The following is a 57,671-nucleotide window of genomic DNA, read 5'->3' as shown; positions in this document are numbered from 1 at the left end:
TTATTAAATCGTATAATACCATTTGCGCTTCTTTATTATTTTTTTGCTCAAATACCACAATGACAGAGAGCAGCTCTAAATTCCATGTTCACCAATACAAGTGTTACTACAACACTTAAAATTTGCACAGAGGCCTATTCTTCTTCCTCCGCGATAGGCTCTCTTCTTTTGGCTAAAAACAAAATCAATAAACCTGCTAAAGGCGTAAAGACCAAAGAGATCAAGAAAAACCCTACGGGCCCGGCAAAGGTATTGCGTCCCCAGTAGCCTGACAGAATACATAAAGCCAAATATAGTATTACCAGCATGTTGCATTTCCTAATGTAAGTTATAGAACAAATAAACCAGCAGACTCCTGCTGGTTTATCAAGTTACTACTAGCTAGCAGCGTTCACTTGTGTATCTGCGTTGTCTTTGTTTTTTCTAAACTTTGCTGCGGTCTCAGAGATGTCGTCCTTAATACTCGAAAGATTAAGGTCTAACAAAGTTCCACCGTGCTCAAAGTGACGAATAAACGTTGTACCTACAGCATGTGAAGATGCTGCTGATACGACAGGCATAAACGCCAGTGCGCTCAACGTGCCAAGTACTGGAACAGCTTTCAAAAAGCTGCTTAAACCAGCGCCGCCCAAAGTTTGTGGAAATGAACCACCGATCACCGCTGTGATAGTACCGCGCAGCATATTCTCACTATATGATTGACCGTACACTTTCGCGATTTCACCAATCATTTTTATTTGAATACCTGTCAAAGCTACTAAGTCAACCGCAGGAATTGGAATAAGACCACTACCAAACGACCACTTTGTATACTTGTCAACAATTTGCTGTGCGACAGCTTCGCGATTTTCAACCTCAACATGATTTGCATCTTGTTCGGTTTTAACCTCGCTCGCCTTTTCATCCTTCGCTGTTTTTGTCGCTGTCATATTTAGTCCTCTATGATTTAGAATTAAACAGTTGTTAAACATATCAAGTTATTCAAAAGCTAACTAAAGCTTGATTGCTAACTTGCCCTTTTTCACTTTCTAACTACATGAGCTAAAAAGTAATTCTTTTATCGTGCACACAAGAGCACACCGATAAGCGAAAACGAAATACAACTGCTCTATTTCCTTTTCTCAAAGACTCACTCTCTTACGCGTCGTTAAGCACACTTTGGCAGCTAACACTGCGGTGCTTATCGTTGTAAAAGATAATGTTCCTAATTTCACTTGAAATACAATCTGACTCAGTGCCTGTTTTTACATAGTTACTAAAAACCATCACTGCTTGGTCACGTTCTATTAAGCGATTAAAGCTGGTCACCCAAGAGTACGGATAGCTTCCAGAGTATTGTAAAAACTTCTCGTATTTCCTGAGATTGGTATCGTTGGGGTTTTGCGGGCAATCAGCTACTTTGCCATATTGAGTTGGGTCGATAAACGTCACAAACCAACCGTAGCCATAGTATTCACATGACTCAGTGCTGTTAGTATTTGCATACGGAGCAAAGGCCGCCAGCTTTTGCGTTTCACTTAGTATTTTGGTTGTATATAAACCCTGATCCCACTTTTGCATATCTTCAACTGTTGAATACATATCACCTGCTGAATACAACACTAGTGGATTACTATAAGGGTTAACCAATATATCCTCATAAGGCGCTGGCCCACCAGCAACAGGAGGACGGCCATTAGCTAATGGTAAGTACTGATTTTGATTGTAGATATAGCCCGTGGTCATGTTGCTATAAATGCCAATGGGGCTAAATGAGCCACTTTCGCTCATCGCTAAAGTATCTAAAATATGTTCTCTAAGCAGGTTGCCAAACCAAAACTCGCGAGATATATCACCTTGCGTGCCCGCGGCTATCTGCTCAATAATATTGCCAATTAAATAATAATTACAGTTGCTGTATTCATACTGCGAACCTGGTGTAAATGACGGTTTATCCCCCTGCGAAGTACATGTGCAAAAGCGATTACTAAAGTCTTCTGGACCATTAAGGTTTAGCGTCTTGTCGTATAAAAATGGACGCCACCCATAGTTATCGTACACTTCTTCATTATCACTATAATTATCTATGCCCGAAGACATTGTTAGCAAATGATGCAACGACACATCTGCACATTGATTTTTTGGATACCAAGGTAAATGATCGCCAATGGTTTCTTGTCTCAAGTCTTTGCCTTCCAACATTCGCATTAAAATTGCAGCTGCAAACGCCTTTGTGTTGGAGCCAATTCGGTACTTTGATTTAATTGTGTTTTCAACGCCATACTGCATGTTCTGCGGGCCGCAATTGGCTTCATACACGACCTTATCTTGAGAAGTGATATAGATAGTTCCGAAAAAAACGTTTTTATCACAGTAGTCGCTTACTGTCGTTGCTATCATTTCAATTTGACTTGCCGTAATTGTGGTATTTTTGGCTACGCTCTTATTTTGTAAACAAGAAGCCAAAATTAAGCTTATCAAACACAACACCATAATTTTAAACCGCGAATGCAAAAGCCATTTCATTGTTTATTTCCTCAACAAATGTCTGTTATTTGCTAACCACACAACTACTAACAAAACGTTTTCGCCCGAAAATGCGGACGGTCATACATCAATTTCAACCAACTATCTTTGCCATGCCTACGAGTACTTTTCTAACACCTGAATAGGCCTGACGCCCGTGGGTAAACAGCATATTATCTAGCAGCAAAATATCGTTTCTTTGCCAAGGATAAGAAAAAGTCAGATCCTTATAGACTTGGTTTATAGCGTGTATCTCTTCATCTGAAATCACACTTCCATCGCCATAATATGCGTTTCGAGGCAAATTCTCTTCGCCAATACTTGTGCGCATAAAATCTGATGTCTGTCCATCAATGCTAGAGGCGTGAAAAAGATGTGCTTGATTAAACCAGACCTTTTCGCCAGTTTGCGGGTGTTTGGCAACTGCGGGGCGCCGTTGACGAGTTTGTAAACGGTTTTCATACCATTGATATTCAATTTGGTTGGCATCGCAATATGCTTCTACTTCGCATTTACTATCAGTTTGAAATACTTCTTGCCAAGGCAAATCAATATCACCGTAGTTTCGTACATACATAACCCCTAACCGCTCAAACTTGTCACGAATTTCCAAAGGTAAGTTGTTGTACACCTCTCTGCTATCGGCAAGCGGTGTATCGCCACCACTTTTGGCGGGGATCACGCAAAAAAAGCCCATTCTCATCGGCCATTTATTGGAATAAGCGTTTTCATTATGCTGAAGTATCACTTGATCAGCATGATATTCGGTGGTGGTGTAGATATTGTTTTTCAATGCGGTGCGAGGTGAAGAGCGATACATATACTGACTTAGTGGCTCACCAAATATTGTTTCAAGTATGCTGCTAAATTGATTGCTGCTTACAATATTTAAACCCCGCAATAAGGCAAAGCCATCCTTGTTTACCCATTGATTAACTTCATCAATATGATTTTTTATCCATGCTAATCCACTTTGTTTTTCAGATGAAAGGTCGTGGATCCGATGATCGATAACCCCTGAATTTGTATCCATCTTTACTGAGAGTAACTGGTCCATTTTTTTCCCATCCTTTAACTAGGTAAGGTGTACAATGTAGAACAAATATTTTACAACTGTTAATTCAAAACGTAATTCTTTTCTAAAATCTTCACAACCGAGCCCACGTGTGATTTTTGCAGTATGCTCAAATGATTACCTTCAACTTCATAGCTGTTCACCAAATCACATAGCTTGCTCCATCCCATATCCGGCGGAATTAGTTCATTTTCAAAGTGACTCGTAAGCGCAGCTTTGATAATGACAATAGGAAATTTTGCGCCTAGAGGCTGAAGCTTTACGGGTGCATTGAGCTGAGCAGCAAACACTTTGGCAAACCTGCTAAGTTGTGAGATTGAAAAGTGATACCCTGCGGCATTTATAACTTTGCATATCCAACGCAATCTTTGCTCGGGTTTGAGTGCGCTATAATCTTGCCGCTCACTTTGCGAAAGTGGTATCACGAAGAACTCTAATAAATTGTCCAGCATAAGTTGACTACATTGCTCATCGCTCATTGGCGTATATGCATTCATAGGCAATGGCGTATCTATCACAGCTAAGGATAATTCGCTGTGATCCTTTTGCGTTGCCAACCTAACTATTTCGTAGGCGATAAAGCTGCCAAATGAATGTCCAACAATATGCGCGTTGCCAATTCCGGCTTTTTCTAACTCCGATAAATAATGCGACGCAGTTAACGTCACGGAATGAATGGTTTTGTCTTCATTGACAATTTTATCTGGCTGTAAGCCATACACTGGGATGCGTTCATCAAGCCCTTGTACTAGGCTTTGAAACGCCATTAATAGTCCACCAGCGCCTGCAATTAATACAATTGGTGTATAACCGAGCTGACCTGTTTGCAAGCACAAAACGGCCTTATCCTGCAAAGTGACTGACTCGCGTCTAATTTGATTTTCTAGTGCTGCGCTGAGCGTCGCAATCGTTCTATTTTTAAAGATGAGCTCGATAGGCAAGTCGTGATTAAGTTCATCACTGAGTTCACCAATTAATCGCATCGCCAGTAAAGAATGAACGCCTAGCATAAAGATATCGTCATCAATGTTGATGCTTTGCAAATTAAGCAGCTGCTCTAATCGAGTGGCTAGCGCGCTTTGCAGAGGTGTCTTTTGCTTATTATTAGAGAGTCTTTGTTTGCTTTGCATGTTTTGTGCAATGTCTACTAGCTGCTTTTTATCAACTTTTCCATTGGTTGTAAGCGGTAAGCGCTCAAGTAACTTGAAGTGTTGCGGGATCATGTAATCAGGTAATCGCTCAGACAACGCTTTACGCACATCTGCAAGTTCTATGTTAGCAGTACTGCTTATCAAAAATGCCACCAACTGATTGGCGCCATTACTATCATGTCGTACAACCACAGCACATTGCTCAATTTGCTCGTTGAGTAATAAATTACGCTCAACCTCGGCTAGCTCTATGCGATAGCCGCGTACTTTCACTTGTGCATCTAAGCGACCTAAATATTCAACTTCTCGGTTGCCATTGATTCTTACTTTGTCACCAGTTTTGTACCATCTTAGGTCACTCGTGCTGTCGTAAATAAAGGCACTGTCTGTTTTTTCTTTATCTGCCAAATACCCTCTGGCTAAACAAACACCTGCAATATATAACTCGCCTGTCATATAATCCGGCATTACACGTTCATGCCTATCAAATATCGCAAGCCTTGCGCCTGCTATGGGCAGACCAATCGACAATCTTTCATTGTGTAAGTGCGTCACTTCTTTAAGTGTGGCGGATATTGTGGCTTCCGTTGGTCCATAGGCATTGATGAGGCGAATAGATTCACCATAGTGTTGCTGCCAAACATTGAGTGCGCCCGTTTGCATCTGCTCACCGCCTATGGTGATCAATCTTAAATCAGTGCCTAAATCAACTCGCTCCATTGCTAGCATATGCCAATAAGCCGTTGGTAAGCTCATTAGGGTGAGCGAACATTCGCTGGACACTTTTGCCAGTCCTCTGGCTGTTAATAATTGATTTGTATCTGCCATTACCAGTGTTGCACCATTGAGCAATGTGCAAAATACTTCTTCAGCAAACACATCAAAGCTACAACTGGCGAACTGTAAATAATTATCTGCGTGCGTAATGCCGTAACACTTACTCAAAAACGCTACATAATTGCGTACACTTTTTTGCTCAACCATTACACCTTTGGGTGTGCCGGTAGTACCTGAGGTATAGATAACGTAACACAGCGCATCACTACTGCTATCTACACTTGGGATATGCGCGTCGAGCGCATTTGTCGCTGACACTAGCATGTCAAGGTCAATCACCTTCGCGTTTGGCAATTCGCCTTGCCAGTCTGTTGCCGTCGTTATCAACGCTGCAATATCAGCATTTTCAGCAATATAATGGCGACGAGCATGAGGTAGCTGTGGTGAGATAGCTAAGTAGGCAGCCCCCAACTTCAAGCAGGCGATAACCGATATGATTAATTCAAAACTTTTGTCCAAACAAATAGCGATAATTGGTTGTTGAGCGCTTTGACCAAGCTGCTGGTGGATGTAACTGGCAAGCTTACTAGCGCGTTCGTTCAGTTGCGCATAACTCATTTCGATACAGTCATCCACCTGATAAAACCGCAGCGCTGATTTATTTGGATATAGCGCTAACATGCGCTCAAAACGCGTAATCAAGCTTTCGGTTTCGTCAAAGCTGACTGTTTCAGTGCTCGCTATTGAGCTACTAAAAGTATCTAGTGTTGTTTGATGCAACTGCTCATCAGTTAACAAAGGTAGCGTGCATAACAGCTCCTCTGGCTGGATAATAAATAAACCCAACAAATGGCATAAGGTTTCTAAACTTTGCTGTGCAACATGACGGCTAAAATGACTCAAATCATGACAAAGACTCAAAGTTAACTGCTCAGAATCGCCAATAACCAAGGTAAGTGGATAATGGGTATGGTCAACAAACTGTTGGCTTTGTACTTCAAATGGTACTTCGTTGGCATTATCAAGCGGTGCTGTTGGATAATTTTCAAACACATATAACGCATCGAAAAGCTCTGTACCATTGTCAATATCGCTCCAGTTATGCACCTGTGTGAGTGCGCTGTGGCAATATGTTGCAAGCTGCAGATGGTTTTGTTTAACACGCTTTAAATAGCTTAAAACACTATCACCTGCTTCAACATTGAGTTTTACCGCTTGGGTGTTTATGTATAATCCGACGCGTTGCTCAACGTCTGTTAAATCAGTAGGTCTACCTGAGATAGTTTGACCAAATAATGCATAATCACTGTTACAACATGTGCTTAGCCAATAACCCCAAACACCTTGCAGAATATGGTTCAGTGTAAACCCTTGTGCTTTTGCAAAGTGATTAAGCTGCGAGCGCAATTGAGCGTCAATAACAACATCAATTTGACCCACTTTACGCTCATCAGCTGTGTTTTCACACGTAATATGCTCTGTGACTAAAGTTGGCTCGTTAACACCTGACAAATACTCTTGCCAAAATGCCTGCTCACCGAAGCTATTTTGCCTTTGCAGATAAGCTATGTAGTCTTTAAAGTTATCGTCTTTAATATGAATAGGTTGGCCACTTAAACGCGCAGCGTAAAAGGATAACAGGTTGGCAAATAATGTTGGTTGTGACCAGCCATCCATTATCAAATGATGATACGTCCAAATAAACCCATAACGATTGCCTAATAACGGAACCAACCTAAGTCGCATACAAGGCGCTATGGTTAGATCTATTCCTTCACTGTACTCAAGCTCTGCAATTGTTTGAAGATACTCATGCTCCGTCATGCCACTGAGTAAAAACTGTTCTGAGTCATCAATTTGCAGTGGTAGTTGCGGATCTTCTATCACCACCTGCAAAGGTTCATCCGTCGCTTTTATAAATGCAGTTCTTAAAATACTGTGCGTTTTTACAAGACATTGCCAAGCGTAACTAAACGCTTCAATATCAAACTCTCCGTCAAACACCATAGAGACTTGCTCTAAATACGGCACATCTGAGACTGATGCGGTGCGCTGACTTACCAGCCACATGCCTTTTTGCAGCATGCTCATTGGGTAAATATCAGCGATAACTTGCTGGCGGTAAGGTGTAAGCAGCTTTTCTAATTGCAGCCTGGAAACGCCCGTCAATAAGTTAAAGTCGCTGGGCGTATATTGATGAAGCTTGGTATTTGCACAGTGCGTTAGTACCGTTTTAAGGCTTTCTTCAAAATGGCTAGCGAGCATTGCTACATCTGTACTATCTAGCCTTTGTTTATCGTAATCAAAATTAAGTGAGAGTGCGCCATTGTTGATTGCGGCGGTGATCTGCAGGCCATAATAAAGATGATTACAATCACTGTGCAAAGCACCAATATCCTCTGATGCACCCGTTATTAATCCCTCACTGTTTATTGCGTTATCTAATTGCCCTAAATAATTGAAGAAAATTTTATTTTGGCAATCTATATGCAGTGACTGGCGGGTATCCACACCATCATGTCCATAGCGCAGTGCGCCATAGCTACTGGCAATGCCAGTCACATACGCCAGTTGCTCTTTAACACTGCAAATTACTTCATGTAATGAGGCTGCATTACTAAATAAATGAAACGGATACATAGCGGTTAACCAGCCAATACAACGCTCAGCTTTAATTGCTTTATTGAGGGTTTCTCGACCATGGCCTTCAAGCATGATGATTTGTGAACGCGTTTGATAATGCGTCATAGCACACCATTGCAGAGCACTTAGCAGCAGCACTTGCACCGATGTGTTATAGGCAACATTGGCGTCTTGAACTAACACATCGGTTAGTTGTTCACAGCAAACATGCTTGTAGCTAGCAGCTTTTGGTAGCTGATTGTTTTTTGGCTTGCGCAACCGCAACATAGATTTGCTATCAGCTCGCTCCACAAGGGCTTGCCAATAGTTTAAAACATCACTGTGTTGAGCAAGTTCCAAGTAATATTGACTCACCTGATAAAGTGACGCTGTGCGTTTTGGTAAGACAATTTGCTGCCCCTCTATCGCGCTCTCACAAGCGCTCTGAAAATCCTCTAGCAGCAGACGCCATGAAACACCATCTATGATCAAATGATGTGCAACAATAAGCAATCGGTTGTGGGACTCATCGTGTGGTGTTTTGAAAAAACACACTTTCAGTAGTGGCTTACTAGTAAACGCAAAGCTTTGTTGAGCTTTATTGGCTACTTCTAATAAATCTGACTGCCACTGATGACTATCTCGAAGGTCTGTTTGCAACAAGATTTCATCACTGTGAACACTAGGCTGTACTTCTAGCTCATTGCCATGATTTACAACCAAGCGCAGCGCTTCATGTAATTCAATGATGTTATCCAATGCTGATTGAATATGCGCAACGTCTAACAGCTTGTCAGTTGCTAACAGCAGAGCTTGATTCCAGTGCGTTGGTTTTTCAAACGCTTGTTCAAAAAACCACTTTTGTATCGGCAAAGGTGCAACTGGCCCGCTATGTGAGGGAACCGTATCAACGCTAGAAGACTCACTGTGGTTGCCCTTAACATGCTCAGCAAGGCGAGAAACAGTATTGTAATTAAACACATCAGCCACGGATATTTCTATCCCTAAGGCTCGCGCTCTACTGGCTATTTGAATACTTAATATCGAATCTCCACCAAACGCAAAGAAGTCATCATCAAGCGTTAAATTTTTTGTATTCAATACGTTGTGATATAAGTTTAACAACTTACCGGCTATCGTTTCTGGGGGATGCTGCTTATCGCTAGTTTGTAGCTCTTGATGGGGTTGCTCATTGCACGCCATGAACATTTCGTCTAAAGCTTTATGGTCAACCTTCCCATGAGGTGTTAACGGTAATGTTTCAAGCGCTATATAGTGACTGGGGTGCATATATGCTGGTAGTTTGGCCGCTACATAATTTTGCACCGCATGCACAACGCTATCTTCAGTAAACACCGTTTCATCAAAGCACAAAAATGCCACTAGTTGTTTTGCGCCACTGGCTAAAGTGCATAGCTGTACCACGCATTCATCAAGCTCAGGGCAAGTGAGAATGACCTGCTCTATCTCGGCAAGCTCTATGCGATACCCTCTTAATTTAATTTGATTATCTAAACGCGAAATGTAAGCTATCTTGCCATTTGCACGCAGACGCACTAAGTCTCCCGACTGATAGGCTCTAACACGTTGCCCTGTGGGTGTATTGAGCATCACAAAGCGCGACTGAGTAAGCTCTGCTAAGTTTAAATAGCCGCGCGCCAACCCTAAACCCGCGATGTATAGCTCCCCTACCATTCCTGCAGGCACTGGCTGCTTATTGTTATCAAGAATATAAAGATAGGTATTATCTATCGGCTCACCGATATCTGGCACTTTGTTATCTGATTTTACAATTCCAGACGTGCTTACCACCGACGCTTCTGTTGGGCCATAATTATTCACGACCGAAAATGGCAGTGAAGACACATTGATGCGATTAAGTTTGTCCCCTCCGACCAACAGATACGTCAAATATTGAGGAGTGAAAGTGTCATCTGCCAACATCACCTCAGCAATAGGTGTGGCTAGAAAACAATGCGTTACCTTGTAACGTGTAAATAGTCCAGCAAGTTTATCTGGAGAATTTAAGACCGGCTTAGGCACAGTGACAATGGCTGAGCCCGCGCATAGATATGGCCAAATCTCCCAAGCCGCAGCATCAAAGGCGATATTGGCGGTTTGGCTTGCCACACTGTGGTCATTCACATTAAAGCTGCGGTTATGCCAGTTACACAAGTTCATCAAGCCACAATGCGGGATCATTACGCCTTTAGGATTGCCAGTAGTCCCTGATGTATAGATCACATAGGCAAGCTGCTGAGCATTTATGGAAGGTAAACAGTGCTCGTTATGAGCATTATTGATAATATCTTGTTCAGTACGATAATCGTCAATACAAATAATACTAGGCGCTACATTGTTACTGGCCTTAAATTTATCAATGTGCTCACTGTGCGTTATCACAAACGCAGCGTCACAGTCTTCGCTAATAAAACTAATTCTTTGCTGAGGATAATTTGGGTCAACGGGTACATAGCAGCCACCTGCTTTTAAAATACCCAGCATGGCAACTATTAGATCAGCACCAAAAGCCATACTGACGACTACTCGCTGCTCATGTGTTATCCCTTTGGCAATTAAATACTGCGCCAATTCATTACTGCGCTTATGCAACCAGTTGTAACTCACATGATGGGTCTTTTGTGAATCAATTAGCGCGGTGCGCTCTTTGGCGGTCGTGGCTGTTTCGATAAATTCATCTAGCACAGTTCTAGAGTATGCTTCTTCAGTATGTCGGCCTCGAATTATTTGTGCTTGAGACTGCGCTTTAGTAAGCAACGGCAAAGTATTTACCGTGCTCATAGGTTGCTCGACTATCTGCTCTACCAGCACCTGAAAGGCGTTAGCCAACGACGCTATCGTTTGCTCGTCAAACAAGGCGTTGTTATATACCCAGTTAAATTGCATTTGCGCATCGTTTTCGTGGCAACTGAGTTCAATATCAAACTTGACACTCAAAGCATGTTCATCGATTGGCTCTGCGTGTATTTGTGGTAACTTTAGTTCAGTTTCAATCTGAGGATTAAGTGAAAACGTCAGTTGGAACACGCTTTGATGACTCAAGTCTCGACTGAGTTTCAGCCTTTCGATGATCTGTTCAAAAGGCATCTCCTTATGCATATGAATATTTTCAAGTAGACTCTTTTGCTGCACTAATAAGTCTTCAAATCCGATACCATCGGTGATCACGGTTCTGATCGGCAAAGTATTTACAAAAAAGCCAATCATGTGTTCTAACTGGGTATGATTTCTTCCTGAAAATGGTGCGCCCACAACGACATCATTGGTATTGCTAAATCGTGCTACCGTTAACGAAAAAGCAGTATGCAACCAAGTGAACAAGGTCACGTCTAAACGCTGACAATGAGCCCTAATGGCGCCTCCAAGTTGCTTTGAAAATTGCATTTGATATAGCTTTGCTTTCGTTACCAATTGCTTAGTTCTGGGGTTATCAACCGGAAGCTGGTGCAAAGGTGGCGCTCCATCAAGGTGGCTTAACCAAAATTGCGCATGCTCATCGAGTTTTTCAGCATTTAATACATCTCGTTGCCAAATTGCATAATCTCGGTATTGAATTGGCAATGGGGTTCGCAGTGTCTCTGGTAAAGCATGCTTATGCGCGTAGCTTTGATAAAATTGCGTAAATTCTTTTACTAGTATATTTAAAGACTGCGCATCGCTTGCTATATGATGCATATTAACCAGCAGTCGGTATTTATCAACGCCCAGCTTTAACAGCGTAACGCGCAGCATATTGTCTTGGCTTAGCTTAAATGGCGTTTGTCTATCATCCCTGAGTATTTTTAACCATAGTCTTTGTTGTTGCTCGATTGTCAGTGCATTTGCATCAACATAGTTCACAAGATCGTCGTAAGATTGCTTAACCAGCTGATATGGTTGCCCTTGTTTTGAGCATACAAAGCATGTTCTAAGCACTTCATGGCGCTGTGCTATCGCATGCCAAGCTTGAGTAAACGCGTCTATATTGAGTTGCCCAACAAGTTCAAAAGCTGCACTCATATGGTATTCAAGACTGCCCTGTTGAATTTGATCTATGCTCCACAACCGTTGCTGCGCAAAAGACAACGGTATTACACCACCTCGCTCATGTTTTTTGAGAGCCAACTCGTTATCGCTCGCCTGGTCGCCATTATTGTGGTTATGCTGCGCTATTTGCGCTAGCGACTTCACGTCTGGTCGTTGGAACAAGTCTTTAAGCGTGATATTTAATTTGGCTTTTTCACGCAACTGCGTTACCGCTTGGGTCGCCAGTAAAGAATGGCCCCCCAACCTAAAAAAGTGATCGTCACGGCCAACACTTTCTAGTTGCAGAATTTGTGCAAAGCAATCCGCTATTTTCCTTTCAAACTCGGTATTTGGTGCATTGAAAGAAGCTGATTGAGTCGTTGGTACGGCCAATGCGAGTAACGCCTTTTTGTCTACCTTGCCGTTACTTGTCAGCGGCATGCTGTCAACGGCTATGACATTCGTAGGCAGCATAAACTCGGGCAATGTTTGCCTTAAAAACTGCTGTACCTGCTGGGTTAAATCATCAAATTGTGCAGCTTGTGCTAGTACAACAAATGCGCAAATTGCAGAGCCCAGCGTATCGTCTTGCTTAAGCAAGGTGACAACTTCTGTGAGCCAGGGGTGAGTACGTAGTTGGTTTTCAATTTCCCCCAGCTCAATACGATAGCCACGTACTTTGACTTGGTCATCTATACGACCTACATACAGTAACTCACCACTACAAAGGTAACGAGCTAGATCGCCGGTTTTATAAAGCCTGCTTGAGTGGTCACTAAATGGGTTAGTGATAAAGCGTTGCTTATTAAGACCTTCTTTTTGCCAATAGCCGCGGCAAACACCTTCACCGCCGACATACAATTCGCCAATCGCGCCATAGGGTAAAGGCTGCAAATACTTATCAAGTACATAACAAGATGTCGTTGGTATTGGTTTACCTATGTTACTCGCGCCTTGTGCAATGTCCTTATGTGTTATTTGCTTGTACGTAACATGTACTGTTGTTTCTGTAATGCCGTACATATTAATTAATTTGCACTGATTAAATTGCTGCGCCCAAGGTAATAACTTAGCTGGTTGTAGCGCTTCACCGCCAAAAATAACATAACGAATGCAGTTTTGTGCTTGCAGCGTTTTGTTGAGTTTGAGCATATTATCTTGCAGCACATAAAATGCACTGGGGGTTTGATTTAATACGGTGATTTTTTGCTCAACAAGTAACTTTGCAAATGCTTCGCTATCTTTACTCGTCTCCTTGCTCACAACAACTAGACGACCGCCAAATAACAACGCGCCATACATTTCCCAAACAGAAAAATCAAAACAAAATGAATGGAATAAAGTCCATACATCTCGCTCATCAAAATCAAACAAACCAGGGTCGGTAAAAAGCAACCTCACTACATGGCGATGCTCAATCTGTACACCTTTTGGTCGCCCTGTGGTGCCTGAGGTGTAAATCATATAGGCTAGATTTTGTCCACTGATTGGCATTTGCAAATTAGCGCTTTCGCCATGTGTATCACGTATAGCCGCTTCGCTAATATTAATCACGCGCATACCAAAAGAGTCGAACACCGCGGCGCTGGTGTTATCACAGACCGCCAGTTCTCCACCCACATCCTTGATGATGTACTCAATACGATCAGCCGGATAATCTGGGTCGATTGGCACGTACGCACAACCCGCTTTTAAAATAGCAAGCAGGGTTACAACCATATCAACGTTGCGGCTCACACTCACAGGGATCAGTTGCTCGGCTTTTACACCGTGGCAAATAAATAAGTGAGCCAATTGATTTGCCCGCGTATTGAGTGCTTGATAAGTTAAGGTAAGGTTTTCATCTACAAGCGCGATGCGCTCAGGGTGACACGTTACTTGGCGTTCAAAAATCTCAACAAGGTGCCTATCAGATGGCCACCGTACCTGCGTACACTGTGGTTGCTTTAAGATCTTCAAAGCCTGCTTTTCGTCTAATAAAGGTATGCGTGCACAAGGCGTGTCAGGATGTGCACATGCATGCTCAAGTAACACAGCAAAACTATTTGCCCAATGCACAATTGTGTCTAGCTCATATAATGCATCATCAAATTTCCAATTTAATGTTACGCCTTGCTCTGATAACTGTACATTTAGTTCTAAGTCACACTTAATTGCACACTGGTGACTGCTTTTGGGTTTAACCTCTTCAATCGTTAAGTTAGGTAACGCAAAGCTGCTATCGCTGGTTTGTTCCAAAGTGAACAAAATCTGCACCAATGGGTGATGACTTAAATCGCGCTTGCACTTTAGCGCATCAACCAGTTTATCAAACGGTACCGACTGATATTCAAACGCCTCGAGTATGGTGTGTTTTTGGCTTTGCAACCAATCGCTAAATTTACGCTCATCGTCAAGTGTTGCTGGGATCACTATAGTATTCGCAAACAAGCCGATTAAATTGTTCAGTTCAGGGCGGTTACGCCCAGACACAGGCGTGCCCAATGCGACGTGCTCAATCTGACTAATACGGCCAATAAACAACATAAAGCAACTCAGCACCCACATAAATGGGGTAACTTGATGCTGTGCGACTTGCTTTGACAACATGTTGGCAAGTTCACCATCAAGCGTTTGTCGATATATCTGCCCGCTGGTCGATTGTACCGATGGTCTTGGTCTATCCGCTGGTAGAGATATTATCGGGTCCAAATCCACAAGTTTGCTACGCAAGTGCGCAAGTGCGTTATCTAAATACGCATCGTTTAAAGTTTGCCTTTGCCAAAGTACATAATCGGCGTACTGAATGGGTAACGGCTGCACCTCGTAGCACTTATCTTTAAGTAGCCCACTGTAGAGTATTTCCAGCTCACCAACCAAGCACTCAAGCGAAGCACCATCGGAGATAATATGGTGCATGTTAAACGTCAGCCAATATTCATCGCCAACGCTCAGCAGTAACACTCGTAACAGTGGCCCTCGTTCAAGATCCAAAGGATCTCTTTTAAATTTTTCGATAAACTGTTCAGCCTTAGCAACTAGTTCATCTTTGCTTTGTTGGTGTTCTACAGCAGCTAAGTTTTTCTCTTCGCCAACATTAACAGCAACAAATGGCACTGATATATCTGCTGAAATAATTTGCTGTGGTACACCTTGTTGATCAGCAATAAAACGTGTTCTTAATATTTCATGTCGCTTTACTATTTGCTCGAATGCGCGCTCAAATACAGGAACATTCAGATATCCGCGCATCTTAAAAACCGCAGATATATAATATTGCTCGCCGCCTTGTAATTGCTCAATAAACCAAAGCCCTTCCTGCGCAAAACTCAAAGGGATCTTTGCTGGCCTTTGATATTGCTTTAATTGCTCACCAGCCTGTGCCTGACTCATTTGCTGAGATAGCTTTTGGGCAATAAAATATTCAATAATCTCGGTTTTATGGGCAACAACCTTTGCCTTTAATTCTTCAGGAAAATCACCGCTTTGTTTAAACGCCAATCCGCCATTTTTTTCATACAAAGTGATACCCGCTGCAAGTGCTTCACCGATTAAGTTTTCAATTTGTAATGTTTGCTCATTCATCATAAAAACATCTCTTCAGAAGTATCACTGGTGTTGTCTTGAGGATTGATATTTTCAGCAGCTTGATTGATAGCATACCACTGTGACAACGCGGCTATTGTTGGCCGTTCAAAGAGTACTTTGACCGGAATGTCGATGTTGAGCTGCTCTTTGATAATGGATACGCATTGTGTGGCCAACAATGAGTGCCCGCCAAGTGCAAAAAAGCTATCGGTGATACCAACACTTTGAACATTAAGTAAAGCGGCAAAAATCTCTGTGAGCGTGGTTTCTAACTCGTTACGCGGTGGCACTTTTTGTGTAATGAGTTCACTTTCATTACTGATTAATTGCAGCTTTTTGGTATCGATTTTTCCGTTTAAGGTTAGCGGCATAGCGCTTAGCGCAACCACCTTGCTCGGTTGCATGTAATGTGGCAAATATCTCGCGGCATGTTGCAATAGCGGTTCAAGCTGTGCTTGATTTAACACATAACTCGCTTTGTCTTTTGGATGATTGTCATCCTCTTTGAGGACTACAAATGCTTCAAGTGCATCTTGGTGTTGATTTAACAACACCACGGCTTGCTCAACCTGTGGCACCTGATTTAAGTGATACTCCACCTCCGCTAATTCAATTCGATAGCCTCTGAGTTTAACTTGATGATCATAGCGGCCATAAAATTGCAGCTGCGTGGGATGTCCTTGCTCATCAGTTAACCAGCGAACTTTATCGCCAGTACGATAATAACGCGTGGCGTTATCTAGCCCTTGCAAGGTCATATGTATAAATTTTTCTTCAGTGAGCTGGCTATTATCGAAGTAACCGTGCGCTAAATTTGGTCCGGCAATATATAACTCACCACACACCCCAAGCGGAACTAACTGTTGATGTTCATCAACCACCAACATATGCGTGTTCATAATAGGTCGCCCTATAGGAACGCTATGTTCCCCCGTTGCAACCAGCGCTTGGATATCATCTTTATTGGTATTGTAAACACAGGTTCCAACGGTCGCCTCTGTTGGACCGTATTCATTCACCCATAAACAATTTGGCAAATATTGAGTAAGCTGCTCTAGCAGTTTAACACTCAGAGCTTCACCGCCAACAACCATGACATGGTTAGTTAACACCGGCTGCTCTGGTAGCATATTTAACAGCCCTTGTAAGTGCGCCGGAGTGAGTTTAAACAGCCTTGAGGTGGGTGCTGCAAAAACGTTGTGCGCTAAAGTGTTAATAAGCGTATCGTCATCAGCGAGTACCTTAACAGCAATGCCGCTCAGTAATGCAGCCCATATGCTGGTAACCGATGCATCAAAAGCCATTGGTGTGCTTAAAACGGATACCTTTGGCTGCGTAGCAAAATAGTGAGCTTGAGCATGAGTTAAATACACACCCAGATTAGCATGACTAATCGCCACGCCCTTTGGTTGCCCTGTCGTACCAGATGTATAGATAATATAGGCAAGATCGTCTGGTGCTACCGACACCTCAATATTTTGCGCACTTGTTACGTTGTGCTGCGCCAGCTCATTCATATTTGCGACAGCGATCGCTGCGGCTTCGCAATACTGACAAATTTCAAGATTCTGAGTGTGTTCACCCACAATTATGCAACTAACACGAGCGTTTTGGATAATGTAACGACATCGTTCGGTAGGTAACTTAGGATCAACCGGCACATATGCTGCCCCCGCATACCAAATGGCGATAATCGCCACAATCATGTCACTTGAAGCAGGTAAACAAATCGCTACTCTATCGCCTTTTGCAACATTGTTAGCTTTTAAAACTGCAGCCAATTGCAATGCCCTTTGCTGTAATTCAAAGAAACTTAACTGCTCGCCACTGGGCGCGATCACAGCCACATCGTCCGCACATTGAGCAATAACTTGATTGAGCTTTGCAACCAAAGACTGATATTCAAAACTACTGTTTTGGTTTAGTGAAAATAGCTTTGCAAGATATCGCTGCTGCTCTTTCGTGTTCAAAGGCACCGTTTTGATATTTAAAGTAGGCGTTTCAAGCAACGCTTCTATCATTACGCTGAACGAATCAGCCATTTTTTGGATACTTGCTCGTTTGAACAGCGATGTTGCAAAATTCCACTGCAGCTCTATACCTGAGTCTCGTTCTATCGCATTGACTTCCAAATCAAACTTCATGTTATGCGTTTGTGGTGGTAATTGCGTTATTTGCAAATCAGGAAGTTCAAACTCAGTCACCTCGTTATTTTGCAGCGCAAACAAGATTTGGAATAAAGGCTGGTGGGCTAAATTACGCTCAGGCTGAAGCAGCTCAACTAACTGCTCAAAAGGGACTGCCTGATGTTTAAATGCATCAACAATCACATTTTTTTGCTGCTGTAAAAATGCGGCAAAACTTTGCTCGTCATCCGCTTGCGCTCTGATCACCAAAGTATTAACAAAAAAGCCTATTAAGTCAGATACTTCAGGTTGCTCTCTGCCTGCAACTGGTGAACCAATTAAGACATCAGAGGTTTGACTAAAGCGCATCACCAATAACGAAAATACGCTGTGTAACCACATAAACAAGGTTACACCTTGCTGAGCACATTGGTCGTGGATAGCCTTGGTGACACTTTGTGGCAAGCATTGAATATAAGTTTCACCCGCTAATTGCTGTAATGAAGGCCTTGATTTATCCAACGGCAGTTGATGCAAACTTGGAATACCTTGCAATTGCGTTTGCCAATAGCTTAAGGAGTTTTCTATCGCCTCTTGGTGCGCTGACTGACGTTGCCAATAGGCAAAATCTGCATATTGGATAGGCAGCGGCTGGCTTAATTCGGCTGGCAATTGATAGCCTGTTTCACTATTAAAGTGGCGATAAAATGCAATGAACTCTTTAACCAAAATAGCCATTGACCAACCATCACTGGCAATATGATGCATGTTAAAGAGAATGTGATAACGCATCTGAGGCAGCGTAATAATCATTACGCGCAGCAATACATCTGTGCTCAAATTGAACTGCGCAGCAAGCGCCTCTTGTTCTAATCTTGCGATGTTGTGATTGAATTGCTCTTCGCTGCTTGTCGACAAGTCATGAACTATGCATGGCACATCAAACCTCTCATTGACAAGCTGCTCAGGCGCTTCGCCACTACTGCCCGGCAAAATGTGCGTTCTCAGTACTTCATGGCGACTAATGATGGCGTTAAATGCCTGTTTAAAGGCATTAATATTTAACGACCCTGTGAGTTCAAAACTCGCGGGCATATGATATTGCGTTGCCCCTTGCTGAAGTTGCTCTATTAGCCACAGGCGATGCTGAGCATAAGACAGAGGGAGGCGTTTAGTCCGAGATACGGGGATAATCTTGTTACTATCATCGATTAGCGGGCATTGCTCCAAAGCCTCAGCAAGCGATAAAACACTGGGAGTTTTAAACAGCTGCTCTAACGTGATATTGAAGTTTTTGTCTTCTCGAATTTGACTAATGAGGCGTATAGCCAATAGCGAATGACCACCTAATTCAAAAAAGCTGTCTTCGAGCATGACATTCGACGTTTGCAACACTTCACTATACAGTTGCAGCAAATAAGCTTGCAGCCCGGATAAAGTTGTCAGCTCTATTTTCGCAGTCGGTTGTGTAGCTGCTTCAACAAAATGCTGATGTAACGCAGTTAAGTCTACTTTGCCGTTTGGCGTCAGTGGTAAAGACTCAACTTGGTTAAATTTACTAGGCACCATGTATGCGGGCAATTTATTCGCTAAGTGCTTTTTAAGCTTTTTAACGTCAAAAGACGATTTCGGCGTAACGACATAATGAGCGCATAAAAACGCGCCCTTCACATCCATTGTCACTGCACAATCAACAATCGCGTCGAATTCTCGTATGTGATGACATATAGAGCCCGTATCAATGCGATAGCCTCGTAATTTAATCACATCATCTTTGCGTCCACAGTATCTTAAGTAACTGGGCTGACTACCATCATTTGAATGCCATTTAACGATGTCACCGGTACGATAGAAGCGTTGCTTTATAACACCTTCTTTAAAAGGCACTCGAATATCGACAAACTTGTTCTCATTCAATTGCGCTTGATTGATATAGCCCGCACTCACCACAGGGCCACTGATCAATAGCTCACCTGGCATATTAATCGCAGCAACTTGGTCAAATTTATCAACCACCATCATGCCAACCTGTTCGATAGGCAACCCAATCGGCATATCTGGCAGTGTATCTAAGTCGGTAAGTGACATGCTCGGTGCAATCGTATAAACACTCGACCCAACGGTCGTTTCAGTTGGACCATATTCGTTTATCCAGCGCACTTGCGGGAGTCTATTTTTCAAAGCACTGATAAGCGAAACTGGAAGCGCTTCACCACCCACCACGACCGTATGTTTGCAATCGTAATTGAATAAACCTTCTGAAAGCGCCTGCACTGCCTGCAAATGAGCGGGCGTTAGTTTGAAAAGCAGATTGTTAGGCGAATTGAATAATGCCTCTGTTAGTGCCGATAACTGCGAAACATCATCGGATAAAATATTAACTGTGCCACCTGTGACAAGCATTGGAATGAGCGAGGTAACCGTTGCATCAAACGCCAGCGGCGTACTGACTACAGATTCTTTTTGCGCTTTGCTGTCGTCTAGATAGTGCGTACAAGCATGCTGCAAATACGCGTTGAGGTTACTGTGACTAATAGCCACACCTTTTGGTTTGCCCGTCGAACCAGATGTATAGATTATGTAGCACAGTAACTCGTAGGCATTGTGCGTACTTTGGATTTCAGGAAGAGCTGTTGGATATATACTGAAGTTGCCTTGGGGCTCAAAAATATCGTCGAGCAGTAAAAAGTCTGTCCCGCATTCGATGAGTCTAGGTGCGTCATCGCTTAGTGCTAAGATAAGCGTCATTTGGGCATCATCAATAATAGTTGCAAGCCCATCGAGTGGCATATCAATGTGTAACGGCACATATACGTGTTGCGTTTTCAAAATAGCTAAAACACCAACCACCATATGCGCACTGCTTGGCAGCAAAATACCAATTCTACTTTGCACAGCAAACTCCATTTCCAGTATGCTGTGCGCTAACTGGTTTGATAGCGCTTCTAACTGAGCATAAGTGATTACTGTTGTATTGTTTCGCACAGCGATATTACGTGGCTGCTGCTGTGCTAATAAGCTAAATCTATGTGCCCAGTTAGTTACTTGCACAGAGTCAATTTCTACATAGCGCGCATACGTCAAGAGTTGTTCTTGTTCAGCTTTCGAGCACACTTCAAGCTGCGCTAATGGTGCATCCGAGCAAGCCATACATTGCTCAACTACATGGCAATACTGGTTAAAGAAGCGTTCAATACTGCTCTTATCCCACAGCGAATCATCGTACAACCACTCCACAACAATCTGCTCGTGGCTATCAATAACACTGACCTCTAAATCGAGCTTAGCTTGGCGAATTGGCGTGTCGAGAATTTCAACTTCTACACCTTCAAGCTGTAAGGCTTCGTTAATTTGATTGTTAACTCTAAAGACAATTTGGATCAGTGGATGAATGGCGATGTTTCGCTCTACATTTAACTGCTCAACGAGTAAATCAAAAGGAACCGATTGGTTTTGTAGCGCTTCATTAAGCGTCTGTTTACAGGAACTCAGTGTTTGCGAGAAGGTATTATCTGAGTCGACCTCATTAAATAGCACCAACGTATTGATAAAGTTACCAATCAGTGGCTCAAACTCACTGATTTCTCTACCAGACACGGGGGTGCCTAATGCAACGGTTTGCTGCTGAGATAAGCGGCTCAACCACACGCAAAATGCGGTTTGTAATACTAAAAATAAAGTATGACCAGACGCTTTTATATAGTTGCGCAGTTTACCTTCTAAGCTTGCAGGTAGTGCCTCACAATACAATGCCCCACCGGCGAGTGATTGGTTGCGCCGCGCTCTATCTGTTGGTAACTCATGTACTTTTGGGATACCAGTAAGTTTACTGCGCCAATAATCCAGGTCACTTGTATTGTCGGATGTTTGAAATTTATTACGCTGCCAATAAACAAAATCAACATAACTGTTTGCCAATAGCTGATATGGCTGCTCGTTCGCTCTTAAACGTTGGCTGTAAAATTGTGTTAGTTCTTTGCACAGAATATCAATTGACCAACCATCCGAGACAATATGATGCATAGTTACAATCAGCATATGCTCGGTATTTTGCAGCCTAATCAATTGCCCTCGGATCATAAGATCACGTTCTAAGTCAAAGCTATGGTGATAATCAGACTCAATGATTTGCGCAATTCGGTTGCGTTGATGCTCAGCATCAAGAGATATTAGGTCATGAAAAACCAACGAAAACGTTGCAAGTGCACTTTCGAATTGGACGGCATCCCCTCCCTGTTCAACCTTATAGTTAAACCTTAATATACGATGCCTATCAATGATGTTATTGAACGCCGCTTCTAGCGCATTGCGGTTTAGTTCGCCATGTAATTTGAATATCCCTTGCAAATTATATTGGCTGCTATGACCTTGGAGTTGGTCAATAAACCAAAGTCTTTGCTGTGAAAATGACAGTGGATGATGAGTGCCCGAGTGTACGCTTTCAGTCAACCCACTACTCATTGTGTTTTGGCTGTCAGTTTGGCTGCCAGCATTATTGATTTGTGAGCGTTGCAAGCACTGAGCTAACTCCGCAATCGTCGGGTTAGCAAAAATTGTTTTTAAAGATAACGATACGTCAAAACTATCTCTTACTCTATTGAGCAGTTTCATAGCCAGTAACGAATGCCCACCGATAGCAAAAAAATCATCGTGTATGCCAATTCGGGTATGGCCTGTTAATTGCTCAAATATAGTCGCCAGCAGTTGCTCCACATCAGAGTTTGGGGCAACAAAGTTTGCACTATCCAACTGTAATGGCTGTTCGCCAAGTGCATTACGGTCAACTTTACCGTTTGCAAGCAAAGGTAACTTGTCACAAACAACAATCACACTAGGAACCATTGGCTCAGGCAAGTAGCGTTTCAAATCCATTTTTATATGCTGTTGTATTTGGCCGCTACTCAGTGCTTTTTGCTTAGGAACAACAAACGCGACAAGGGTTGCTGAGTCTGCTTGAGATTTGCATACGACAACGGCAGATTTGACTTGTACTAATGCATTAAGCTTGGCTTCAATATCTTGTAAATCAACTCTAAAACCTCTTACTTTATACTGGTTATCCAAGCGGCCAAGATATTCCAGTTGCCCTGCGTGGTTTAATCGCACCTTGTCTTTAGTGCGATAAAAACGATGTCCTTGTAATGTTACAAAGGCATCAGTGCTGGTTGCAGGTACATTGATATAGCCCAAGGCAATACTTTCACCGCCGATATATAACTCCCCAGGCGTGCCTGTTGGGACGCTTTGCAAGTTTTTATCTAACACTTTTACATGCACATGAGAGAAAGGCTTACCAATGCTATAGCTTCCCCAGTTACTTTCACTGTTTGGCGCAAGTTTATAAGCACACACTCCAATACAGGTTTCTGTTGGACCATAGTGATTATAAATATCTGCCTCTGGGCAATAGTCTCGAATAGCGTACACCAAAGGTTCACTCAATGGTTCACCACCAAACACCCATTGCTTGACTGCAATTGGTTGTGTCTGTTTTATCGCCAATGGCACTATTTCATTCGCAAAAGACGGCGTGATCTTTACAAAATTAATCTGCTGTCTGTCTAACTCGTTAACAATGAATTGCGGCTCAAGTTGTGATTGTTCAGAGCCGATAAAAGCGACACTGCCACCGTTGGCTAACACAGGATATATCCCTGTTAAACACAAATCAGTGGCAAGCCCTGTCAATACAGCTGATTTAGTCTGTGAGTTAAACTCAATTACTTCAGCGACACCCTGAATATAGCTGGTTAAAGCGCGGTGCGGCACCATCACGCCTTTTGGTGTACCTGTTGAGCCAGATGTAAACATCACATACGCGCAATCATCGGGTTTAACGTCAATACTAATTGGCTCCAACAGCGTTTCATTCGCTGTGAGCGTTTGGTATGGATGCAGCAAAATTGATTTATCTGCAAGTTTTTCAATGTCATCAGCGGCCAGTGCGTTTGAGTCAATCGTAATTAAATGAGCACAGCTGGCTTGATTTAACACTTCAAAAATACGATTTATCGGTGTGCCCTGCTCAATCGGCAAATAGGCTAATCCAGCCCTCATAATTCCTAACATAGCGACTAAGCAATCGGCAGAGCGATTGACGAGCAATGCCACTGGTTTATCATCAGTCACTCGACTGTCTTTTCTAAGAACATTCGCTAATTGGGCGCTCAGCGAGTCTAACTGTGCATAGCTGTATACCTTGTCGCCGCCATCATATAATGCAACCTGTTGCGGATGTTTTTGTGCTTGGCGCACAATCTGCTCAACAACACTTACAAATTGTGGTTGTGTAGATTGCTGCGTTAAAAGCTGCTCAGCCTTGTGCACACTGGGTAAGGATACACTGATAATGCTCTGCTGTTGATCAGCGCAAAACGCTTCTATAAGTGCAACATAGTCAGATGCCAATGCAGCAATGAACTCGCTATCAAATAACTGTGAACAGTAATCTATATTTGCAGTTAAACCAGACTCTGTGCGTGACAGATTAAGCGTTACATCGAATTTTGCGCTGTGGTTGTCTAGCGGAATAAGCTCTGCTGATAGCCCACTCGAGGATAGCTTATCTGTGACCACCGCATTGTAATTAAATAACACTTGGAATAATGCCGAGTGGGCGCTTGATTTTGGTAAGTCCAATGTTGCGATAATATCTTCTAACGCAACATTTTGGTTCGCTAAACCATGTTTAACCGTGTCCTTAACGACAGCCACAAGTTGTGCGAAGGTAGGTGATTGCTCAAACCTTACCCGCATTGGTAAGGTATTGATAAAACAACCAATCATATCTTCAAATTCGGTTTGAGTGCGGTTTAAAACAGGCACACCCAAGGTGATATCTAGCTTTTGGCTATAACGATACAACAACGCATAAAAAACACTTAAAAAGCCAGAAAAGGGAGTGACTTCCAATTGCTTGCAGCACTGCTCAAAACGTTGTGCCAAGGCATTATCAACAGTGAAATACGTGGTATCACCGTTATAATCTTTATTCGCCGAGCGAGCATGGCAAGTTGGCAGCTCAAAAAGTTCAATACTCGTAAGCTGATCTTGCCAATAGCTAAGCTGGCGCTGGTAATCGTCAGTTTGACGAAATTGTGACTCCCAATATACATAATCTTGATATTGCAAAGGTTTATCATTGGTTGTGGGGCTTTCGCTCAACTGTGCTAACAAGGCTTGAACAAATAAGCCCACAGACCAGCCATCAGCAACAATATGGTGCATAGACAAATATAACCACTGCCCCTGCTCCCGTTCGTCGTCAGTAAAAAAAGTGCCTCTCACTAACAGCTCGTTGACTAAATCAAAGCAATATCTCAACTCACTGTGCAGCTGTTTAACTAAACTCGCTTTTGACGGGTCTGCGCTTGTTGGTCGTACAGTTAAGCAGAACTGGTAATCTTCATTGACCCTTTGAATAGCACCATTGTCGCCATCAAAAAAGTTACTTCTTAAAATATCGTGCCGAGACAGCAAATTGTTTATTGCACAATTTAAATCGCTAACAGAGACAGAACGAGAAAATTTAATCAAGCCTGCCATGTTATAAGCGTAAGACGGCTGTTCATACTGCGAAATAAACCAGATCCGTTGCTGAGCGCTCGATAAATACCCTTGCTTGAGGTTATGCTGACTCATGTAAGCGATTAGATGTTCTTTGTTAGCCTTGATTTGGGCCAATAAATCCTGCGCAACAGTATCTAGTTTTGTTCTTAGTTTTAGCTTGCCCCCTTGCAGATATACATAAATACCACGGCTATCTAAGTCAGCTAAAAAACTTTTTATCGCTATATTATCCATAGTTACAAGTCCATCTCCGTCATGGATTGATCGGCTAAGGCATCACCAATATCCCTGCCACTGATAATGTCACTCACCTGCTGAACTTTTGGCACAGCACCAGATGCTGCTCTGGCTTGCATAAGGTCATCAATACGCTGTGCAAGTTGGCATACACTTGGGTAGTCAAACACATCGGCAACGGTTACTCGAATATCAAAGCCTTTATTAATATTAGATACCAACTGCATCGCTAATACCGAGTTGCCGCCACCATCAAAAAAACTCTGAGTTGTGCAAAAAGGTGTAACTTTCAAAATATGCTCAAAGTATTGCAACAACTTTTCTTCACTCAACGTCTTAGGGGGATGAAGTTGCGCAGGCTCACCAGATTGCACTGCTAGCGATTTTGGCAGCGCTTTAACATCTAACTTACCATTGGCTGTTGTTGGCCACTCATTCAGCCAACAAAGCTGCTCTGGAAGCATGTAATTGGGTAGATATTTGGCAAGCGATTGACGCAGCTTAGGTAATGTCCAATTAGATGATAAGTTGTTTTTGTTCACCCCATAGGCACACAAGATACTGCCAGTTTGGGTGTCACTGATCACCAATACTTTTATATCGCTGGTGCCAAGTATTTGTGCAATATGATACTCAATCTCAGTCAGTTCAATACGATGACCATTGAGCTTAACTTGTTGGTCAAGGCGACCTTGTAGCTCAATATGTCCATTGGCGAGGCGTCGCGCTCGGTCTGCAGTTTTATAAACTCGTTGACTAAGCTGCTCATTAAACTGATGCGTTATAAACCGTTGCTCTGTCAAGTCATCGCGATTTAGGTACCCTTTGGCCAAACCGCCACCCGCAATCCAAAGTTCTCCCCATACCCCAATAGGTAAAGGCAGTGAGTTAGGCTCGACATGTTCGTCCATAACATACAGCCCCGTGCTCGCAATGCCAGCTCCAATGGTGATCTCGTTGGGGTTTTCTATTTGGCACACCGATGACCATATTGTCGTCTCCGTGGGGCCATACATATTCCAAAGCTCAGCGCCCGCATTAAGCATTTTTTCTGCGAGCACTTTATCTAGTGGTTCACCACCGCATAGCACTTTTAGACCTGCCACACAGCGACTATCGGTGTTTAATAGCAAGCGCCACAATGTTGGTGTAGCCTGCATATGTGTTACCGAATGAATGGCAAGCTGTTCAATGATAGCCTCGGGGTCACTACATATTTGCTCTGTGGCGATTATGGTTTGCGCCCCCACAGTGAGCGGTAAAAATAACTCAAGCATTGCAATATCGAACGCTATCGTGGTGATTGCAAGCATGGTGTCATCACTGCGCATTTCTGGTTTATCGCGCATCGCGCGCAACAAGTTGGCAAGCGCTCCGTGAGATATCTCAACACCTTTGGGCTTACCGGTAGAGCCTGAGGTATAAATAACGTAGGCTGTATGATCTGCGCTTACACGATTACTCAGAGCTTCGCTTGGTTGCATCTCTATATTTGGCGTTTCGTTATCCAAATTAATAACATCACAACTGACTGTTTCTATCAGCTCACTCACCTCCGTTGTGCTATCGCAAATGAGCAGCGAAACCTGCGCATCATCCAATATGTCTTTAATCCGCTCTTTCGGATAGGCTAAATCTAAAGGCAAGTACCCAGCGCCAATTCTAAGCACGGCTAACAGGCTAATCAGCAATTCGTTACGCCTTGGCAAAGCAACTGCCACCAACTGACCTTCAGCTAAGCCCTTGGCACACAAGTACTGCGCCATTTGATTAACACGCTTATCTAAATCAAAGTAACTAAGCTGGGTTTCTGCGCATCTTATTGCTGGTTTTTGCGCAAAATTTTGCACCGTATCAGCAAAATCATCTAAAAATGTCTGTTGCTGTATTGGCGCTTGAGCGTTTTGGTACTGAGATAACAATACGTCTTGATAAGCTTGGTTATCGAGTAATGAACTCGCTTTACCTGCAAGAACATCTGAATCTTTGAGCTGAGCAAATAGCCCTACTAGCTGGTGTAAATTGTTCTCAACCCAGTCTTTATCAAACTTGTCTTTATTATATTCAAGCTGTAACGACCATTGCTGCGCAACGCAAGTAATATTACAAGATAACTCGAACTGGTTATATTTGGCTAAGGTTTCAATACTCTTGGCTTTTAGCCCATCAAACTCGGGCAAAACTTGTACCTTATCCATGTTAAACATCACGGTAGGTAAGCCCAAGTCTTGGTTAGCGAGCGCTGAATATGGGTAATATTGATGTTCGAAGGCATCCAGCAACTGCGTTTGTACAGCTTTAACTAAAGCGCCCACCGTAGTATGAGGCGCGCAATCAACAACGATTGGTAAGATATTGGTACAATAACCGATTAAACCGCTGTCTAGCTCGTCACTATCGTAATTATTCGCAAGTAGCTGCCTGCAAGAAACAGGAATAAGCACCGCAATAACGTTTTGCCGCGTTAATCTGTTTAACCACAAAACGTACATAGCCAGAAGCGTAGCAAACTGGCCAACGCCCATTGATTTAGCAAGGTTTGTAAGATTATCTATCGCCTGATGGGAAATAGCATATTTCACGCCTTCAACTTGGTAACTGCCTGTATTTGATGCATTGGTTTTAACTGGTAATGAGAGAGGCTCAATACCGCACAGCTGTGCCAACCAGTATTGCTCATCTTGAGCATAACGACTGGACTGGCAGTAATCATTAAGCGCTTCATTATAGTTTGTAAAATCAATGAATTGCTGCTTATTAACGCCCTCATTTTGGTTGTAACCCAAGGCGATGGCATTAATAAGCTGTGCGATTGCCATACCATCAAAAAGCAAGTGATGAGCAATCACACTCAAGTAGTGGCAATCAGGTTGCGATTGCATTAACACAAAACGGACCAGTGGCTGTGAGTCAAAATCAAATGTCTGGTATCTTAATTCACAGAGCTTGGCACTTATATCGTCATTACTTAAACACGTCTCAAGGCGAACAAGCGGTGTATTACTTGCTATTTGCTTGTGGCATAAATTGTCAATATCTGCGCCATAATTCAAAATAGGTAAGGCATCGTGCAATCGTTCAACCACCGCAACTAAACGATTAACGTCTAATTGCCCTACAAGCTTAACTGTTCCTTGTAAATGATATGCTAAAGCGCCTTGTTCACTGCGCAGCGCTAACGCTAATAGCTGTTGCTGCGCTTGATTTAGTGGATAAGTACCGTCTGTGTTGTTTGCTGTGGTCGTGTCACTTGCACTGCCAAAATACCCCGCGGATTTTAAGGCCAGTACACTGTCTTTCACGGCTATAATTATCGCTTCAACATCTTGGTCGCTGTGCGCATCACTTAAAAAGCAGTTACGTCCTTCCCAAATAAACACGCCGCGATTGAGCATTTCATAAAAGAACACATCCAAGTTTTGATTAAATCTGAAACGAAATAGTGACGTAAAAGACTCTATGCTGATGGGCACTTCGTGCTCTACAAAAAACTCATTCAAGGTCGTTTTTAAATACGTGGTTTTATCCGCAATTTTTGCTTGGCACTGCGCACCGCGTTTTTTGATTTCGCTCAGTACTGCTTTTGCACTGGCCATCGCTAAGGGGTGTTTACAGAAAGTACCGGCAAAAAAGGTGGTGTCTACTTTGGGATAAGAGCCATCTCCATATTGCCAATCACCACCATCAATGGCATCTAAATATTTAGCACTGCCTGCAACTACTCCAATTGGTAGCCCGCCGCCAACGATTTTGCCATAGGTCGCCATATCCGCTTCAATACCAAGCAGTGCTTGCACGCCTCCTGGGTGCGCTCTAAAGCCAGTGATCATCTCGTCAAATATTAACGCTATACCAAGCTCTTTTGTCAGCGCTCTAAGTGCATGTAAAAAGCCCCATGGCTGAAGCTCTGGATGACGACTTTGCACAGGCTCTACCAATACAGCTGCGATTGCATGTGCATTTTGGCGGATCACCTCAAGCGCTTCGTCCGAGCCATAATCTAAGACAATATTGTCGGCAATGGCGCCTTGGCGTACGCCTGAGCACATTGGTTCAACATGGTTGCCATCTGGCGTAGGATGAGCGAGTGTGCCGTCATAGTGGCCATGATAGGCACCATTAAATTGCACAATTTTATCTTTCTTATTCACTGTGCGCGCTAGGCGTACAGCGGTCATTACAGCTTCGGTGCCTGAGTTACAAAATGTTGCTCGCTCTAGACCTGTCAATTCACTGATCAGCTCTGCCACTTCACAGGCAAGGGGACTAGCTAGCCCCAATTGCAGCCCAGAATCGATTTGTTCATACAGTGCTTGGGTAATAAACTCACTCTTATGACCAAATAAGTTAACCCCAAAGTCCATGGTTATATCAATATATTCATTTCCATCAATATCCCAAATTCTTGAGCCTTGGCAACGTTTTGCAAATACCGGATAGAGCATTTCTTTGCTGGAGAGTCTAAAGCCCGCAGATGCTCGGCAATCTGCCAAATGCGCCCGATGCGCACTCACTAAATTTTTTGAGCTTTGTGTTTTATCACAATAGCGACTGGCTAAATTTGCTTGGTGCTGTTTTATTTGCTCATTGTCATTTTGCACCATCACCTGTTTTGCTTGAAATCCGGGTAACACACTGCTCTTTTGAGTGACATTTTGAGTAACGCTCGTTGTAGTCGCACTTAGCGCATAACGCTCTACAGGTTTAACAGTGTGCGCAAAGTTCACACTTGCGCCTTGCAACATTTGTAGCTGCTTTGTCGCAACCGCTTCAATACTCAGTCTTGCCTGTTCATTGTTTACACTTGCCGCCGCTTGAAGTTGCTCACGGCAAATCGCAGCGATTGTTTGCTCCCCCAATGAGAGCTCACTAGCTAACACTCTGTCTTGCTGCGATTCTTGCTCTGAATGCTGTGGTAGTTCAAGCTGACTTGTTTGGTTTAAATAGTCGCTATTGCGCGCTATATAATCGACCAACTGCTCTACAGTGCTAAGCTCTTCATAAAATTGCCTCACACTGAACTCTAATTTGAATTCTTTCTCGTAAGTTCTAACCGCCTGCATGATCATCAGCGAGTCAACGCCCATTTCTAGGAGCGGCTGATGCGTATCAATGTTATTAGCGGGGATCGACAACTGCTTAGATAACGTAAGTAATACAAACTGACGAATAGCTTCTGAACGATCTTGAGCAGCAACAGGCTGAGAAGTGATAGATAAAGGCGCGCTTATTTCATTGCTGCCTATCCAATATCGCTCTTTGGCAAAAGGATAAGCAGGTAGTGGCTGGCGAATAAACCCTGTTTGCGGGTAGATAGCTTGCCAGTTGAGCGACACCCCTAGTTCAAATAACTTGGCAATTGCACCAAGCAAGCGCGACTTGTCATTACCCTTGGCGTTAAGGACACCAATAAATTCGCAGTTATCTTTTGGACGATTCTCTTGTACTAAAGTGCTCAATACTGGTTTTGGTCCAACTTCCACAATGCAATAGTAATCGAACTGTTGCAGCGCATTTAATGCATCGGCAAATTTAACAGGTTGGATTATTTGCTCAACCCAATAACTGTGCTGGCACAATGCCTGTTGTTCTAGTTTGCCGGTTACTGAGGAGACAAACTCACAGTTAGGTAACGACAATGGAACGCTTTGTACCACTTTTTCAAAATCATTGAGGATCGGCTGCATAAGCGGTGAGTGAAATGCTCTCGCCGTATTTAGCGCTTTGAATTTAATCGCCCGATTGCTCAATTGTTCACAAATCGCATCAATCGCGTGCTGGCTTCCTGAGAACACCACACCGCTTAGGCCATGGAATGCCGATATTGCAGCCTCACTTTTGTAAGGTTGAAGCAACGCTTTGGCCAATTGTTCGTCGCATCGTGCCGATACCATAGCACCACATGATTCAAGGCCATCCATTAATATTGCACGTGCCGATATCAGTTTAATTGCATCAGCAAGACTGAAGACCCCAGCAATACATGCTGCGGCATACTCTCCTACACTGTGACCAATGACCATATCGGGTTTCACACCCAAGCTAATTAGTAATTTTGCCAATGCATATTCAATGGCAAAGATCACTACTTGAGTCCATTTGGTTTGATTAATTAACTGCGCACTTTCTTCGCTGTATAACGCCTCAATTAAGCGCTGTTCAAAAACCCCCTGTAATAAGACGTCACACTCATCTATTGCACTTTTGAACACACTTTGGCTTTCGTATAAATCTTTACCCATGTACGCGTACTGAGCACCTTGCCCGGTAAACAAAAATACCGTTTTAGGTGAGATTTGATGCTCCTCAACCTGCTCACTATAGTGCAATAAGCTTTCAACCAACTGCGCTCTGGTATCCGCGCATACCGCTGTTTTTATGGCCTTTTTCAAAGGGGTGCTATGGGCAGTAGTCAGTATGAGTGCATCAAATTGCGCCGCATCAAGGCTTTCAAGCCGTTTACCATAGCGCTTAGCTAAGGCTATCAGCGATTCGCTCGTTTTAGCATTTAACGGCAAAATGTAAGACAAACTATGCGCTTCTAAATCAATAGAGTCGCTACCCCGAGAAGGCGCGCTTTGGCAAATAACATGAGCATTGGTGCCACCAAAGCCAAATGAACTAACCCCTGCCAGAAGCTTATTTTGGCCATGATGAGGCCAATCAGTGGTTTTAGTTTTAACCGTAATTGCGATTTTATGCCAAGGAATATGCGAGTTCAGCTCGTCGCAATAAAGCTGGCCCGGGATCTGTTGATGTTCAAAACATAGCAAGGTTTTAATTAGCCCTGCTATACCGGCCCCAGACTCAAGATGTCCAATATTGGCTTTTGCCGAGCCTACGATCAACGGCTCAACACTCTCTTGCTTTTCTCGATACACTTTGTTTAAAGCAGATACCTCAATTGGGTCGCCAAGCTCTGTGCCTGTACCATGAGCCTCCACATACTGAATGTCTTTCGCCGATAACTGCGCATCGGCAAGCGCCGCCTTGATCACATTTTGCTGCGCAATACCGTTTGGCGCAGTTAAGCCATTGCTGCGTCCATCTTGGTTAAGCGCACAGCCTTTTAACACGCCATAGATTGGGTCTTTGTCTGCCAGTGCTTGAGCAAAGGGTTTGAGCAATATGCAACCCACTCCCTCGCTGCGCACATAGCCATTGGCACCGTTAGAAAATGTTTTACATAACCCATCCGGTGACAACATTTGCGCACTATGGCAAGCGTTAGATACCTCATCACTTAAAATTAGGTTAACCCCTGCAACCATTGCCATTGGCAACTTACCATTGCGCATAGCTTGCATCGCATGGTGTAATGCCACTAAAGATGATGAACAAGCGGTATCAATTGCTAAACTTGGCCCCGTAAAATTGAAGGTGTAAGAAAGCCGATTTGCCGCAATACTTAACGCAGTACCAGTACCTAGGTAAGGGTTTTCAGCTTGTACTTGGTTAGAAACACCAAAGTAATCATTCTGAGAAATGCCAACATATACGCCGACTTCTTCACCATTAAGCGCAGCAGGCGAAAGCCCAGCCGATTCAATTGCATGATAGGCCGTTTCAAGTAGTAATCTGTGCTGTGGGTCAATGTGTTTGGCTTCAGTTGGCGATAAAAAAAACATCGTTGGATCAAAACAATCTATGTCTTCGAGATAGCCGCCTAACCTTTGCATGTCGAACTGAGGACATAATTGTTTGCGTGATGGGTTTGCTTTTGCAATCGCACTTTGCATGTGTGAGAGCAACTGCCAATATTCCTCTAAGCCATTTGCTTGAGGATATCGACACGCCATACCAATCACCGCAATGTCATTGTTGTGCGCCTGCTCAGCCGATTTAGACTGGCTACTGTTGGCAGCTTTGTCTTCAACTGTGATATCTTGGCTTGAACCTGAAAAAGCTCCCCGCACTTGCTCAAACTCACACAAATAAGTCGCTAGCTGAGCAATCGTTGGATACTCGAATAGCACCGTTGGCTCAAGTTCAATGTCATGTAACTCCATCAATTCGCCAGACACGCGTACGGCCTTCATCGAATCGATGCCAAGTGACTGAAATGTAGCATCAACATCCAGTGACTCAGCGGGTCTATCAACCTCTTGAGCAATCACATCTTTCAATGCGCGCTGTACCCACTCTTGTAAATCAAGCAGTTGATTAGAAACTGTTTTTGGCTTGTTGCTATTTTCTTTTTGAGCCACTTTTGTTCGCGCGATGGTATCGAAGCAATTTTGTAAATAGTGACGTTTATTTTCTTGGCGCTGAATTTTGCCACTGGATGTTTTTAAAATACGGCCAGGTTTTATTAGTACCAGCTCGTAGGGGTTAATATCATGATTTTCAATGATAGCCGCCGTCATTGCAGCAAATACCGCGTCGGTATCCAGCTTTCTAATTGCGGTGCGCTTGACTTGCTGCACAACCACCAATCCTTCTTCACCTTTATCTGTTGTAACAGAAAATGCGGCTCCGCCGTTGTTGTCCAAAGCATCGTGAGAGAGGCTTACGCTGAGCTCTATATCTTGGGGATAGTGGTTTTTCCCTCTGAATATTAATACGTCTTTACAACGCCCAGTAACGTAAAGATCGCCTTTATATAAAAATCCAAGATCGCCAGTACGTAGGTATGGGTGTTTCTCATCAGCATCTATGAAGCCATTAAAAACTTCTAAGGTTTGTTCAGCTCGTTGCCAATAACCTTTTGCAACACTCGTGCCTCTGATCCATATTTCCCCTACATAGCCATCTTGCAATCGTTGTTTGCTTTGCGCATCAACAATTGCTATTTCATGGTTATGCCAAGTAGTACCACACGAAATTGCATAATAGATAGCCGATGCGTTATCACAGCTTAAATCACAAAATGGCTCATCAGGGCGATTTTCGACGAGCACTCGCGCTTTGCCTTGCTGTAATTGCTGGGCATCAAGTTGTAATACTTTTGCACCATCAGTTAATTTACTACCAGTAACAAACAGCGTTGTTTCTGCCATGCCGTAGCATGGCGATATTGCGGCCCGTTTTAGACCACAGGTTTTAAATTTTTTATAAAAACGCTCAAGCGTACTTGCTCTAACTGGCTCTGCACCATTTAACGCTCTGCGCCAATGTGACAAATCAAGCGTTGCTAACTGTTCATCTTTTATCGTGTCAACACACAAATCATAAGCAAAGTTAGGCGCACTAGAGGTTACACCTTTGGTGTCGCTTAGCAGCTTTAGCCAACGAAATGGTTTTTGCAAAAAGTATGTCGGGTTCATCAAGGCAGCGCTTGCGCCGATAAAAATCGGATGCAAAATACCAAAAATGAGCCCCATATCATGAAAATGAGGTAGCCAGCTGACAATCGACGTATTCTCATCGTGGCCAAACGCCTCTTTCATCATCTGTTCGTTATCAATAATGTTACCGTGATCGACCATCACCCCCTTTGGAGTACCGGTCGAACCTGATGTATATTGCAAAAACGCTAAATCGTGTGGCTCAATACTTATATCTTGCCAAGACAAAGGCTCGTGCGACTGTGATAACTGTTCATCTGTGGTGTACAAAGGCACAGACTGTAAACTCTTTTCTGCTTCGAACAAAGGAGCTGCAATTTCAGATATTTTGACTGTGGTCAAAGCTCCCGTCGCACCAGCATCTTCTATAATGTTGCGCAATCGGTCTATATTTTGGTTTTTTTTCGGTGGGTAAGCAGGAACAGCTATTACACCGGCGTACAGACAGGCAAAGAAAGCTTCGACAAATTCAAATCCAGATTGATATAGCAACAGCGCTCTGTCACCTTTTTTGAAATGAACTTTAAGCCCTGATGCAATTAACCTAGCTCTACTATCTAGCTGAGCATACGTAAGTGTTTTACAAGGTTTGTCATCATCGAAGAAATATTGATATGCGACATCATTGCCACGAGTCTTAGCCAGTGCGACTAAGGACGCTACTATATTTGTATTCATTCCGTGCCCATCAACGATCAGTACAGCGCGCTGCAAGTTGCTGCAAAATACGCCGTACATTTACGGTCTATAACTGATAAAAATCAATTAATGTGTTTAGTACAACAAATGAAATTATGCAAAACTTCACGTTTGTACTTCCTTGGGTAATCAGTACACTAAAGCACTAATTAACTGCTCCCAGCTTTAATAACTAACCTACAGTCAATTAGTTACATTTATTAAGAGTCAAGTAGAAATCACATATCTCGTTTAAACGACAGCAGAACTACAAATAATTCCTTAGAACTTAACGGTTTTTTGGTGTATCTCAGCAATAGCTTTTTATGCTTAATTGTAATCACAAAAACAAAAACAAAAACAAAAACAAAACAACATATTAACAATGAATTTAATTTTAATCTCATTGCTGTACATAGTTTATGTAACTTATGTCGTTATTTGCATTACAAGCCACTCAGATATTGCTAATAAATATTCAAAGTATCGGTAAATCAGCTTTTCATGCTCAAATAACTATTAAGCCGCTATTTTCTAAAAAGCTTAGCCTAACTATTTTATTTTGCTAATTTATTTTTTGCAGGTTATTTTTTGTACGAAAATCTTTTGGGAGGGAGTTTTTAACAGCGTTCGCCCTTTGAACTCGTTACTCGTTTGAAGTCATTAAGGGTTATTTTGCATATATGAAAATAGGTAAATAGTGTAGATAACGGCTTTATAAGTGCCAGATATCAGACCTATTTTCGTATGACATCGCCATAAACAAAAAAGGGTCTGACAGCTTTCTTTGCTAGCAAAAAATGAATTAGATAGGTGATGTGAGCTTAAGAGTTCGCTTCTAATATGTCGTAAATTAGTTCTTCTAATTCTTCAAAGTTATCCGCTGTAACAACTAAGCGCACTTTTGATTCATCTAAATCAAATGCCTCTTTGAAAAATCCTGAAAATCCCCGGGCTTTCCTATCAATCTCAAAAACCACATCTAACTGATAACCACGATTTAAAAATACCACCTCTACTTCGTCAAACTTACCATGAAAGTCGCCTGATATGGTTTTAAATTCAAGCTCTTGAACAAATGGAAGCCTTGAGAATGACACCGAATCAATGCCCTCACAATCGGCGTCATATAGCTCAAAACCAAGATCTTCTAAGGCATCAATTACCGCTTGCTGGAATTCATTTGGCACAACATAAACATAATCTTTGTCTGTTTTATCAATTGCCATATCAATATCTAAATTTGTTTCCAACCAAGTTTTTGAGTGACCTACAGTGATTGGTGTTTCTTCATCTAGCTCAAATGAAAATGGGAAATGCTTTTCTTCACCTGGTTCAATTGTAAACTTTTCTTTTATTTGAAAACGTGACAGCGTATGCTCTCGCACTTCTGTGATATCTTCACCTTCATCGTCTTCATACTCAACGGTGTAGTTACACATAACGTCAAGATCGATTTTATTGATCTCTTGAGCTACTTTGCCACCAATCACCTTTATCACGCCGGTTAATTCCTCCCCAGATGATACTTCATTGTGATCTAAAACGGCATCTACCTTTGCAGCACCAATCCCTACACTACCAAGTACTTTTTTGAAAAACGACATACTTATCCTTATATTTATTCAAAATGATCGATTTGGACGTTTCAATTACATTAACTTATTGTCTTACATGAAAAATCACTATGCAACAGAGCAAGCCATGTAATTTTTGGCAAAGCTAAGGCTATCAACTAGGGGTATAAATAAATTTATTTATACCCCTTTTTTGAAGTCGATTTATAGATTCATTAGTCTAATTTCTCGCAAATTGCTTTACCGTTGGTCGCATGGTTTGGATCGCACACTAAGAATGCTTTTGCATTCTCGCCAATCATTTCACCTTGCCATTGCAACGCGTTATCCTTGAGTTGAATTTTCAAATATCCAAATTTGCCCTGAGTATTTACAATGCTTTGTACACCATCCAGCGTTACCGATACACTTTGGTTGTCAGTCGTGTTACTTAGGCTCACACCGCTATTTCCAACAACAATTTGTGCCGGTCGACCCGAGTCGCTATTGGGCGTAACAGACTGATACAGGTGCATATGCCCTGACAACGACAACGCGACTTTATCTGACAAGGCTTTTTGTTTAGTTTTTGACAATGCTACTTGTAATTGGGTATTAATTGTATCAAGCGGCGACACGCCATTTACTCCCCAGATTGGTCGATGTGTCATAACCCAAGTGGGATTGTTTGAGCGCTCAGCAAAGGTATTGAGCTTTTCAAATTGCTGAGTATATTGCGCTGTTAGCTGGTTAGTTGAAAGTTCGTCACACGCATTAGCTGAATCGAACACCCACACGTTTAAATTGCGCAGTGGCAAACCATACGGCTCAATCATTGCTATATGCTCAACTGCTGTCGCTGGTGGATTGGTATAGCTACCTTGCGAAGGGCAAGATTGCTGCTTTATTGACCGCTGAAATTGAGCCCCAGGCCCAAATAAGTAAAACCACCCTATTCCAGCTCTTGAGCAAAGTTCATGATTACCACGGGCGAACACCCAAGGGGCACTGCCCATTAACGCTTGCGTGCTTTGAAAAAAATCAGCATTCCAATTTGCCCAACTATCAGGTCGCGGACTTCCTTGGGAGTTTTGACTGTAGTAGGTTTCATCTAGGCCACAGCTTTTACCACCATAGCCGCCGTCTCCCGCATCATAAGCGTATGTGTTACCACTGATACTACCCGATGTCCCTCGGTAATTGTAATCGCCCATATGTAGCAGCAAGTCTGGCGGGCTGTTTGCTGCAATACTCGCTAGAGTTTTAAAGGGCTCAGCCGCGCTGGTGTTACACACTTTGCTTTTACAGCCAGTATCACCAAATATTTGAATGTTTTTAGGTTCCAGTGAAGATTTCGCTAGCTTGAGATTACTGTATGCCACTTGGTAACTTACATTTGGCTCTAGCACCGCCTCACAGACCGTCACCGGGAATAAACTTGGATCTGGCCTTTGCTGCCTCTGTTTACTCTTTATTGTGTTTCCACTCTCGCTGACAATAGTTGGACAACCACTTGAGTCTTTTAGTACACCATCGACGATTACTCTGCCATATATCAGCACAGAGCCATCGCTTGCTGGCGCAAGCATTGAGTAAGCAGCAAGTAGCTTATTATTGCTGATAGGTCTATTTGTATCATCGTGTTGGACACCACCGTGTTGGACACCATCGTGTTGGACACAACTCGATAGTAAAAGTATCCCTGCAATTGGAAAATAGAGTATGCGCATTATATTTATTCCTTTATGTTGATCCGATATTTTACGACCCGTATTAATACTTGATTATTTTTTTGCAATTAGTCCGACACGATAACGGTGCTATCAATGAGGTGTCCTTGCCTCCAAATAGATCATTGAATAACGCGGGTGGGTATTATTGTAATAGAAAGCACAAGGTTCACACGTTGATGTCAAAAAAAACGCCAGCTTTTAATCGCTGGCGCTGCTAATCAATATTAAAGGTTTTCTTTAAACAACTTATAAATGCGGCGATATTCGTCTAACCAACTAGAGGGCTGTCTGAAGCCATGTGGCTCAACGGGATAAATTGCCGTTTCAAAACCTGTTTTTTCAAGTTCAATTAAACGCTGTACAAGGCGCACAACATCTTGAAAGAAAACATTGTCATCAAGCATAGGCGCATTGATCAATAGCTCGTTTTTCAGCCCTTGTGCAAAGTAGATTGGCGAGCTGCGCTCATAAGCGATCGGATCAATGTCTGGGTGATTCAAGATATTTGAAGTATAACCGTGATTGTAATACGCCCAGTCAGTTACAGGCCTAATTGCCGCGCCCGCTTTAAATACATCTGGCTGTGTAAATAGCGCCATAAAGGTCATAAAGCCGCCGTATGACCCGCCATAAGTGCCAACCGCTTCTCTATCTACATTGGTGTTATCTACCATCCAATTTACACCGTCAACTAGGTCTTCAATTTCAGGCTTGCCCATATGACGGTATATTGCGGTGCGCCAATCTCTGCCGTACCCTTTTGATGCTCGGTAATCCATATCCATCACTACATAGCCTTCGCTAGCTAACAGTGAATGGAACATAAATTCTCTAAAGTAGTAAGACCACCCCATATGCGCATCTTGCGTATATCCAGCTCCATGGTTGAAGATAATCGCTTTACGCTTTTTACCGGTTTCCCCTTCAACATAATCTGCTGGGTAATAAACTTTAGAGTAAATCGGTGCTTCGCCATGGCTTGATGGCACTGCAACAATCTTAGGCGCAATCAACTTTTTGTTGGCAAATGCCTCTGAAACAGTGTGAGTAACACGTTTAGCTACTGCGTTAGGCTGTACATCTGTTATGTACAATTCTTCAGGCATCATGATGGTTGAATGCGTTAATAACAACTTGCTCTCATCAGGGCTTAAACTGTAATCCGTCATGCCGTTTAAGTCGGTAAGTTGCTCACGTTCACCAGTGCGCGTATTAACACGATATATTTCATATATGCCAGGGTGTTTTACATTCGCTTTAAAATAAATATGTGCGTCATTTTTAGCTAGCGTTAAATCAGAAACAACAAATTTTCCTTTGGTTAGCTGCGTTGCTTTACCATTGATAGGTTTGGTGTAAACATGACTGTAACCACTTTGCTCCGATAGGTAGTAAAGTGTATTTGAGTTATTAAACCAGCCAAAGTCATTGTGTGCATAGTTTACCCAAGCGTCATCGTGCAAACGATGTTGTGAAACAAGTTGTTGCTTGTCAAAATTAACCGTTGCTATCCATCTGTCTTTGTTATCCCACGCCTCCAACATCAGTGCCACTTCATTACCTGCACTATTCCACTGCACGGGGTCAAGACCCCAAGGTGGCATGATATTTATATCACGTGGTGCTTTTTTAGATTGATAAGTTTTACCTTCACGCTCAGCGTTTTCTTTTTTCACTGCCGCTAAAACATCTTCGTCAAAGCCTGGTAACGTGTCATATGACAGCTCAGTTTGCTGCTTAGAGGGGATGTCGATGAAAATAACAGTAGAAGAATGGCTCTTTGCATCTGCTACTTTACGTCTAGCAGGAACAGACTCTATATGACCGTCTTGGCTTACATAGTTTGGCATTATATCGCCATCATCACGCCACGAGCGTGGGTCACTGATAACGGCAATAAGTTTATCGCCCGCTGGAGATAAACTTGCTTCGATGAGCTGCTTACCTTTACCTAAATAAAAGTGATTATCTGCAATGGTGGCATTTTTTTCTTTTAATGCTTCTTCACGCGCTTGTTTGTCAGCTTTATTTTTGTGTTGTAACGCAACAAATTCAATAAGTTTATGCTGCTCCTTTGCGATGTACGTACTTGGCTCTTGTAGACCTTTAGGAGCATCACTTAAGTGCAATTTTACAATCTCATGCGTTCGCCCAGATGCTAAATCAACTCGATAAAATGTATTATCTATACGATATGCAAGTTCGCCCGAGTTTAAAAACTGTAAATCATGCTCTTTCTCAGAGCTATGTGTTATTTGCTTAAGAACGCCTGACGACATCTCTTTAACAAACACATTACCTTCAAAGGTATAAGCTTGATAGCGACCGTCACGTGAGTAGATAGCGTCTTGAGCGCCCACGGTGTGAAGTTGGTCAAGCATCACCTTTTGCGGTGATGATGAAGTGCTGACCATAAACGTGTCTCGCAACTCATTGCCAACTTGTTTTTGACTAAAAATAGCTGTGTTACTATCTGCAGCCCAAAATGCACTCTCTGGCTTGCGACTGATCCAATCTGGATGTGCCATCGCTTGCTCTAACGTGATGTTTTCACCACCAAAATCTACAGGGGTTGACACCATAGATGGTATTGGTTGTACAGCTGCTTCACTTTGTTGTGTTTGACTTGTTGTTTGACAACCCGTGAGCATCAGGCTGGATGCAACGGCAATTGAGAGAAGAGATTGTTTGATCATAGCGCTTCTTTTAAGTTGTTATGTTTTTGCCATTAAATCAAATGTGGTGAGCAAATTCGATAAATTTAAGACTAACTACCAAGTTTTAAGACAAAAAAAAGGCCAGTAAATGTTACTGGCCAAATACTCTCTGCGCTCACATAGTCGCTGATGGACAACGATTATGAAGTGAGGCCTATCCACGCCTCAAAATATCAGACCAGCATAAAAAGGATCAGTTCAAAAAAAATTTAAATTATTTTATCCAAAATGAGTATGAGCAACACACTGCTGACAATCACCCAAAGTACAGTTGCCATAGCAAAAGGCCGCCAACCAGTTTGATATATAACCGATTTTGATACGCATGTTCCTATCAAAAACAACGTAGCAACAAGCGTATGCTTAGCACCAAAATAGAGTGTTTGCCAAATGGCGTCGTAGTCATTTAAAAAACTATTGCACATAGCAGCGAGTAAAAAGCCAAATATAAATAAAGGGATGCTGGCACGCTCTTCACTTCGCCAAAATACTCCTGCAGCTGCGGTGTAAGGTATGATCCACATTGCACGTGTGAGTTTTATCGTTGTTGCTATACCCACAGCAAGCGGGCTAAAGGTCGCTGCTGCGGCCACCACACTGCTGGTATCATGAATAGCTAATGCAGCCCAAGTTGCAAATTGCTCATCACTAAGCGCTAACAGCTCACCTATCCAAGGAAATAATAACAAGCCAACTGCATTGAGTGAAAATACCACTGCCAATGCCACTGCAATTTCATGTTGCTTTGCTTTGATAACAGGTGCCATCGCGGCAATGGCACTGCCTCCGCAAATAGCAGTACCAAAAGAGATGAGCACTCCTGTATTTCGATTAAGCCGAAATGCCTGAGTTAACAGCTCGCCAAGGCCAATAATCGCTGTAATACTGACTATCGTCAGGACGATAGAGCTGCGCCCAACCGCTAACACCTCCATAATATTAACGTTAAAACCAAGTCCTATGACTGCCGCTTTTAATAACCACTTACTCATTTTGTTGCTTTGGACTTGAAAAGGATTACCCAAAAACCAAGCAAATGCGACGCCCATAGCAAGTGCAAAGGTCGCACTTATCATGGGTGTAAAGCTCAAAACAAAAAGCGCGAGAAAAATGAGCTTAGTATGGTGTTGTTTTATCATATGTGTTTGTCAAAATTTTACGCATAAAAAAACCGAGCTAAGCTCGGCTTCTTAATCTTTAAATACCTTTGAGGCTTTTCGCTGTTTGCGCAACGCCTGGGTAATCTTGCTCTGGTAATAATTTAGCAAGTTGCTCTAAGCGCTCTGCCAGCTGCGATAAGTCATTGCCTGAGACATTGATATGACCCATCTTACGCCCCGGTTTAGCTGCTTTACCGTACCAATGGCTGGTTGTATCACTCACACCCAACACTTCTCTAGGAATTGCAGCTTGTCCAAGCACATTGATCATGGCCGTTGGTCGTAACAACTCGGTAGAGCCAAGCGGAAAACCTGCAACAGCACGCATATGATTTTCAAATTGGCTAACATGACATCCTTGCTGAGTCCAATGTCCTGAGTTATGTACGCGTGGCGCTATTTCGTTAACCAATAATTGGCCTTTTACGTCAAAAAACTCAATGGCCAAAACACCAACATAATCTAGCTCTGTTGCCAAAGCATTGAATGCATCTTTTGCTTGTTGCTCAATAGCTGATTTTTCTTTACCCGCAATCGATAACGTTAGCACCCCATTGGTGTGCTGATTTTCCGTTAATGGATACGTTTTGCATTGGCCGTTTTTATCACGAACACCGATGATTGATACTTCCCTGTCAAACGGGATCATTTTTTCGGCAATAATGGTATGTGGTAAAGCTTGCGTTCCTGATGCTAAGAACTGTGCCATTTCAGACCAAATTTGCTCAACATCATCTTTACATTTTACTCGCCACTGACCCTTACCGTCGTAACCTGCCTGACAGGTTTTAACAACAAGTGGCATACCCAAGTTATCAATGGCGGTTAAAAAGTGACTTTTTTCAGTAATTAGCTGATACGGCGCACACGCAACTTTCGCTTTATCTAACAAAGCTTTTTCTGTTGCTCTATCACCGCCTGTCTTAATTGCTTGCGCACCCGGGTAAAACTTGCCGCTTTGCGCACATAAAGCCAACACGTCACTTGGAATATGCTCAAACTCAGCCGTGATAGCATCGCTTCTTTCAATAGCTTGCGTTAATGTATAAGCGGTTACGTCAAAAGTAACAGGGTTGATAACTTGTTTTGAGCCAACATCATATGCAAGAACGTGCAAGTCTAAATGAGTGGCCGATAAACTCATCATACGAGCCAGCTGCCCAGCTCCCAATACTAAAATATTCATATTACTCGGCTGGATCTGGGTTAGCTAATACGGTTTCGGTTTGCTCTTTTCGAAACGCTTCTACTTTGGCAAAAATTTCAGGTTGCTGGCAACCTAATATCTGCGCTGCAAGCAAGCCCGCATTTGCCGCCCCGGCATCACCAATCGCCAATGTACCTACAGCTACACCTTTAGGCATTTGGCAAATTGACAGTAAAGAATCAATGCCATTTAAGGTTTTAGATTTAACTGGAACACCTAATACCGGTAAACTAGTAAAAGCAGCAGCCATACCTGGTAAATGGGCCGCGCCGCCAGCACCTGCGATGATCACTTTAATGCCTCGCTCTGCAGCGCTTGATGCATAATCTGCTAATAACTGAGGAGTGCGGTGAGCTGAAACTACTTTTGTCTCATATTCGATGCCAAATTTGTCTAGCATGTCTGCTGCATGCTGCATTGTAGGCCAATCTGACTTTGAACCCATGATAATGCCAACCGTCATAATAAATCCTCGGTATTGAATTAAACGATACGTTATAAACAACTGTTTTAAGCAATAATTGGGGTACTCAAAACAGCTTCAATTTTTGCGCGGTATTATACCTAAATAGCGAGGTAATACCATTATTTTCGGGCCTGCCAGCTTGGTATGTCGCGCTGAGCATGCACTTTTTAGCAGCAGGCTCACTAAAGTTATATGACCTTTTTGCAAATAAAAACCGCGCTTACGCGCGGTTATTATTACTGTTACTTAGATTGCTCTTGCGTTGCCAAGTACTCTTCATAATTGCCTCTAAAGTCAATAATCTTACCGTCTTTGATCTCCCAAATTCGGGTCGCTAATGACGATACAAACTGTCTATCGTGAGATACGAAAAAGAGCGTTCCTTCATATTGCTCAAGCGCTAAGTTCAAGGCCTCGATTGACTCCATATCCATGTGGTTGGTCGGCTCATCCATTAGTAAAATATTATGCTTGTGCATCATTAACTTACCAAAGAGCATTCGACCTTGCTCACCGCCTGAAAGAACTTTTACTGGCTTTTTAATATCATTTTGAGAGAACAACATACGGCCTAGGTAACTACGAACAACTTGTTCATCATCACCCGCTTGCTGCCATTGTTCCATCCACTCGAATACGGTTCTATCTTTTTCAAATTCGTCCGCATGGTCTTGAGCGTAGTAGCCAATGTTGGCATTTTCAGACCACTTAAATGCACCAGTTTTAGGCGCTAAACGCCCTGCAAGTGTATGAAGTAGAGTAGACTTACCAACACCGTTTTCACCGATGATAGCGATACGCTCGCCCACTTCAACAAGCGCATTTAAGCCACCAAATAAAGTGTTTTCATAACCTTGGGATAAATCAGTGATCTCAAGCGCGTTTCTAAAAAGTTGTTTAGATTGTTCAAAGCGAATAAATGGCGTCTGACGAGACGACACTTTAACTTCATCTAATTGAATTTTATCTATTTGCTTAGCTCGAGATGTTGCCTGTTTCGCTTTAGAAGCGTTTGCAGAGAATCGTGAAACGAATTGCTGTAGCTCGGCAATTTGCGCTTTCTTCTTGGCGTTTTCGCTCAGTAGCTTTTCACGAGCCTGCGTCGCAGCAAACATATATTCGTCGTAGTTACCCGGGTAAACTCTTAGTTCGCCATAATCTATATCTGCCATATGAGTACAAACTGAGTTTAAGAAGTGACGGTCGTGAGAAATAATAAGCATGGTGCAATCACGCAGATTAAGCACCTCTTCAAGCCATTTAATGGTGTAGATATCCAAGTTGTTGGTTGGCTCATCAAGCAACATGATATCAGGGTCTGCAAACAACACCTGTGCAAGTAGCACTCGCAGCTTAAAGCCTGGCGCAATTTCTGACATTGGCCCATAGTGTTGCTCGGTAGGAATACCAACACCCAACAATAACTCACCCGCTTTTGAATCCGCAGAGTAACCGTCCATTTCAGCAAATTCAGTTTCCAAGTCAGCTACTTTCATGCCATCTTCTTCACTCATTTCAGCTAAAGAATAGATGCGATCACGCTCTGCTTTAACTTTCCACAGCTCTTTATGGCCCATGATCACCGTGTCGATAACACTGTATTCTTCATAGGCAAACTGGTCCTGATTTAACTTGGCAAGGCGAGTATTTGGCGAAACACTGACGTTACCTGTACTTGGCTCAAGTTCACCGCCTAAAATCTTCATGAATGTAGATTTACCACACCCATTTGCTCCAATTAGACCATAACGATTACCATCGCCAAATTTTACTGAAATATTCTCAAAAAGAGGTTTTGCACCAAACTGCATGGTGACATTAGCTGCGCTTAAAATAGTGGGCTCCTAGGAAAGTTATCGTGGGCCGCTGTATTTAACAGCAGCCCGAAACCTAAAAACCCAATTTTAAACTAATCTGAGCGGTAAAACTATGTTAGTTCGGCAGGTTTGTGTGAAGTTGGTGCTTGTTTGGCTAACTTCATGTAGTGAAAGAACTCTTTAGGGCCCATAATCAGCATCAATACTGCGAGCCCACCTGGTATCAAAACGCATTTCAATACAGGACCTAAAATATAACTGTAAAAGTAGAGAAATGGTAAAAACAACACATATCCTAAAATATTCATACTACACCATCCTTAATTTGAATTTTGCAAAATTGAGCATGCTCATTATGAATTATGAGCGCGCTCAATTTCAAGTGCAATATATAATTTTTTGTGTCTATGCTAGACTGTTTACGTCTAACTTACTGGAAACAATATGAATAAAAAATCATCAACAAAACAACGTATTCTTGATGCTAGCTGGAGTTTATTCATAGAGTACGGATATGCGCAAACAACCACGCGTCAAATTTCACAATTGGCGGATGTTGCAACAGGTACAGTGTTTTCGCACTTTCCTACTAAACTAGATATTTTGAAAACTGCGATGCACGAGCGGATTGAGCAGGTTTTGGCACAAGCATCGCAAACTGAGAAATTACATACGCCAAGGCTTAGACTTCGGCACTATGCCAAGTACCTTTACCAATTTTATCTAAGCAACCGAGAATTCAGTAAAGAGCTTTTGTCTGGCATTATTTGGCAACAAGAATACTTTTCTGCTCAGCTAGAAGTATTTAAAAAAATGCTGTTCGCAGGTCAACCATATGATGTTCACAAGGCTGATATTATGATGGATTGTTACTTTATGACTTTACTCGTCGGGTTGAATGATGACAATGCAACAGTGGATTCACTGGTGCGTCTACTTAGTAACAAGTTGCAGTCGATACAATAAGGTTAGATACACCTTTATGCCATTGTTAAATAGTGACTAATTTACTGTACTCACTGTTTTCAAGCTTTATAAACCCTTGCTGTTGCAGGAGCTTAATAGAGCGTAAATTATCCTCCTCCACCCGTGCCAATAGTTTAATATCACTATTAATATTAATAAGTTTGGCTATATTGGTTGTTACACATTCAACTGCTTCGCGCATAATGCCTTGCCCCCAATGTAACGGGGATAACTCAAAACCAAGATAAACTTCACCCATTTCAAGGTTATATTCATACAGCCCAATACACCCTATCATGCCACTTGTTTGGCAATTTATACTTAACCTCACACCTAAGCCAAGGTAGCTTTGCTCTAAATCCCACTGGATCAGCTCTCGTATTTCAGATTGCGATACAGACTCGCCATAGTCGTTGTATTTAGAGATTAAGGGATCATTTAGCAGTGCATGCAGTTTTACCATATCTCGATAGGTGATTGGCTTAAGCAATAGCCTCGGTGTAAATAACTGCATAAATTTGGGTTCTCAATTGGCAATTAGCGAAATTAGTATAAACTAGGGCGCAAAAATAAGTCTAACGCGGAGTTTTTATGTCGGACGATTTTAAGGTTATTCCCCCAACGACTAAAGTGTTTTGTCCTGAGCGAGGTGAAGGCTGGACTTTAACAGGCATCACGGGGATCAATGAGCACACATCGGTGATGTTTAACGGCGTGCGCTACACAATTCCTGCCAAAAAAATTGTTGAAGAGCTATTACCTAACTACTTAAATCAAAATTCAACAACCGATTAAGGCTTTATTAATGGGTTAATGGTCGCTATTAGCCCTGCAATTTGATCCCCAACAGATCAGTCAGTGCCGCGTATATCTGTAACTTCGCTTTTTCTTTACTATATGGCGCCACAGCGAGCAAAGGAGCATCTAGCCTTTTGCGTAAACTCTCTAGGTTTTCATCAAAATTAGCCATGTTTGGATCGACTTGATTAGCCACCCAACCAACACATTTAACACCTTGTGCCTTTAGCGCGTGACTGGTCAAAATCGCATGATTTAAGCAACCAAGCTTCATGCCCACAACTAAAATAACGGGTAGTTGTTCTTTTTGCACCCAATCGCAAAGATATTGCGTGTCGTTAATGGGTAACGCCCATCCACCAGCCCCCTCAACGAGGGTAAATTCAGCCCCAAGCTTTGCCAGATCATGATAATAGTGACTCAGTTTGTCTAAGGTGATGTGTACACCCGCTTGTTGGGCGGCTATATGAGGGGCAATAGGCGGTTCAAAACAGATTGGGTTAACTTGCTCATACTTACCATGAACTGATGAGGACTCCATCAGCGTTAAGGCATCATCATTCACTAACTGGCCAAACGCTTCTTCTGCCCCTGCAGCGATAGGCTTAAAGCCAATTGCTTTGCGTTTATGCTGCGCCAAGAATTTAAGCAATAAAGCCGTAATATGGGTTTTGCCAACCTCTGTATCTGTGCCAGTAATAAAAAATGCGCTCATAATTTAACTAATTCCATAATTGCGACTTCATAGCTTACTACCGCTTGATTATGTTCAAGTGGATAACCTGCAAGTAACTTTTCGTAACGCTTTTTGCCCATCAGCCCGCTACGCTGAATACTTTGGCTCTGAAGCTGATTTGCACCAATACTTTTAACTGATTTGAATGCCTCTTTTGCATTTGCAAAACAGTCTTTAAGGCATACTTGCTGCGTCTGTTGAATAGTAAACCCGGCATCATTGGCAAACTGCTCTAATTGCTGCAACGTCAAAAACTGATTTACATGGCACCTATCGTCTAACGTTTGCCATGCCTGCGCGATTTCTTTTAATGAGCCATTTAAGACGGAAGAAAGCACCACATGCGCGTTTGGCTTACAAACCCGGGCTAACTCTTTGAACAACTGTGCTGGCGATTCGCTCCATTGAATTGCAAAGTTTGAAAAAACGCCACTAACGCTGCCACTTTGCAGTGGTAAATTGTCCATATCAGCACACACCCGCCAAGTATCAGTTGGCCCTTGGCTCAACATACCGTGACTCAAATCAATACTTAAAACATTCGATGCACAGTTGGCCAGATACTCATGATGTAATAGTGGCCCAGCTCCTAAGTCCAACAAGCGATCATAGTCATTTTTAAGCAATGAAAAAAGACGAGTAGCAGCTTGTTGCTGCACTCTAGCATGTTGCTGGTATTGCTTAGCTGCTTTTGAAAATCGCTCGGCGGTGTTTTGCTTAACACCTGAGCGTGATAAGCCAATCTGCTGAATTACTGCATTCATAATTGCGCCTCTAAGTGCCGCACCAACTCATAGATATCTTGCTCTTGGTGTGCTGCTGTAAGCGTGATCCTCAATCGGGCCGTATTTTCTGGTACTGTTGGCGGGCGGATTGCACTTAGCCATATACCACGGTTTTGTAATGCTCGCTGAGCGGCAAGCACATTTTCTGCGCTTCCCAACACCACAGGTTGGATAGGTGTATCAGAGAGCATAACCGCAATGCGCTTGTCAGCACATAAACGCTTAAACAAATTGATATTAGCTTTCAGTTTATCCCTTTGCGCATGGGCATCTAGTAATCGTTGCAGCTGAAAAAATGCAGCATCTACCATCAACGGAGACATCGCGGTTGAATAAATATACTCGCGATTAAACTGAAGCATGTAGTCAATAAGCGCTTTATCGCCCAAAACCGCAGCACCTTGGCTTGCCATTGCTTTACCAAATGTGATCACTAATATATCGGGCTTATTTTGATGTAATTGGCACGACCCCAACCCATCTTCACCCAAGACTCCAAACGCATGGGCATCATCTAACATCAACCAAGCATTATGCTGCTGCCTTAAACTGTAAAGCTCATCCAGTGGTGCTGTGTCGCCATCCATTGAAAACACCCCTTCACTCACAATGAGCTTGTTGTGTGCGGGCGACTTTTCAAGCCTTGATCGCAAATGAGACATATCATTGTGATTAAAGCGCACATGCTTTGCTGAACTTTGCAAAGCACCATCTATTAAACTAGCGTGATTGAGCTTATCTTGAAATATTGCACAGTTTTGCGTTGAACTCGTTTCGCTAAATAGCGTTTTTAATACGCTGCTATTAGCACTGAACCCCGTACTGAATAGCAATGCAGATTCATAGTTCAATAACGCGCATAGCTTATCTTCAAGTAGTTTATGACAGCTTTGATAACCGGTGACCAAAGCTGAGCTTCGACTACCTGTTGCTGTGGGTGCTTTGTCAAACGGTGAATCGGCGAGTCCAAGATAGTCGTTACTGGCAAAATTAAGATATGTTTTGCCAGCAATGGTTATCGTGCGGGCGCTACTTTGCTGCACATGCACCCGCTGCCTTAATAAAGCATGTTGTTGTCGCTGTGCCAAACTTTGCTGTATGTACTCAAAGGCCATTAATTTGCTTCGTAAAACAGCTCAGAAGTTGCTTTATCAGCAATAGCAGACGACAACGAGGCTTCGTATGCTTCGTCTGAGTAATCATGGCGTTCTTCCGGCTTCATGCCTAACTTTTTAAGAAGGTTCATATCGGCATCAGCTTCTGGGTTTTCTGTGGTTAACAACTTATCACCATAGAAAATTGAATTCGCGCCTGCGAAGAAACACATAGACTGCATTTGTTCATTCATCGCGGTACGACCCGCTGATAAACGCACATAGCTTTTCGGCATCATAATTCTGGCAACGGCAATCGTGCGTACAAACTCAAAATGGTCTAAATCTTCAACGTCCTGAAGTGGTGTACCCTTAACTTTCACTAACATATTAATCGGCACACTTTCGGGCTGCTGTGGCAAATTAGCTAACTGCATTAAAAGCCCAAAACGGTCTGCTGCTTGTTCACCCATGCCTACTATGCCGCCAGAGCATACTTTCATACCTGCATCGCGCACGTTATCGATTGTATCTAAACGGTCTTGGTACGTTCTGGTTGTGATGATCTGCTGATAATACTCAGGAGACGTATCTAAGTTATGGTTGTAATAATCAAGGCCAGCGTTTTTGAGTGCATGGGCTTTTTCGTTATCTAACATCCCAAGCGTCATACATGTTTCAAGGCCAAGCTCTTTCACTTCTTTAACCATTTTTTCAATGTAAGGCATGTCTCTATCTTTTGGATCAGACCATGCAGCGCCCATACAAAAACGTGTGGCACCTTTTTGTTTTGCTAAGCGCGCTTGTTCTACAACCTTTTCAACTTCCATCAAGCGCTCTCGCTCAAGATCTGTTTTGTAATGACCTGATTGCGGACAATACTTACAATCTTCTGGGCACGCACCGGTTTTAATCGATAGTAGCGTTGAGATCTGCACCTCATTAGGGTTAAAGTTCTCACGGTGAATACTGGCGGCTTTAAATAATAAATCGTTGAACGGCATCTCAAATAATGCTTTTACTTCTTCATAAGTCCAATCGTGACGAACTGTAGCCATGTTTATATTCTCTTTTTTATTAAAATCTGCTCAAAAATAATGCAGTTAACTTGACGGTGATTGGCTTAGTCTACTTTGTGTCGTAGTATTGTCAACGCCAACCAGTCAAGCAAGGTTTACCAGTGAGTAATTTTCAGTCAATCGATAAAGAATTTGATAAAAAGCATATTTGGCACCCCTATACGTCCATGCTTAATCCGCTCCCTTCATACGGCGTAACACACACAAATGAGAATAAAATTTATCTCGATACCGGTGCTGAGTTAATTGATGGAATGGCATCTTGGTGGAGCGCGATTCATGGCTACAACCATCCAAAACTAGTCGCAGCGATTCACCAGCAAGCAAGTACCATGAGCCACATTATGTTTGGCGGCATTACCCACGCCCCTGCGGTTGAACTATGCAAAAAACTCATTCGCATTACGCCAAAAACACTAGACCGAGTTTTTCTAGCAGACAGCGGCTCGGTAAGTGTTGAAGTCGCGATAAAAATGGCGCTTCAGTATTGGATAAGTAAAGGCCATAAAGGTAAAAACAAACTGATGACCGCCCAAAAAGGCTATCACGGTGATACTTTTGCGGCCATGAGTGTGTGCGACCCAGTTAATTCAATGCACAGCATGTATCAAGGCTTTTTGCCTGAACATATATTTGTAGCCGCACCTAAAGCTAAATTTGATGACCAACCAGAGCAACAAGAATTAGACTCCCTTGAACAAGCGTTTATAGAGCACCATCAAGATGTTGCTGCATTCATTATCGAGCCCATTGTGCAAAACGCTGGCGGCATGAATTTTTATAGCCCCTACTATTTGGCTAAGGTTAGGCAATTATGTGATAAGTATGATGTGTTACTTATACTCGATGAAATTGCAACGGGTTTTGGTCGCACAGGTAAAATGTTTGCTTGTGAGCATGCTGATATCGAACCAGATATAATGTGTATCGGTAAGGCCCTGACCGGAGGCATGATGACGCTATCGGCCACGCTGACTAACGAAAAAGTTGCTGTTGGACTTAGCGAGGGAGAAGCTGGCGTCTTAATGCATGGCCCAACTTTTATGGGTAATCCATTGGCGTGTGCCGTAGCAAACGCAAGTATTGATTTATTGTTAGAAAATAACTGGCAAGCGCAAGTCTCAAAAATTAACCTAGCCATGACAGCGCTTCAACGGTGTGAAAGTCTACCTCAGGTTGTTAACGTAAGAACATTAGGCGCAATTGGCGTTGTTGAAATAGACAAAACCGTTGATGTCGCTAAAATACAGAGGTTTTTCGTTAATAAAGGGGTATGGATAAGACCATTTGGTAAACTTATCTACATAATGCCGCCCTACATCTGTTCAACTGAAGATATTCATAAACTTGCAGATGCAATCTATGACGCAATAAACGAATCTCAATACTAATATGTGTTATGCCATAACTTGAGTGTTGTGGCTTACTATTAGTTTTAAAGGAATATAGTGTTGCTAATTTGACGACGTAGTTCGAAATTACACAACAGACCATGTTACTATGTATCGCTTTGACAGCAATGAGTAAAAGTACGAGGATTTATGCAGCAAATCGTCAAATTACAACCTGCACAAGCTTATCAAGCGCCAAGGTTTACCGTTTACCAACATCGTCAGATCGACAAAATCGAGCAGCTAGATAAACTCCCCGAGCATTTACGTTTCGAAATGAAAGTCGTTGCAAATGTATTCCCGTTTCGCGTTAATAACTTTGTGATTGAAGAACTAATTGATTGGCGTAACGTACCAAACGATCCTGTTTTTCAATTGACCTTTCCACAACGCGGTATGCTAGACGACGAATCTTACCAACAAATGGTGCAGCTTCTAGAGCGTCCTCACACTGCAGAAGATGTTATTGCTCTAGCGACCCAAATTCGCCTGAAGCTAAACCCGCATCCAGCAGGGCAAATGGACAAAAATGTACCTTTTTATGAAGGAAAGCGATTAGACGGTATTCAGCACAAATACAAAGAAACCGTGTTGTTTTTCCCATCACAAGGCCAGTACTGCCATTCTTATTGTACGTTTTGCTTTAGATGGGCGCAGTTTGTAGGTAAAGCAACACGTTTTAACAACAATGATGAAACGTTGCTGCATAATTACTTAGCCGAGCATAAAGAAGTCACTGATCTGCTAATCACTGGTGGCGACCCTATGGTGATGCGCACTTCAAAGTTACGTAAATATTTAGAAGCATTAAAAGAGCCACGCTTTGACCATATTAAAACCATTCGTATCGGTACCAAATCACTCACCTTTTGGCCATTTAGATATGTCACCGACCCTGATGCAAAAGAGCTGTTGGCGCTTTTAAAAGAGCTTGTTAACGCGGGTAAACATGTCTCTATCATGGCCCACATTAATCATATACAAGAGCTTCGTACCGATATCACCAAAGAAGCAATTCGCCTTATTCGTCAAACTGGTGCTCAGATCAGAACGCAAGCGCCTTTACTAAATAACATTAATGTTGACTCACAAATGTGGAGCGAAATGTGGAAAGCGCAAACGCAACTGGGCATGATCCCCTACTACATGTTTATTGAACGGGATACCGGAGCAAAACGCTACTTTGAGTTGCCTTTATATAAAACATGGGAAATATTCCGTGACGCCTATAAAAATGTGTCTGGGGTATGCAGAACCGTACGCGGTCCGTCTATGAGTGCGGGCCCAGGTAAAGTCGAAATTTCTGGTGTAGCACAAATTCATGGTGAAAAAGTGTTTGTACTGCGCTTTATTCAAGCCCGCAATCCGGACTGGGTACAACAACCATTTTTTGCTAAGTATGATGAAAAAGCGACTTGGTTAAATGATTTAAAACCCGCTTTCGGTGAACAGAAGTTCTTCTGGGAAGATGAATACAACGCAATGTAAATGAGAAAGTTACACGGGGCGGCACAGCCTTGCCGCCCTATTTTAAGGAACATTTTATGCTTGAGGTTTATCTAGGTTTAAGCCTTTTCATTGGACTCATCATAATATACGAAGCCCGTCATATCTTAAACTCACCTGAAAATCCAATCACGCCTGTTACGGCCATAACATCAATCATTGAGTTTATTTGGGCTATTGTATCTATCTTCGCGTTGATTTATTTACCGTTTTCGAAATGGCAAGTTTTGCTACCCTCTTTATACATTACACATAATGCGATTGGCTGGGTATACGGATTTTGGCTCGCGGGTAAACTTACAAAACACGATTCAGATCAGTTAATTATCCCATCGTGGTATGCCAAGTTTTCTTTTAACTTTGGTATCCTATTTACGCTACTTGGGCTGTTCCTCGTCATAACGTAATTCGCTTAAGTGGTACAGGCTCTAGCTAGTAAGACCGCGAGTGTATATTTTGCGCTGCCACTATCTCAATTTGACTCGTCATTCTGAACTTGTATCGTCATTCTCGACTTATTTCAGAATCTCACCACTTTTAACGTGTCGCATTTGTTTATGGTCGCCGCTTCTATCGTGTAATAGGGGTGATGGTTAATCACTAACCATTCACCTCCATATCACTTAGGCTAAGTATTAACGCATCCACAGCAGCGCCCACTTAGTTCCGTTTGGCTCCACACCTTTACATAAAGAAGAGCCTAATGAATTAGGTTTATGTGTACCACGCGCCACCCAGCAATAACCGCCATTAACATCCCCTTGCCAACCAACGTAAGTATCGGTACTGGTATAGGTTACATAGCTTGGGTTAGAGCAGCCATCATACGACGTATTAGGTTCGCTCAAGTCGGTTCTACAAGCAGGTTGACCAGCTCTCATTGGCATAGCAACCACTTTATCTTCATATGCCCAAGTCGTTCTTACTTGTTCAAGCTCAAATGTTGAGAAATTAACGCCATACACAGCCTTACCGTCGGCACATTGCGCTTGTGAACAAGCAATTTGCTCTCTCACATCAACAAATCTTGATAAGTTGCCTTTGTACATCCAAAGTTTAGTTGGATTATTAGGTGATGTTTCAGGCTCATCTGAGTATTGCGTTAAGTTTTTAACGCCACCGGCATGGTTTTTAGGGAAGCTTCCCACCAATGTCCAACCACCACCGTCGGTAGTCATATCACAATAAACACTCAAAAAGTTGCCGTTGTCTCCAACAATGTCATATACCCCATCACCTGTACTCTGGCCTGATTGAAGTATTTCTTTGCAACTTGACAATTGGCTTTGCGGATTCAGAAGCAGGTTCCAATCGCCACGAGTTCCCTGATTGGAGTACCATGTTCCTGTGTAAGTGGTATCGCTTAACGAGCCAGTGAAGTACATTGTCGTGTTGAGATCGGGTTGGCTAATTTCAAAGTGCACCAACTGCTCATCAACACTTGTTCTTCCAGATACAATGTCGACATCATTTTTGGCAACAAAATGCTCGTTAGTGCCCTTAAAATCAAAATCCATAGACTGTTGATTTACTAGTTGGCCATCAAGTACGTTATCAAAGTAAATTGTATGTGTTTTGTTAAATTCACTTTGTGCTAAAACTGAGCTACTGCATAACGCAACCGCTAAAGCTATTCCATTATATTTCATAATATTGAGTCCAATTTTTGTGTTTATTACATGCCAGAATTTGGCTGCCTAAAGTGATTCAGTTTCTGTCATTTCTATTTCGTATAGTTGACCTATTCCATCATAGTTATCACATTTAACGTCGACTCTTTTAGTCGATGTATTCAATGATTTTTTGCACGTCACGTTTTGCGCTTTTAAGCCAAATTGCGCGATATATTGCGCTACCTTTGCATCAATTTTAGTTTTTAAACTCTCTGGTGCTGCTGCGTAAAAGTTGTCAAACTGGGTGTTCCAATCTTTTACGTCGGCTTCTTTTGCAACGCCAAGCCACCCCATACCTAACACGGTAGATTGCTCAACATACTGACCCTTTAAAAACATAAAAGCCAATACATATTGTGCGCCTTTGTAACCCATCTGAGCGGGTTGTTTAAGCAGCTCAAATGCTTGTTCATAGTTCCCTTTACGGTACTGTTTTACACCAATCATTTCTGCTTTATATAACTTCGTTTCGCTTACGCGAACAATATCAGTTGTACCACAGGCACTTAGGTTAATCATGCAAAAAGCAAATAGGCTCAATATCACTATTACGCGCATCGTTTAAATCCTCATATATGCGGCAGACAAGGTACCTTCACATCCTGTAAAAACAGGTACCGTCTGAAATAGACTAGAAGTGTGGAATTGTACAGATGTATATTATTCAGGTCCAATTTGTTGCAGAAATCTGACCGGCTCAGATTGGTAAGTCAAGTCTGATTAACAGACTGTTGACTTGGAGTGACTGTCCACAGAAACTGCGGTCAAAACTTGCGTCAAATCGGAGCAATAAAACCTGTTTAACCGGGAAGTCGCAAATACTGTCTAACGAACAAATTGAGGTGGATGTCCAAATTGAGGTGCGAACAAAGCCCACTGTTTTTTGTCCGCACTTTTAATTTGCTTTGTTATATTGCGATTTACACAATACATTTTGATTAGCGCCACTACCATACAGCTTTAACCTTTCTGTACCACCTGTTTTTTCAAAAAACTCTTGTAATGTAATTTCCTTTTGCTCGTAGCTCATTAGTTGCCAGAAACCGTAAAAACCTTTGAACCAAAAGTAATAGAACACAGCTCCGACAGCTAACAGTAAATATACCGATTTACCTACTTTTTGTTTGTACTTTATGCCGCAATAAAAAAACCAAATGCAGCTAAATATCGCCACAATAAAAAATGCAGAGAAAGGAGTTATTGCAGCATAAGAGTTGCTCCAAATAGAGCTTAAACAAGTCAAATTACTGAATCGCCCCGAGTTCATCGGAGACTAGTTGTTTAAGTCAGGCTACTTTACCTGACTCTTTTAAATTATCATAGAAATCAGCTTCATATTGAGCTGGTGAAATATATCCAATAGAAGA

The 57,671-nt window shown here is 42.5% G+C and carries 29 protein-coding genes (1 of these 29 running past the window's edge); 5 read left to right on the top strand and 24 right to left on the bottom strand.

The annotated features are described in order from the left end of the window. From HC733_RS10250 to HC733_RS23135, 16 genes are all read right to left on the bottom strand, one after another. Nucleotides 1-22, bottom strand: the start of a protein-coding gene (locus HC733_RS10250; protein WP_190364953.1) for a cyclic peptide export ABC transporter. Its footprint begins 1,640 nt before the window's first position; the window shows 22 of its 1,662 coding nt (coding positions 1-22); the start codon lies at nucleotides 20-22; its stop codon lies off the left edge, out of view. A gap of 112 nt (nucleotides 23-134) precedes the next feature. Continuing rightward, nucleotides 135-308: a hypothetical protein gene (locus tag HC733_RS10245; RefSeq protein ID WP_190364952.1), complete on the bottom strand. Its 174-nt coding sequence runs from the start codon at nucleotides 306-308 to the stop codon at nucleotides 135-137. Nucleotides 309-377: 69 nt separating this feature from the next. Further along, nucleotides 378-929: a YcjF family protein gene (locus HC733_RS10240; protein ID WP_190364951.1), complete on the bottom strand. Its 552-nt coding sequence runs from the start codon at nucleotides 927-929 to the stop codon at nucleotides 378-380. A gap of 208 nt (nucleotides 930-1,137) precedes the next feature. After that, complete coding sequence (locus HC733_RS10235; RefSeq protein WP_190364950.1) at nucleotides 1,138-2,505, bottom strand: serine hydrolase domain-containing protein; 1,368 nt, start codon at nucleotides 2,503-2,505, stop codon at nucleotides 1,138-1,140. 94 nt (nucleotides 2,506-2,599) lie between these two features. Next, nucleotides 2,600-3,562 (bottom strand): TauD/TfdA family dioxygenase, encoded by a 963-nt coding sequence (locus HC733_RS10230; RefSeq protein ID WP_190364949.1) that lies wholly within the window; start codon nucleotides 3,560-3,562, stop codon nucleotides 2,600-2,602. Nucleotides 3,563-3,621: 59 nt separating this feature from the next. Further along, nucleotides 3,622-15,723 carry a non-ribosomal peptide synthetase gene (locus tag HC733_RS10225; protein ID WP_190364948.1) on the bottom strand — a complete coding sequence of 4,034 codons (12,102 nt, stop codon included), beginning with the start codon at nucleotides 15,721-15,723 and terminating at the stop codon, nucleotides 3,622-3,624. After that, nucleotides 15,720-25,652: a non-ribosomal peptide synthetase gene (locus tag HC733_RS10220; protein WP_190364947.1), complete on the bottom strand. Its 9,933-nt coding sequence runs from the start codon at nucleotides 25,650-25,652 to the stop codon at nucleotides 15,720-15,722. Before HC733_RS10220 ends, HC733_RS10225 begins: the two co-directional genes overlap by 4 nt. A 2-nt stretch (nucleotides 25,653-25,654) precedes the next feature. Then, entirely contained in the window at nucleotides 25,655-35,620 is a 9,966-nt protein-coding gene (locus HC733_RS10215; protein ID WP_190364946.1) for a non-ribosomal peptide synthetase/type I polyketide synthase, read from the bottom strand. Nucleotides 35,621-36,444: 824 nt separating this feature from the next. Continuing rightward, nucleotides 36,445-37,227 carry a sporulation protein gene (locus HC733_RS10210; protein WP_190364945.1) on the bottom strand — a complete coding sequence of 261 codons (783 nt, stop codon included), beginning with the start codon at nucleotides 37,225-37,227 and terminating at the stop codon, nucleotides 36,445-36,447. Nucleotides 37,228-37,412: 185 nt separating this feature from the next. Continuing rightward, nucleotides 37,413-38,906: a metallophosphoesterase gene (locus HC733_RS10205; RefSeq protein ID WP_190364944.1), complete on the bottom strand. Its 1,494-nt coding sequence runs from the start codon at nucleotides 38,904-38,906 to the stop codon at nucleotides 37,413-37,415. 227 nt (nucleotides 38,907-39,133) lie between these two features. Then, complete coding sequence (locus tag HC733_RS10200) at nucleotides 39,134-41,605, bottom strand: S9 family peptidase (RefSeq protein ID WP_190364943.1); 2,472 nt, start codon at nucleotides 41,603-41,605, stop codon at nucleotides 39,134-39,136. A 230-nt stretch (nucleotides 41,606-41,835) separates the two neighbouring features. Continuing rightward, nucleotides 41,836-42,765: a YeiH family protein gene (locus tag HC733_RS10195; protein ID WP_190364942.1), complete on the bottom strand. Its 930-nt coding sequence runs from the start codon at nucleotides 42,763-42,765 to the stop codon at nucleotides 41,836-41,838. Between the two features lie 58 nt (nucleotides 42,766-42,823). Beyond that, nucleotides 42,824-43,972: a 5-(carboxyamino)imidazole ribonucleotide synthase gene (locus HC733_RS10190; protein WP_190364941.1), complete on the bottom strand. Its 1,149-nt coding sequence runs from the start codon at nucleotides 43,970-43,972 to the stop codon at nucleotides 42,824-42,826. 1 nt (nucleotide 43,973) lies between these two features. Next, entirely contained in the window at nucleotides 43,974-44,456 is a 483-nt protein-coding gene (gene purE / locus HC733_RS10185) for a 5-(carboxyamino)imidazole ribonucleotide mutase (protein WP_190364940.1), read from the bottom strand. 245 nt (nucleotides 44,457-44,701) lie between these two features. After that, nucleotides 44,702-46,294, bottom strand: a complete 1,593-nt coding sequence (locus HC733_RS10180) for an ABC-F family ATPase (protein ID WP_190364960.1) — start codon at nucleotides 46,292-46,294, stop codon at nucleotides 44,702-44,704. Between the two features lie 92 nt (nucleotides 46,295-46,386). Then, a complete protein-coding gene (locus HC733_RS23135; RefSeq protein WP_238937519.1) occupies nucleotides 46,387-46,584 on the bottom strand; it encodes a hypothetical protein in 198 nt (65 codons plus the stop codon). 136 nt (nucleotides 46,585-46,720) lie between these two features. Here HC733_RS23135 and HC733_RS10175 point away from each other — a divergent pair, with 136 nt between their 5' ends. Beyond that, nucleotides 46,721-47,242, top strand: a complete 522-nt coding sequence (locus tag HC733_RS10175; protein ID WP_190364939.1) for a TetR/AcrR family transcriptional regulator — start codon at nucleotides 46,721-46,723, stop codon at nucleotides 47,240-47,242. 25 nt (nucleotides 47,243-47,267) lie between these two features. On the opposite strand, the gene HC733_RS10170 is transcribed toward HC733_RS10175, so the two are convergent. Then, nucleotides 47,268-47,756: a GNAT family N-acetyltransferase gene (locus HC733_RS10170; protein ID WP_190364938.1), complete on the bottom strand. Its 489-nt coding sequence runs from the start codon at nucleotides 47,754-47,756 to the stop codon at nucleotides 47,268-47,270. 77 nt (nucleotides 47,757-47,833) lie between these two features. Here HC733_RS10170 and HC733_RS10165 point away from each other — a divergent pair, with 77 nt between their 5' ends. Continuing rightward, entirely contained in the window at nucleotides 47,834-48,037 is a 204-nt protein-coding gene (locus HC733_RS10165; protein WP_190364937.1) for a hypothetical protein, read from the top strand. A gap of 28 nt (nucleotides 48,038-48,065) precedes the next feature. Here the strand turns inward: HC733_RS10165 and bioD are convergent, their stop codons facing one another. The 4 genes from bioD to bioB are packed head-to-tail and all read right to left on the bottom strand — an operon-like array spanning nucleotide 48,066 to nucleotide 51,719. Beyond that, on the bottom strand, nucleotides 48,066-48,755 hold the full coding sequence (bioD, locus tag HC733_RS10160; protein ID WP_190364936.1) for a dethiobiotin synthase: 690 nt from the start codon (nucleotides 48,753-48,755) through the stop codon (nucleotides 48,066-48,068). Further along, nucleotides 48,752-49,540, bottom strand: coding sequence for a methyltransferase domain-containing protein (locus HC733_RS10155; protein ID WP_190364935.1), 789 nt, complete (start codon nucleotides 49,538-49,540; stop codon nucleotides 48,752-48,754). The genes bioD and HC733_RS10155 overlap by 4 nt, the downstream gene beginning before the upstream one ends. Next, a complete protein-coding gene (locus HC733_RS10150) occupies nucleotides 49,537-50,676 on the bottom strand; it encodes an aminotransferase class I/II-fold pyridoxal phosphate-dependent enzyme (protein ID WP_190364934.1) in 1,140 nt (379 codons plus the stop codon). Before HC733_RS10150 ends, HC733_RS10155 begins: the two co-directional genes overlap by 4 nt. Continuing rightward, the gene (gene bioB / locus HC733_RS10145) at nucleotides 50,676-51,719 is read right to left on the bottom strand and encodes a biotin synthase BioB (protein WP_190364959.1); all 1,044 of its coding nucleotides are present in this window, start codon (nucleotides 51,717-51,719) and stop codon (nucleotides 50,676-50,678) included. The genes HC733_RS10150 and bioB overlap by 1 nt, the downstream gene beginning before the upstream one ends. 116 nt (nucleotides 51,720-51,835) lie before the next feature. Here bioB and bioA point away from each other — a divergent pair, with 116 nt between their 5' ends. From bioA to HC733_RS10130, 3 genes are all read left to right on the top strand, one after another. After that, nucleotides 51,836-53,125: an adenosylmethionine--8-amino-7-oxononanoate transaminase gene (gene bioA / locus HC733_RS10140; RefSeq protein ID WP_190364933.1), complete on the top strand. Its 1,290-nt coding sequence runs from the start codon at nucleotides 51,836-51,838 to the stop codon at nucleotides 53,123-53,125. 150 nt (nucleotides 53,126-53,275) lie between these two features. Continuing rightward, nucleotides 53,276-54,613, top strand: coding sequence for a KamA family radical SAM protein (locus HC733_RS10135; protein WP_190364932.1), 1,338 nt, complete (start codon nucleotides 53,276-53,278; stop codon nucleotides 54,611-54,613). Between the two features lie 56 nt (nucleotides 54,614-54,669). Further along, on the top strand, nucleotides 54,670-55,038 hold the full coding sequence (locus tag HC733_RS10130) for a hypothetical protein (RefSeq protein ID WP_190364931.1): 369 nt from the start codon (nucleotides 54,670-54,672) through the stop codon (nucleotides 55,036-55,038). Nucleotides 55,039-55,266: 228 nt separating this feature from the next. On the opposite strand, the gene HC733_RS10125 is transcribed toward HC733_RS10130, so the two are convergent. From HC733_RS10125 to HC733_RS23385, 3 genes are all read right to left on the bottom strand, one after another. Further along, entirely contained in the window at nucleotides 55,267-56,280 is a 1,014-nt protein-coding gene (locus HC733_RS10125) for a fibrinogen-like YCDxxxxGGGW domain-containing protein (RefSeq protein ID WP_190364930.1), read from the bottom strand. Between the two features lie 48 nt (nucleotides 56,281-56,328). Further along, nucleotides 56,329-56,862: a sel1 repeat family protein gene (locus HC733_RS10120; RefSeq protein ID WP_190364929.1), complete on the bottom strand. Its 534-nt coding sequence runs from the start codon at nucleotides 56,860-56,862 to the stop codon at nucleotides 56,329-56,331. A 337-nt stretch (nucleotides 56,863-57,199) separates the two neighbouring features. Then, a complete protein-coding gene (locus HC733_RS23385; protein ID WP_274602023.1) occupies nucleotides 57,200-57,334 on the bottom strand; it encodes a hypothetical protein in 135 nt (44 codons plus the stop codon). Nucleotides 57,335-57,671 lie beyond the last annotated feature (337 nt).

This window comes from Pseudoalteromonas sp. S16_S37 (assembly GCF_014694405.1).
Classification (GTDB): domain Bacteria; phylum Pseudomonadota; class Gammaproteobacteria; order Enterobacterales; family Alteromonadaceae; genus Pseudoalteromonas.
Note: the sequence above shows the minus strand (reverse complement) of the source record. Positions and strands in the feature narration are given on the sequence as shown.

Bases quoted from the DNA above. Each gene is read 5' to 3' on its own strand.
- HC733_RS23135 (WP_238937519.1), bottom strand. From the start codon at position 46,584: ATGAATATTTTAGGATATGTGTTGTTTTTACCATTTCTCTACTTTTAC.
- HC733_RS10215 (WP_190364946.1), bottom strand. From the start codon at position 35,620: ATGAATACAAATATAGTAGCGTCCTTAGTCGCACTGGCTAAGACTCGT.
- HC733_RS10150 (WP_190364934.1), bottom strand. From the start codon at position 50,676: ATGGCCTTTGAGTACATACAGCAAAGTTTGGCACAGCGACAACAACAT.
- HC733_RS10225 (WP_190364948.1), bottom strand. From the start codon at position 15,723: ATGATGAATGAGCAAACATTACAAATTGAAAACTTAATCGGTGAAGCA.
- HC733_RS10120 (WP_190364929.1), bottom strand. From the start codon at position 56,862: ATGCGCGTAATAGTGATATTGAGCCTATTTGCTTTTTGCATGATTAAC.
- HC733_RS10195 (WP_190364942.1), bottom strand. From the start codon at position 42,765: ATGATAAAACAACACCATACTAAGCTCATTTTTCTCGCGCTTTTTGTT.
- HC733_RS10175 (WP_190364939.1), top strand. From the start codon at position 46,721: ATGAATAAAAAATCATCAACAAAACAACGTATTCTTGATGCTAGCTGG.
- HC733_RS10235 (WP_190364950.1), bottom strand. From the start codon at position 2,505: ATGAAATGGCTTTTGCATTCGCGGTTTAAAATTATGGTGTTGTGTTTG.
- HC733_RS10230 (WP_190364949.1), bottom strand. From the start codon at position 3,562: ATGGACCAGTTACTCTCAGTAAAGATGGATACAAATTCAGGGGTTATC.
- HC733_RS10240 (WP_190364951.1), bottom strand. From the start codon at position 929: ATGACAGCGACAAAAACAGCGAAGGATGAAAAGGCGAGCGAGGTTAAA.
- HC733_RS10210 (WP_190364945.1), bottom strand. From the start codon at position 37,227: ATGTCGTTTTTCAAAAAAGTACTTGGTAGTGTAGGGATTGGTGCTGCA.
- HC733_RS10170 (WP_190364938.1), bottom strand. From the start codon at position 47,756: ATGCAGTTATTTACACCGAGGCTATTGCTTAAGCCAATCACCTATCGA.
- HC733_RS10165 (WP_190364937.1), top strand. From the start codon at position 47,834: ATGTCGGACGATTTTAAGGTTATTCCCCCAACGACTAAAGTGTTTTGT.
- HC733_RS10135 (WP_190364932.1), top strand. From the start codon at position 53,276: ATGCAGCAAATCGTCAAATTACAACCTGCACAAGCTTATCAAGCGCCA.
- HC733_RS10220 (WP_190364947.1), bottom strand. From the start codon at position 25,652: ATGGATAATATAGCGATAAAAAGTTTTTTAGCTGACTTAGATAGCCGT.
- purE (WP_190364940.1), bottom strand. From the start codon at position 44,456: ATGACGGTTGGCATTATCATGGGTTCAAAGTCAGATTGGCCTACAATG.
- HC733_RS10190 (WP_190364941.1), bottom strand. From the start codon at position 43,972: ATGAATATTTTAGTATTGGGAGCTGGGCAGCTGGCTCGTATGATGAGT.
- HC733_RS10245 (WP_190364952.1), bottom strand. From the start codon at position 308: ATGCTGGTAATACTATATTTGGCTTTATGTATTCTGTCAGGCTACTGG.
- HC733_RS10125 (WP_190364930.1), bottom strand. From the start codon at position 56,280: ATGAAATATAATGGAATAGCTTTAGCGGTTGCGTTATGCAGTAGCTCA.
- bioD (WP_190364936.1), bottom strand. From the start codon at position 48,755: ATGAGCGCATTTTTTATTACTGGCACAGATACAGAGGTTGGCAAAACC.
- HC733_RS10205 (WP_190364944.1), bottom strand. From the start codon at position 38,906: ATGCGCATACTCTATTTTCCAATTGCAGGGATACTTTTACTATCGAGT.
- HC733_RS10200 (WP_190364943.1), bottom strand. From the start codon at position 41,605: ATGATCAAACAATCTCTTCTCTCAATTGCCGTTGCATCCAGCCTGATG.
- HC733_RS10130 (WP_190364931.1), top strand. From the start codon at position 54,670: ATGCTTGAGGTTTATCTAGGTTTAAGCCTTTTCATTGGACTCATCATA.
- HC733_RS23385 (WP_274602023.1), bottom strand. From the start codon at position 57,334: ATGAGCTACGAGCAAAAGGAAATTACATTACAAGAGTTTTTTGAAAAA.
- HC733_RS10155 (WP_190364935.1), bottom strand. From the start codon at position 49,540: ATGAATGCAGTAATTCAGCAGATTGGCTTATCACGCTCAGGTGTTAAG.